This is a genomic window from Allobosea caraganae (genome assembly GCF_003351345.1).
Taxonomy (GTDB): Bacteria; Pseudomonadota; Alphaproteobacteria; order Rhizobiales; family Beijerinckiaceae; genus Allobosea; species Allobosea caraganae.
On the sequence record NZ_QQTO01000005.1, the window covers coordinates 1 to 56,673 of the forward strand.

Consider the following 56,673-nt stretch of genomic DNA (forward strand, 5'->3'; position numbering starts at 1 on the left):
TGTAGCCGGCGAGCGCGCCGAAGCGCAGGTTGTCGAAGACCGCGACGTCGCCGCCGACCATGAGCCCGCCGCTCGAGCGGGTCAGCTTGCCGGCGTTGCGGTCGCTCTCGCTGCGGCCCCAGGAGCCATAGCCCTGGCCCCAGAGCGCGAAGCGGTCGGACCTCAGCTTCGGCATCGGCCCGGTCGCGCTCGGGGCGAGGTCGGCCGTGAAGCCGTAGTTCATGGTCGCCATCGGCGCCGCGCCGACCGCGCCGAAGGCCGAGCGCAGCCGCCCCGTCGCCGCATCGCGCAGCGCCGAGCCCTCCTCGACCAGAACGCCCTTCGCCGAGGCGTGGATCTCGCCCGACAGCGCGTCGAAGGCGGCGCGGGCCGAGGGCGCGTCGAGCATCAGCAGGCTGTTGTAGAGCGCCAGCGTCCCGCCCATCTGCGGCAGCGTATCGAGCCCGTGGGCCGTGGCGAACTGGTTGCGCGTCCGGGCCACGGTCTCGAAGATCGCAGGCGGTGGAATTGGCGCCGGCGTGGGGCCGGCGCCAGGACCGGGATCGGTCGGGGTCTCAGGGGCGGGAGGCGTGACCGGCGGCGTGCCCGGATCGGGAGGGGGGACGGGATCGCTGCCTTTGACCTGGATGACGAGGTCGACCTGGTTTGGGCGGTGATCGAGCGCGAGGTCGAGGAAGGCCGATTGCGTCGCAGCACCGGTAAAGCTGCCGCCGACCCCGCCGGTCGCGGTGATGATGGTGTAGCGCTGGCCGTTGAGGTAGCTCGTCTGCGGGTCGAGCGCGCCGACAGCGACCCGGCTGCCGGCCACCGTGGCGCTGCCCGAGGCCACGATCCGGTCGGCGGCGCCGTTGCCGGCGATCTCGACGGCATAGGTCGAGCCCGGGGCGAGCACGAGGTTGCCGTTGATGGTGAGCGTGCCGATCGAATTGCCCGGCGAGATGGTGGCGCCGGACTGGACGGTCGTCGCGCCGACAACGCCGGTGCCGGCCAGAGTCGCGCCGTCCAGCACCGTGACCGCCGAGTTGGCGAGCGATCCGTTCACCGAGAGCTTTCCGGCCGCGACCACGGTCGAACCCGACAGGCCGCTGGTGCCGGTCAGGTCCAGGCTGCCGGCGCCGGCCTTGGCAAGGGAGCCGATGCCGTCGATGGCATTGGCGAAGCTGGCGTCGACCGCTTGGTCGATGACGAGCGCGGCATTGTTGAGGATCGCACCGCTGCCGAAGCTCGCGGCCTGGCCGCGTAGCGTGCCGGCCATGACCGTGGTGCCGCCCGCATAGCTGTTGACGCCGGTCAGGGTCGTCGTGCCCGAGCCCATCTGAAGCAGCGTGCCGCTGCCGGAGATGGTCCCGGCGAAGCTCACGGCATCCGAGCGGTTGAAGCCGAGCGTGGCATTGTTGACGACGTCGCCCTGGATCGAACCGGTCGTGCCGCCGGCGCCGATGAGCAGGCGGCCGGCGGAGACCGTGGTGCCGCCCGTGTAGCTGTTTGCCCCCGCGAGGATGAGCGTGCCGAGGTCGGACTTCACCAGCTCTGCGCTGCCAGTCAGGTTGGCGGCGATCGTCGCGGCATAGCTGGCGCCGTTGCCGGTGCCGTCTCCGACGCGGATCACGGATTGCGGCCCGGCCAAGATGATGTCGCCGCCCAGAACGGTATAGCCGTTGCTGGCGAACTGCATGCCAGCCGCCGTGACGGCGCCGAGGCTGTTGTCGACGGTGACGCTGCCGCCCGCGCTCTGGAAGATGGCGAAGCCCGGCTGCGGAGCCATGGCGGTGTTCAGCGCGCCATTGACGTCGGTCCAATTCGCGGCGGTCGCGCTCCAGGTGCCGGAGCCGCCGTCGATCACGCGGTTATCGGCGTTGCCGGCTGCGGCCCCATCCCAGAAATTGAACGGGCCCGTGGGCAGGGTCGCGGTGCTGACGAGGTTCACCTGTCCGGGAACCGCAGTCTGCACGGTATACTCCGCCACGATCGTCCCCGCCGGCACCGAGCCGATATCGAGGCCGTTATCGGTGAGGCCGCCGCCATAGCTCAGGATGCGATAGACGCCCGGCCCGAAGCCCGTGGCGGCAGAGATGTTAAGCGAGCCGTCGAGCACCAGGGCGCCAGTCACGTTGAACAGCGGCTGCGTGCCAGGGGCACCGAGCGTCGCGTCGATCCGCGCGCCCGGGGCAAGGTCGAGCGAGGCCATCGTCAAGGTCTGGCCCTGCATGCCGAGCAGCGTGCCCGCAACGCTGACCGTGCTCATAATGGTCCCGGTACCGCCCAGGGTGCCGTTCGTCTGGATCGTGGTCGTCGGGCTCGTCATCGTGCCGGATACGGAAAGAGCGCCGGACTGCACGGAGACGCTCGACGAGAAGGCGCCGGCGCCGTCGAGTTGCCAGGAGGCGCCCTGCATCGACAGGCTCTCGAAGGCGAGGAATTTTCCGATATCCTCGCTGCCGCTGCCGAGAAGCACGAGCGCGTCGGTTCCGCTGCCGCCCTGGACGTTTCCGGTCAGCGTGGAGCCGGTGTCGAGATTGAGGGTCCGGGCGAAGTTGCCCGCGAAGTTGATGGCGTTGACCGCTCCGGAGACGGTGCCGCTATTGGTCACCGTCCCGGCCCTCCCGAGATAGAGCCCGTCGCTGGCGATCGAGCGGATCGTGCCGGTATTGACGAAGGTTCCGCCGCCCGTCGCCTCGACTGCGCGCCTTGCGCCGGTCGCTCCCGTCGATTCGATCAGGCCGTCATTGGTGAAGGTCAGCGGCGCGCTCGCGCTGGCATAGACGCCGTTGAACGCACCGCTTATCCGGCCCGTGGCGGTATTGGTGACGGTGCTGGCACCGCCTTGCACGAGGACGCCGGCCGCGAAATTCGTCCCCGTGTTGATGATCGTGCCGGAGTTGATCACGGTGCGCGACGCGCCCTGGCCGACGGCGACGGCATTGCTGCTGTTATTGGCGGTGATGGTGCCACCGAAGAGGTTGGTGACGATGCCGCCGAAGCGCAGCGACACCAGGTCGCCGGCAGTCCCGGTCTGCGTGATCGTGCCGACATTCGTCACCGAGCCGGCTCCGGCAGTCGGAATGCCGATCATGATGGCGCTCAAGGCGGAGTTGATCGTGGCGCCGGCCTGGTTGTCGACGCTGCCACCGCCGGCCAGGGCGATGGCGTTGCTGACGGAGCCCGCGGTGATCGTGCCGAAATTGCTGACGGAGGAACCCGCAAACGACAGCGAGACCGTGTTGGCGAGCGAGGATGAGAGCGACCCGCGATTGGTCAGGGCCCAGGCGCTGGTGGTGGCGCGCATGGCGCCGGTCCCGGCGGCGTTGGTGACCGTGATCCCCGGCGATATCTCGACCGTAGAGCCGATCTGCGTATCCAGGTTCACACCGCCTGACACATTCGAGATGATATCGAGATCGGCGGCGGATGCGCTCGTCGCGGCGGCGATTGACGCCAGCGCCACCGTGCTCGCCAGTAGGAGATAAAGGGCGGGCTTTTTCCGCGCGAGATCGCTCGATCGGCTGATCTCTTCAAAGATATTCATCGATATTGGCCCCCGGCCACCGCCAACCCGATTCGATCGGCAGAAACATGGGACTATTTTAAGAAGTCGTGGTGGGTCGGCGCCCCCCCGGAAAAAGGAGGTTGCAAAAATAAACCCATGAATCGGGATCATATTCTACGAAATGCACCGCGAATAACGATTCGCGTGCTGGGGTATTGTTGGCGTCACATAGCTTTCATATAGAAATATGGAGCGATGGACATGCACGCGTTGCAGCCGCGCCAAGTCGTCTTGGCATCCCGCGCGCCACGCAGAGCTGTCATGATCTACAATCCTAAGAGCAAAAAATTCTACGTGAAGGCCAAAGAACTCCTCTTAATTTGCCCATCTCGATGCATTGGCAGGATATCCGGCGAATTTGTTCGCGTTTCTGAATTGCAACTCCCGAAAACGGGAGTTGCCGGAGAAATATGAACGCCATATTGGGCGCCGATAGTTGCCGTAGAGCAGCCTTCGCTGCAGTAGCGTAGAGTTTGGGGCTGCGTTCTCGCCGGTAGCCCGTCGTTGCCGTCAGTTCCGGTATTCATTCGATGGACCAGATCATGATCGAACGATATGCCGAAACACTGCTGGCCTGCTCGACGATGTCTGACGTCCAGCACGCCTTCGGCATCGCGATCGCCAATGACGGCTTTTTCACCTCGGCGGCGCGCGCCTTCACTCCAAGAAGCAAGCATCAGGTCGAAACATTCTTCCTGAACTGGCCAGAAGAGTGGAAGAAGCTGAGCATCGAGAGGCAATTCGTCAAAAAGAGCCCTGTCGTCAGCGAAGCGCGGCGGCGACATGCACCGTTCACTTGGGAGCAGCTCAAGGGGGAGCGGCTTTTCAGTGCCGAGGAGAACGAGGTTTGGGCCTTGGTCGTGGAATGGGGATGGACGGACGGTTTCGTCGTGCCGATCCATGGACCATGCGGCTATGCCGCCACTATCGCCATGGCGAGCAAGGAGAAGCAGCTCAAGCTCCCCCCGGCCACGAGGATGCGCCTCTATATGCTGGCGATCCTGACGCATGAACGCTGCCGCAGCCTGAGCAAGTTCCTGTCAGCCTCTCCCCTAGACGAAGCCTTGACCGCGCGCGAGCTCGAATGCCTCAAATGGGTCGCAGACGGCCAGACCGATGAGAGGATCGGCGTCATTCTCGGCATTTCGTCCGAGACCGTCCGATTTCACGTCGACAACGTCCGCGGCAAGCTCGGCGTGCGCAATCGCGCTCAGGCCGTCGCGCAGCTGTATCTGTCCGGCTTGCTGTGAATGGCCCGGCGGTTCAGGCCGGCGTCCATGGCCCAGCGGCTGAAAGCGATCCAAATTGGATATCGGCGACGGTCGAATGCCTGATCTGGTCACTCTCGATCGCACTTCGCACGATCAACCTCATTGCAGCTTCTGGTTCAGAGCATCGCGAAGCCCGTCGCCCAGGATATTGAAGCAGAGGACGACGACGAAGATGGCGAGGCCCGGAAACAGCGTCAGGTGATCGGCGACGCCGAGGTAGCTGCGCCCATCCGCCAGCATGGCGCCCCATTCGGAGCTTGGCGGTTGCGCCCCTAGCCCAATGAAAGACAGCGCCGCGCCGACGAGAATGGCCGAGCCGATGCGCAGGCTCATATAGACGATCACCGCCGGGAGGGCTCCGGGCAGGATATGATGGAGGATCAGCTTGAACCTGGACACGCCGATGCTGCGAGCCGCCTGAACGTACTGAGCCTGCTTCAGCACCAAAGTGCTGCCGCGGACGAGCCGGGCAAAAACCGGGACGCTGAACACGGCTACCGCCCAGATGACGTTTCCCACTCCCGGCCCGAGCAGGGCCACCACTGCGATGGCCAGCAGGAGACCGGGAAACGCGAACAGCACATCGCATAGCCGCATCAGAAGAGCATCGACCCAGCCGCCGCTCCAACCGCTGACGAGCCCCATGATCGTGCCGATGAGGCCACCGGCCAACGCCGAGATCAACCCTACGGCGAGGGAGACGCGGCCGCCCCAGATGATCCGGCTAAGGATGTCGCGGCCATAGGAATCGGTGCCGGCAAGATGGGCCGCGGACGGCGGCTGCAGAAGCGCGTCGTAGTCGGCGGCAGCAGGGTCGTAAGGCGCGATATAGGGCGCGAACACCGCGGCAAGGACGATGAGGACAATGAGCGCCGCCGCCAGGAGCGCAGTGTGCCTGCGACGAAAGCGCCGCCAGAATTCCCGGGCCGGCGAGCGGATGGCAGGCGCTGTCATGATCGCAACCGGATCGCGGGGTTCAGTACGCCGTAGAGGAGGTCGACCACGAGGTTTATGAGCACGAACTCGGCGGAAAGGAGCAGGATCAACGCCTGGATCACGGGATAGTCGCGGAACGCGATGCTGTCGACGAGCAGGCGGCCCAGGCCTGGCCAGGCGAACACCGTCTCGACCACGATTGCGCCGCCCAGCAGCGTCCCGAATTCCAGCCCCGTCAGGGTGACCACGGGGATCAACGCGTTGCGCGCCGCGTGGCGCCAGATCACGCGTCGTTCGGTCAGGCCCTTGCTGCGTGCCGTACGGACATAGTCTTCGCCGGCGACATCGACGAAGGCCGAGCGCGTGAAGCGGGCGAGCACGGCAGCCACCCCGACGCCAAGCGTGAATGATGGCATGAGGAGCGAACGCCATCCGTCGAAACCGCCTGTCGGCAGCCAGCCGAGATGCACTGAAAACAGATCGATGAGCAGCAGCCCAAGCCAAAAGCCGGGAAAGGACAGGCCCCCGATCGCCGCCAGCATGGCGGCCTGGTCCTGCCACCGCCCGCGTTTGACCCCGGCCCAAACGCCGAGCAAGCCCCCCGTCAGGGTCGCCCATCCCATCGCCGCCAGGGTGAGCCACAGGGTTGGCAGGAAGCGCGCCCCGATGACCTCGATCACCGGCTCATGCGTGCGGCTGGAGATGCCGAAATCGCCGCGAAGGGTCGCTCCGGCGTAGCGCAGGTACTGCTCTGAAATCGGTCGGTCGAGCCCGAGCGCTTCGCGCGCGGAGGCCACCTCCTGTTCCGTCGCATCCGCACCCGCCACCAGGCGCGCCGGATCGCCCGGCAACAGCCGGACGAAGCCGAACACGAACAGCGACACGGCGAACAGCACCGGCACGGCGCCGATGAGCCGCTTCAGGAAGAATGCGAGCATCGGCTCTCACTCCTCGCGTCGGCATTCAGCACAGCGTGCATCGCTTCGTCCTCAATAGAGACCTCCCACGCGGTGCCGGGCGACGTAGTGGCCCGGCCCGACCTGGATCAGCGGAGCCACGTCCGGCACGTCGTCCGGCGCCCGCAGCGGGCTTGGCACCTCCGTGTCGTCGATCGCGACCTCGTCCCGGCGCCGCGAGGGATCGGGCACCGGGACGGCGCTGAGCAGGCGGCGCGTATAGGCGTGTTGCGGCGAGGCGAGTACCGCCTGGCGCGGCCCGATCTCGACGAGCTGCCCGAGATACATCACTGCGACACGGTGGCTTATCCGTTCGACCACCGCCATGTCATGGGAGATGAACAGGCAGGCGAGGCCGAGCTTTCGCTGCAAGCCCATCAGCAGGTTGACGATCTGCGCGCGGATCGACACGTCGAGCGCCGCGACCGCCTCGTCGGCGATGATCAGTTGCGGCTCCGAGGCGAGGGCGCGCGCGATGCCGACGCGCTGGCACTGGCCGCCCGAGAGCTCGTGAGGATAGCGCGAGACGAACTCGCGCGGGAGGCCGACCAGGTCGAGCAGCTCTTCGACGCGGCGCATGACGGCCGCCCCTTTGAGGAGGCCATGGGTGCGTATCGGTTCCGCCACTGAGAAGCCGACCGTGAGGCGCGGATCCAGCGCGCTGAACGGATCCTGGAAGACATATTGGATGCCGCGTCGCGAAGCGCTGTCCGCGGCGGTATTCGGAGCCACCGTGAGGACGTCCTGGCCCCGGAACAGGATTCGCCCCGAGGAAGGCTCTTCGAGACGCACGATGCTGCGTCCGAGCGTGCTCTTGCCGCAGCCGCTTTCGCCGACCAGCGCGACCGTCTCGCCCGGATAGATGTCGAGGCTCACCTGCTCGACGGCGTGGACCCGGGCGCGGATTCCGCCCAGCATGCCCCGGATGTCGAACCGGGTGACGAGATCGCGGACCTCCAGCACCGGCGGCGCGGCGGTCACGGTATCCTGCGGTCCGGTCGGCGCGGGCGGTTCCGGGAACGGCACCGGCAGAGCCTCGTCGTTGAGGCTGCCGAGCACCGGCACGGCTGCAAGCAGGCTGCGCGTATAGGGATGGGAGGGCGCGGCGAAGAGGGCGCCGACCGTGCCCTCTTCGAGGCGTTCGCCGGCGCGCATCACCACGACGCGATCGGCGAGTTCGGCCACCACCCCCATGTCGTGCGTGATGAACAGCAGGCCGGTGCCGAGGTCGCGCTGGAGCTCGCGCAACAGGCGCAGCACCTGCGCCTGGACGGTGACGTCGAGCGCGGTCGTCGGCTCGTCGGCGATGAGAAGCCGCGGCCGGCTCGCCAGCGCAATCGCAATCATCGCCCGCTGCCGCATGCCGCCCGAGATCTCGAACGGATAGGCGCGCAATTGCCGGGGCGCGTCGGGGATGCGGACGCGTTCGAGCAGGCGTCGCGCCTCGGCCAGAGCCGCCGTCCGGTCGAGCCGGCGGTGCTGCACGATGGCTTCGGCGATCTGGTCGCCGATCCGCATGACCGGGTTGAGCGAGCTCATCGGCTGCTGGAACACCATGGCGATCTCGGGGCCGCGCAGCCCCCGCATCGCCTCCGCATCCTCCTGCGCGAGATCGCGGACCTTGCCGCCATTGTCGCGATAGAGGATCCGCCCGGAATCGATCCGGCCGGGCCCATAGTCGAGAAGCCGGGTGATCGCCAGCGAGGCGACGGACTTGCCGGAGCCGGATTCACCGACCAGCGCCACGGTCTCGCCCGGCCGGACCGCCAGCCGGAGGTCGCGAACCACGGTCGTCCGGCCTCTCCCGGCTGGAAAGCTGACCGAGAGATCCTGGACGTCGAGCAGTTCCGGGTCGGCCATTGCGAACGCGACCTACTTCAGGTCGGCTTCCTCATAGGTCAGGGCCGTATCGGGCTGCTGGGTGAGACCGGTCAGGCGCTTGTCGCGCCCGGCCACGAGCGTGTTGACCGAGAGGAAGATCCACGGCGCCTGCTGCCAGACCACCTTCTGGACCTCGTCATAGGCCACCTTGCGCTGGACGGGGTCGGCCGTGGACAGCCCCTTCTGGATCGCCGCGTCGACCTCATCGTTCTTGAAGTAGGAGAGGTTGTAGAGCGCCGGCGGGTAGCTGCGGCTCGACAGCAGCGGCCGCAGCGCCCAGTCGGCGTCGCCGGTCGAGGGCGCCCAGCTGCCGAAGAACATGCGCACCTCGGCCTCCTCCGGGGTCTTGGCGCCCCACAGCCGTGTGGTCGCAACGCCGGCCTCGAGCGGATTGACCGCGACCTTCACGCCGATGACGGCCAGCTGCTGCTGCAGGAACTGCGAGGCCCGGTTGTTCAGCGTGTTGCTGAAGTTCCAGATCTCGGTCTCGAACCCGTTCGGATAGCCCGCTTCCGCCAGCAACTGCTTGGCCTTGGCAGGATCATAAGGCCAGACGCCCTGCTTGCTGTAGAAGGCGATGCCCGGCGCCACCGGCGCATCCATGGGGATCCCGAAGCCGTTATAGACGACCTTGATGAAGGCCGTCTTGTCGATCGCGTAGTTCAGGGCCTGTCTGACGCGCGGATCGTCGAACGGCTTCTTGCGGGTGTTGAGAGCGACATACTGCACCACGATCGACGGTGTCTTGTCGATGGCGAGGCGTTCGTCGCGCTCGATGAGCTGCACCGTCTCAGGGGGCAGGGGAAACACGAACTGCGCCTCGCCCGAACGCAGCAGGGCCAGCCGGGCGCCGCTTTCGGGAATGCTGCGGATGGTGACGCCGTCGAGCCGCGGCAGGCCCTGACGCCAGTATTGCGGGTTGCGCGCGGCCTTGAGCGTGTCCGGCGTCCAGCTGGTGAAGACGAAGGGGCCGGTGCCGACCGGGTGGCGCGAGATCTCGGACCCGTATTGCGCGATGGCCTTGGGGCTCAGGATGGAGGCTCCGGTATGGGCGAGATAGTTGAGCAGCACACCCGATGGCGCCTTCAGGACGAGGCGGATGGTGAACTCGTCCACGACCTCGACCTTGTCGACGGCCTCCAGCAGGCTCTGGCGCTTGAGCCGGTTGGCCGGATCGCGCAGCCGATCGTAGTTCAGCTTGACAGCGGCGGCATCGAAGGACGTGCCGTCGTGGAATTTGACGCCGCGCCGCAGGTGGACCGTGTACTGGGTCGAGTCGCTGTTGACCTCGGTGCTCTCGGCCAGCACCGGAACGAGCTTCAGATCGCGGTCGAAGCCATAGAGCCCTTGGAAGAAAAGGCGGGTGGCCGAAAGCGAGACCGAGTCGTTGAGATCGGTCGGATCGAGGCCGAGAATGTTGTCGCCGACACCGACGGTGATCTGCCCGGCCGCCAGCGACGGGCTGGCAAGTCCCAAGGCGGCGGCAACGGCCAAGGACCGAAATGCATTGCTGATGCGACCGAATGATATCGGCATGAAAGCGACTCCAGATCGTTCTTAAAAAAGAACAGCTGCCGGGTTTTACGATTTCAGTGCAGCGAGAGTCCATCGCGGTACACGCAATGGCGCTTCCAAATTTCGACATGCCGGAGAAAAACGTTCTTTATTTCGACCGGGGCGGCCTGCCTCCGGCGCTGAAGAGCGGGACCGCAGCGCGATCGGCCAATGGCCGGGGCTTCAGACTTTTTTGCTCTAGCGGCATGCCCCGGCCGGTCTGGAGATGGGGCCGTTTCGGCTGACCCCGCCGGATTCGCGACATTTGGCGTGAGCCGCGCATCGGCGACGCGCTGGGCCTGCCTCCGGTTGATCGACGAGGCGGGACCCCTGCAAGGACGGCAGCCAAGGACCGCAAGAAGCGGCGAGAAAAAATTCGAATGCTTATAGTTGACTAATTTTATAAACTAATAGGATTAATGGGGCGGAGGTCGATCGATGCGCAACATGAAGAAGGGGCAGCAGCTTTCGCCCGGAGCCTGGTTCCGGGCGGCCATCGCGTCGCCGGCCGGCCGGCGGGAGCAGCCTTCGATTTTCATCATGTCACCGACATCGCCCAGGCGGCGGAGCGGGACCTTCGCCTCCTTGTCGACAGTTCGCGGTTCCCCGCGAAGGCGGAATTCCTCGCCAAGACGTCGTGACCACTTTCCCGAAGAACTTCTTCCTCAAAGACCGAAAGGCTGATGCCATGACCTATTTGCCCACCATCTCGCGCCGTGCGGTGCTCGGCCTCGTCGCCGGCGCTGCGCTCCTGCCCTCGCTTGCCTTTGCCCAGCAGTCGTTCGACCTCACCTCCGCGCAGAAGGACCAGCCGCGCGCCGAGGTCGTGCCCGAGGCGGTCAAGCTGCTCGGCAAGGACGTGAAGCTCGCCAAGCCCGGCACGTTCACCATCGCGACCACCGGCCAGCGTCTGCCCTTCGGCATCAACGCGGCCGACGACCACAAGACGATCGTGGGCTCGGAGCCCGACATCGCGCGGCTGATCGCCGACGGGCTCGGCCTCAAGCTGGAGGTGGTGCAAGTGGCCTGGGCCGACTGGCCGCTGGGCGTGGCCTCGGGCAAGTACGACGCGGCGATCTCCAACGTCACCGTCACCGAGCAGCGCAAGGAGAAGTTCGACTTCTCGACCTACCGCAAGGACCAGCTCGGCTTCTACGTCTCGGCCAAGAGCGCGATCAAGGAGATCTCCAAGCCCGAGGACGTCGCCGGCCTCAAGGTGATCGTCGGCGCCGGCACCAATCAGGAGCAGATCCTGCTGCGCTGGATCAAGGCCAACGAGGCCAGAGGCCTGAAGGCCACCGAGGTTCAGTATTTCGACGATGACGTCGTGCTCTATATCGCGCTGGAATCGGGCCGCGCCGATGCGTATTTCGGACCCAACGGCACGCTCGGCTTCAAGGCCGCGCAGACCGGGAGCACGCGTCTCGTCGGCTCCTTCTCCGGCGGCTGGCCGGAGCTCGCCGAGATCGCGGTGACGACGAGGAAGGGGTCCGGCATCGCCGAGGCCATCACCGCCGTGCTCAACGCGCAGATCAAAAGCGGCAACTACCAGAAATCACTGGCGCGCTGGGGCCTTGCGCCCGAGGCGATCGACGTCTCGCGCACCAATCCGCCGGGCCTGCCCAAGAGCTGAGAGACCGTCTGATACTTCTAGTGGCGCGGCCGTCTGACGCGACTGTCTGCGCTTCCGGTGCTCACGTACAAGAGTACGCTCCGCTCCGGTTCTCGACAGCCACGCCAGCCAGCTCACGCCAGCGAAGTCTCAGGCGGTCTCTGGGATCGCCGCGACATAAGCAAAATCTCGGCGGCTCCGGCGCACTTTCGCGCCGGAACCGGACTGGTGCGTGAGCCGCATCTATCGCAAGTCTACGGAGCTCGCAGCTATCATGATCCGGCAAACGGCTGATGTCGTCGTCCTCGGCCTCGGCGCCATGGGTTCGGCCACCTTGTTCCAGCTCGCCTCGCGCGGAGCCGACGTCCTCGGCGTCGATCAGTTCCACCCCCCGCATGAGCTGGGTTCGAGCCATGGCGAGACGCGCGTGACGCGCCTCGCCGTGGCCGAGGGAACGGCGCTTGCGCCGCTGGTGCGCCGCTCGCACGAGATTTGGAAGGAGCTGGAGGCCCGCACGGGCGAAAGCCTGTTCGGGCAGGTCGGCTTCCTGGCGATCTCCAGCGAGCCGCCGCGATCCGGCGCGGCCGACTATATCGAGCGCACGCTCGCCGTTGCCCAACGCGGCGGCGTCGCGCATGAGCTGATCGACCCGGCCGAGGCGCGCCGCCGCCATCCCTGGCTCAACGTCGCCGAGAGTGATCGCATCTATTTCGAGCCGGAGGGCGGTTATCTGCGCCCTGAGCGCTGCGTCGCGGCGCAGCTTCGGCTCGCCACCGAGGCAGGCGCGCGCCTCGCGCTCGACACGCGGGTGGGCGCCATCATCCCGCGCGGCGATCATGTGGAGATCGAGACCGACAAGGGAACCATCCTCGCGGGCCGGGTCGTGGTCAGCGCCGGAGCCTGGGCGGGTCAGCTGCTCGGCGCGGGCTTTTCCGCATTGCTGCGCCCCACGCGCGAGATTCTGCACTGGTATGACCTCGAGCCCTCCGCCCCGGCGGAATGGGCGCAGGCGCCGGTCTATATCTGGTCCTACGGCCCGGGCGCGGAGCAGGGCTTCTACGGCTTCCCCGCCAGCGACGGCGCGGTGAAGGTGGCTCATGGCGAGAAGACGCGCTTCGTCGATCCCGACAGCTTCGACCGATCGAGCGAGGAGGCCGAATCGCGCGATTTTTATGCTCGCGCCATCGATGGTCGGCTGAAAGGGCTGCGCGCCGATGCCTCGCGCCGCAAGACCTGCCTCTACACCGTGTCGCCGGATGGCGGCTTCGTCATCGACCACTGGCCGGAGAGCGAGCGCGTGCTCGTCGTATCGCCCTGCTCGGGCCACGGCTTCAAGCATTCGGCCGCGATCGGCGAGGCGGTCAGCCAGCGCCTCCTAGATGGCGCGAGCCGCATCGATCTGTCCGCCTTCGGGCTTGAGAGGTTCTCGGTGGCTTGATGGTAGAGACAAATAGTCCATCGATAAAGTATATTAATATTGACGGGGATGCATGAGGACGCCTATCCCAGAGGCTGGCCGTTGACGCATCCGGCCTGTGCGCGGGTATTCGGCTTCAGGAGACGACATGGGCATGGGATCATGGAGCGCGAAGAGGGCCGGCCGGACTGTCGGCTTCCTGGCGGGCGCGGCATTCTGCCTTTTGTCGATGTTCAGCGTGGGAAGCCGCGCAGCCGACACGCCGGCTCCGGTGCGGGGAGGGACGCTCAACGTAGGCCTGGCGACCGACACGGCGATCATCGACCCTTCGATCACAGGCAGCTCGATCACCGCGCTGATCGCCCGCAACGTGGTGGATTCGCTGGTGGGCCAGGCCGAGGACAACCGCTTCACGCCCTGGCTGGCCGAGCGCTGGGAGGTCAATGGCGACAACAGCGTCTACACCTTCCATCTCCGCCAGGGAGTGACGTTCAGCGACGGGACGGCGCTGGACGCGGCCGCCGTGAAATACAATTTCGACCGTATCCTCGATCCGAAGACCACCTCGAGCTACGCGAAATCATTGCTTGGTCCCATCGAGGCGATCACGGCGCCGGACGCGCGCACCCTCGTGATCAAGTACCGGCAACCTTTCGCACCATTGCTTCAGGGGCTGGGCCTGCCTTATCTCGGCATCCAGTCGCCGACCTATCTGCAGAATGCGGCCAGTACGACCAACACCGTGGTCGGCTCCGGCCCCTTCGTGCTGGACAGCTTCACCAAAGGCAGCGGCAGCCGGTTGAGCCGCCGGGCCGACTACAATTGGGGCCCAGGCTATGCCGCCCATACCGGCCCCGCGCATCTGGACGCCATCGTGTTCAGGTATCTGCCTGAATCCTCCGTCCGCCTGGGGGCGCTGAGCAGCGGGCAGTTGCAGGCGATCGATGAGGTCCCGCCGGCGAACTTCAGGGCGGTCCAGGCCAATGACCGGCTGCGGGTCGTCACGCGGGAGAATCCCGGCGTCAACCGGGCCTTCTTCCTCAACACGACCAAGGGGCCTTTCCAGGACGTCAAAGTCCGTCAGGCCTTCCAAAGCGCAGCAGACATCGCCTCGGGTGTGAAGGCGGCCTATTTCGGCAGCCTCAAGCCGGCCGACAACATCCTGGGACCCTCGACCCTCTATTACGATGCCGGCATCGCCGCCAAATGGGGCCTGGACCTTGCCAAGGCGAACCGGCTGCTCGACGAGGCGGGATGGGCGAAAAAGGATGCCGACGGCATCCGCGCAAAGGACGGCCAACGTCTGAGCGTGCAATTCGTCTACGACAGCGCCGCGCTGGGCGGCACGGACACCACGCTGGTCCAGGCGATCCAGTTTTCCGTGCGGAAGGCGGGCATCGAGCTGAAGCTCGATCCGGTGGACGCGGGCGGCTACACCGCTCGCACGGCGGCCAACGACTATGATCTCGCGTCCCTCTATTATGTCCGGGCCGAGCCCGACATCCTGCGGACGGTGTTCCACTCCGCCTACGTCCCGCCGAACGGCGCCAATGTGGCGCGGATCAAGAGCCTCGACGACAAGCTGAGCAAGGCGATCGGAGCTTCGGACGCGGAGCGCAAGCGCCTCTATGCCGAAATCCAGACCGAGATCGTCGAGCAGGTCTATGCGGTGCCGCTTTACGTCGCGGCGTATCAGCTCGGCGCTTCGAAGACGCTTCACGGCATCAGTTGGGCCACGAACGCGAAGCCCAATTTCTACGATGCCTGGCTCAGTCCGTAAGCTGGCCCGCCTGGGCTTCCGACGCCTCGGCGTCGTGCTGGCCGTGCTCTGGGGCGCGGCCACGATCGCCTTCATCGCCGTCAAGCTGATCCCCGGCGATCCGGTTTCGGTGCTTACAGGCGGCGAGAACGTCGTGGATGAAGCCGAACGGGCCGTTCTCATCCAGCAATACGGCCTGGATCAGCCATTGATCGTGCAATACGCGCATTACCTTGGCAATGCGCTCATCGGCAATTTCGGGCAGAGCTACCAGTACCGCCAGCCGGTCGCCGAGGTGATCTTCGAAGCGGCGGTCCCGACCCTGCAGCTTGCCGGCTGCGCGATCGTCCTGGCGCTGTGTCTTGCCGTGAGCAGCGCGCTGGCCACCGCCGGTCGCCGCAAGGGGTTGCGGGTCGCACTCTCCGGCCTCGAACTCGTGCTGCTGAGCACGCCGGTCTACTGGATCGGCATCGTCCTGCTGACGTTGTTCAGCTTCCAGCTGCAATGGTTCCCCGTGACCGGCGGGGAGGGGGCTGCCGCGCTCGTCCTGCCCAGCGTGGCCTTGAGCCTGCCGCTGGCGGCGTTGCTCGGCCAGGTGCTGCGGGACGGGCTGGAGGAGGCGCTGTCGCAACCCTTCGCCCTCACGGTGCGGGCACGGGGCGTCGGAGAGACTGCGCTGCGGATCCGGCACGGCCTGCGCCATGCCGCGCTGGCGGCATCGACCTTGACCGGGACGCTTCTGGCCGGCGTGCTCAGCGGCTCGATCCTGACTGAGACGGTGTTCGGCCGCTCCGGCATCGGCCAGATCACGCTGCAGGCCATCAAGACGCGCGACATGCCGCTCGTGCTCGGGCTGGTGATGCTCTCGGCGCTGGTGTTCGTCATCGTCAATCTGCTGGTCGACGCCCTCTACGTGGTGATCGATCCCCGCTTGCGGCGAACCGCGCCATGAGCGGCGAGGAATTGCTGCAGGGGACGGCGCCGCACTCTGTTCGCGGCGGTCACCGCCACCCGTGGCGCGCGCCGGGCCTGCTGCTCCCCTTGGCTTTCGTGGTGCTTCTCGGCTTCGCGGTATGCGCCCCGCACTGGTTCACCGCGCTGGAGCCCGACGCTGTGGATACCGGCACGATCCTGCTGCCGCCGGGTCCAAGCCACTGGTTCGGCACGGACCAGCTCGGGCGGGACCTGTTCTCCCGCGTCGTTTACGGCACGTCGCAATCCTTGAGCATCGGCATCGGCGCGACGCTGGTGGCCTGCATCGGCGGCATCCTGCTGGGCACCGCGGCTGCGCTGGCGCCGGCGGCGATCAGCCGGCCGCTGGTGCGGGTCATCGACATCCTGCTGGCCTTTCCCGAATTGCTGCTGGCCTTGCTGGTCATCGCCGTGCTCGGGCGCGGCCCGATGAACACCCTGCTCGCAGTCGGGCTGTCGAGCATTGCGGGCTATGCCAGGCTCGTGCGTTCGCAGGTCCTGCAGGTGAAGCTTTCGGGCTATGTCGAGCATGCGGTGACGCTCGGCGAGCATCCCTGGAGCGTCATCACCCGGCACATCGTGCCCAACACCACCCGCCCGCTGCTGATCCTGGCGACGATCGGGGTGGGCGGCTCGGTGCTTTCGGCTTCGTCATTGAGTTTCCTGGGGCTCGGGGTGGTGCCGCCTGCGGCGGAATGGGGCGCGCTCCTCGCGGATGGCCGCAACTTCCTCGATATCGCGCCCTGGGTCAGCCTGCTGCCCGCCACGGTCGTGGCGGTCTCGGTGATCGCGATCACCTTGCTGGGGCGCCGCCTGCAAACCCTGCTGGCCAGGGGAGACGTGCCGTGAACGCTCCCGTGTTCCCCAGTCGCGAGGCGGCGTTGCCGGCTACGTCCGGCTTGTCGCCGCTGCTCCGCGTCGAGGGATTGCATGTCGCCTTCCCCACTGCGCAGGGCATGGTCGAGGCGGTTCGGGACATGTCCTTTCAGATAGCTGCCGGTGAGATCCTCGCGCTCGTCGGGGAGTCCGGCTCGGGGAAGTCGGTGACGGCCCGCGCCCTCGTCGGCCTGGCCGGGCCGTCGGCACGAGTACGGGCGCTGGACCTGTCGCTCTCCGGCCGCGACGAGCGGCGTCTCGATCTGCGCCGCCTTTCTCCGCAAGCCTGGGGGCAGGTCCGCGGCCGGGAAATCGGTTTGGTGCTGCAGGACGCGCTGGTGTCGCTGGACCCTCTCCGCACCGTGGGGCGAGAGGTTGCGGAACCCATCCTCGCTCACGACCTGCTGCCCAGAGCGCAGGTGGCCGAAGCGGTCGAGGCCCTTCTGCTGTGCGCCGGCATCCCCGACCCGCAGCTCCGGGCCGCCCAATATCCGCATGAACTCTCCGGCGGATTGCGGCGCAGCCCCGGTTTCTGATCGCGGACGAGCCCACGACGGCACTGGACGTCACCGTGCAGCAGCAGGTGCTGTCGGTGTTCCGGGATCTGGCGCGCGCCGGTCATGGCGTCCTCCTGATCACCCATGACCTTGCCGTCGCAGACCAGGTCGCCGACCGCGTCGCTGTCATGCAGGAGGGCCGTTTGGTCGAGGCCGGCCCGACCCGCGAGATCCTGTCCAGGCCGCATCACCCCTATACCCGTCGCCTGCTGGCGGCGGTGCCGAGTGCTGCGACCCGCGGGCGGTGGCTGAGCGCGACCGGCGAAGCTCCCTCGCGTTCGGTGAAAGGTGGGCATAGCGCACCCCTCCTGGAACTGCGCGATGTCTGCGTCGCCTTCAGGCGCCCCGATGGCGGTGTGTTCGACGCGGTCAAGCAGGCCTCGCTTCACATCCATCGGGGCGAGACGCTCGGCATCGTCGGTGAATCCGGCTCGGGCAAGACCACGCTCGGGAAAGTCGCGCTGGCGCTGCGGCGGCCGGACAGTGGCGACGTCCGCCTGGACGGGGAACCGTGGAGCGCGCTCGCGGAATCCGCCCGGCGCCCCATCCGCCAACGCATCCAGACGATCGCGCAGGACCCTCTCAGCTCCTTCGATCCCCGGTTCAGCGTCGAACGCATCATCGAGCAGCCATTGCGCCTGCGCCCCGGCCTCGACCGGGCCGCGCGTCGACGCAGGATCCTGGAACTGGTCGGGCTGGTCGGCCTGCATCCTGATCTCCTGGCCCGACGGCCCGGGGCGTTGTCGGGCGGCCAGCGCCAGCGCGTGTCGATCGCCCAGGCCCTGGCCGCCGAGCCGGATCTGCTCGTCTGCGACGAGCCGGTCTCGGCCCTGGACGTCACCACCCAGGCGCAGGTGCTCGACTTGCTGGTCGCATTGCAGGGACGGCTGCACCTGGCGATGCTGTTCATCTCTCACGATCTCGGCGTCATCCAGCACATGAGCCACCGCATCGCAGTGATGAAGGAGGGGAGGATCGTCGAGACGGGCCCGGTGGAACAGGTGTTCGACGCCCCCCGCGACCCCTATACCCGCCGCTTGCTGGCTGCGGTCCTCCGATTGCCGGACAGCGTCGACGGGGCGGTAAGCCAGGGCAGTCCGCCGGTAGCGCCATGCTAGCGATGGCGATGGCGTTCGGCGATCCACCGGCTCGGCGCGCGCCATGACGTTCGGTTCGCTGGCCATCGACCATATCGGCGTCGTGATCCCGAGCGACGATCTTGGGGAGCGCCGAGGCACAGAGCTTGAGGACGGAGTGGCTCTCTTCGTTCGCGCCGAGGAGCTTGGCTATGACAGCGCCTGGGTGCGGCGTCCGAAGACCGGCCTTCCCTCGGCCAGCCCGTTCCTTGCTGCTGCAACGCAGCGCACGCGTCGCATCGGGCTTGGCGTCGCCGTGATGCAGATGGGTTCCGAGAACCCGCTGCGGCTGGCGGAGGATCTCGCCGCCGTGGACGCGCTGGGGAACGGCCGGTTGCATGTTGGTTTGAGCGCCGGTGGCGCGGGCATGGACCTTGGCTATGGCTGGATGACCCAACTCGCGGCCGATCTGGACGGATACCGGACCGGCGAAGGGGAGGCGGCGATCGCCTCGGCAGGGGGGCGGCAATGGCGGCTGCGGCCCCATGCACAGGGCCTGCGCGACCGGCTCTGGTATGACGCCGCGTCGGTTCGGTCCGCGGCCTGGGCCGCCGCTTCGGGGTTCAACCTGCTGACAGGCAATGCTGTCGCCGAGAATGCCGGTGCTTTCCAGGCAGCCCAACTGGCGCATATCGAGGCCTATTGGAACGGCTATGCCGGCGGGGCCTCGCCCCGCGTCTCGGCTGGGCGCGTCATCCTGCCGATCGACGGCGCCGACGCGCGGACCAGGCATAGATACGAAGAATTCGCCGCATCCCGCCTGGAGCGGACGTTCTCGCCAGATGGCGAGCGCCGCGCCCGGTTCGCTCCCGCCATCGTCGGCACGGCAGAGCAGATTCTCGAGGCGCTGAGCCGCGATCCCGTGCTGCGGCATGTTTCCGAACTCAGGCTGGAATTGCCCTATGATTTCGCGCGCGAAGACCATGAGCAGATTCTCTCGGACTTCATCCGCCTCGTTGCGCCCGAGATCGGCCACCGCCGCCATTAGCCCATACAGCAGAGAGCAACCATGTCCGCCTACGACTTCACCACGGCGCCCGACCGTCTCGACACCGGCAGCATGAAATGGAGCCGCTATCCGGCGGACGTCCTGCCGATGTGGGTCGCCGACATGGACTTCGCCGTCGCGCCCGAGATCGTCTCGGCGCTGAGGCGCAGGCTCGACCATCCCGTCTTCGGCTATGCCGTCGCCCAGGCGGCGCTGCGCGAGCAGATCGTCATCGACCTGGAAACCCGCTTCGGCTGGCGGATCGAGCCGGGCGACATCGTCTTTCTGCCCGGCGTCGAACCCGGCTTCAACATGGCCCTGAAGGCGAGGCTGAGCCCCGGCGAAAAGGTCTTGATCCAGACCCCGATCTACCGGCCCATTCTGGATGCGCCGGGCCATTGGGGGCTCGGGGCGCTTGCGGTTCCGCTCGTCCGCGGCGAGCAAGGCTACGCCCCCGATCGCGACGCGCTGGCCGATGGGCTGGCGCAGGCGCGCGCCTTTCTCCTGTGCAATCCGCACAACCCGACCGGATACGTCTACACACGCGACGACCTCGGCTTCATCGCCGCAGCATGCGAGGCGGCCGATACGCTGATCATTTCCGACGAGATCCATTGCGACCTCGTGTTCGACGGCAGCCCGCACGTTCCCATCGCCAGCCTCGCGCCCGAGATCGCGCGGCGCACCATCACGCTGATGTCGGCCAGCAAGACCTACAATATTCCGGGCCTGAAGACGGCCTTCGCCGTCATCACCGACCCGGCCCTGCGCAATGCCTTCAATGGCGCGCGGAGCGGCCTCGTCGACAGCGTGAACCTGATGGGGCTGGAGGCCACATTGGCGGCCTATCGCGATGCCGGCCCATGGCGTTCGGCCGTGCTGGACTACCTGCAATCAAATCGCGACCATCTGGGTCGCGAACTTCAGCGGCTGATTCCGGGCATTCGCTATCATCCGCCGGAGGCGTCGTTCCTTGCCTGGCTCGATTGCGGCGCTCTCGGCCTGCCGCACCCTCAAAGCTTCTTCCTGAAGAACGCGAAGCTCGGGCTTTATGCGGGCGAGGCCTTTGGCGCGGAATACGGGTCTTTCGTGCGCCTCAACTTCGGCTGCACGCAGGCGGTGCTGACGAACGCCGTCGAGCGCATGGCGAATGCGCTCGCTGGGTATGGGCAAGACTAGCCCATCAGCATCCGCCGTAGCGGGGGCCGCAAAGAGGGGGCACGCCTCAGGCGGGGCGCGCGAGCCTGTCGCTTGCCGCCGTAAGCGGCGGCAATTCGAGGTTGGAGCGAAAATCGTCGCCGACATAATCCGTGTCGATCAGGGAGCGGCGGCGCAGTTCCGGCAGCAGGCCGTTCAGCAGCAGGTCCTCCTGATCGGGGTTGCCCAGCCCGTGCAGGGTGACGACGTCGAGGACGCCGGCGCGGACGCGCTCCTCGATGGCGTCGGCAAGCTGTTCCGGCGTGCCGGCCGCGGACCAGTGGCCGGTTTCCTGCGCCTCGATGATGAGCTCCCGCAAGCTCAGCCCCTGCCGGGCGTAGCGCCGGAAGATCTCCACGCGCCCGCGCCGGCGGTTGATGCTCGTCACCTCCGGCAGCAGCGCGTCCGGCAGCGGCTCGTCGAGCGGCAGGCCGGAGAGGTCGACATGGCCGCCCAGCATGTCGGCAAGCTTCAGCCGGCCTTGCTCATAGTCGATCCGCTCATGCTTCTCCTTCAGGCGGCTGATGACGTCGGCCTCCGAGGAGCCGATGACCGCGTGGAAGGAGTTCATGGTGAAGGGCAGCCCGGCGGCGCGGCCGAAGCTCGCGGCGCGGCGGCGAAGCTCGGTCGCGAAGGCGATGGCGTCCTCGAGCTTCGGCTGCGAGGTGTAGACCACCTCGGCGAAGCGCGCGCCGATGGCGACGCCGGCCTCGGATTGCCCGGCCTGGAATTGCACGGGCCGTCCCTGCGGCAAGGGCGGGACGTTGAGCGGGCCCTGCACGCTGAAATGCCGGCCGCGATAATCGATGCGGTGGAATTTCGCGGGGTCGACGGAGATCGCTCCCGAGGCCTTGCGCTCGACGGCGTCCTGTTCGTTCGCGTCGAAGAGAGCGTTGACGACCTCGATGAACTCCGCGGCGCGCGCGTAGCGCTCTTCGGGGCTGAGCAGTTTTTCGCCAAAGTTCTCCTCGCCCACGGAGGATGTCACCGCGTTCCAGGCGGCGCGTCCGCCGCTGGCATGGTCCAGCGTGCCGATCTGACGGGCGAGGTTGTAGGGGTGGTGGAAAGTGGTCGAGACGGTCGCGACGAGGCCGATCCGCGCCGTCGCCTGGCTGAGCGCGGCAAGCGCGATGAGCGGCTCCTGGGTGCCCGTCGTCCCGGCAAGCCCGGCCTGGTCGATCTGCAGGAGGTCGGCGGTGAAGAGGCCGGTGATCTTCTCGGCTTCCGCCCTGCGCGCGAGCTCCACGGCCCGTTTCGCGCCAAGCGCCGGATCGGCGTCGTTGGAGGCGGCGACGACATTGCTTGCGCCGACCAATGTCTTGAGACGGCGGGAACGGGTGGCTGCCATGGTGGAACTCCTGGTTGATCGAATGACGGGTTTTCAGGTTCGCGGGGCGCGTGCCTTCAGGCGAGCACGGGCACCGCGTCCAGCAGCGCGCGCGTGTAGCTGTGATGGGGGGACGCAAAGACCTGCTCGACCTGGCCCGTCTCGACCACCCGGCCGTCCTTCATCACCAGGACGCGGTCGGTCAGGTGGTTCACGACGCCGAGATCATGCGAGATGAACAGTAGCGAGGTGCCGGATGCGGCCTGCAGCTCCGCCAGCAGATCGAGGACCTGCGCCTGCACGGAGACATCCAGCGCGCTGACCGGCTCATCCGCCACCAGCAACCTGGGACGCGGCGCGAAGGCGCGGGCGATGGCGACGCGCTGGCGCTGGCCGCCGGACAGGTCGCGCGGATAGCGCTTGAGGAAGGAGGGCCCGAGGCGCACCGCATCCAGGACCTCGCCGACGCGCTGGCGGCGCGCCTCCCCGAACATGCCGACCGTGTCGAGGCTTTCGCCGACGATCTGCTCGACCGTGTAGCGCGGATCGAAGGAGCTCAGCGCATCCTGCGCGATCAGCTGCATGCTCGCCCGCCGCGAGCGGCGCTGCGCCTCGCCGACATGACTCCATGCCTCGCCATCGATCTGGACGGTGCCGCTATCGGGCTCGACGAGGCCGAGCACGATCTTCGCCACGGTCGTCTTGCCGGAGCCGGATTCCCCGACGATGCCGAGTGCTTCCCCTGCTGCGAGGTGAAACGACACGTCGTTGACCGCGAAGGTGCCGCTGGCACCGCCATAGCGCTTCACGAGGTGGCTGGCCGAGAGCACGAGGCTGGTCTCGTCGATGCGCTTCGGCGGCAAGGGGATCCGCAGCCGCTCGGCAGGGCGGGCCTCGACGCTCCCGTTCGCCTCCGGCTCGCTGCCTGCGGAGAGGCGGAACCCGCGGGAGCGCACCGACGGCACCGCATCCAGCAATTGCCGCGTATACGGGTGCTCCGGCGCGGTCAGGATGGTGCGGGTCGGCCCTTCCTCGACGATCCTGCCTTGCCTCATCACCAGCACGCGGTCGGCCAGGCGCGAGACGACCGCGAGATCGTGGCTGATCAGCAGGAGCGTTTGGCCCGCCTTGCTGCGCTCGGCCAGCAGATCGAGAATCTGCTTCTGGACGGTGGCATCCAGGGCCGTGGTGGGCTCATCGGCGATCAGCAGGGAGGGGCTCCGGGCGATCGCGGTGGCGATCAGCGCCCGCTGCCGCAGGCCGCCGGAGAGCTGATGGGGATATTGCGCAAGGCGCCTGTCGGGATCGGGGATGCCGACCGATTGCAGCAGCGCGCGGTTGTCCCGGGCCGCATTCTGGCGCCTGAAGAATCCGGACCCGCCGGCGGCGTCGGTGAGTTGCTGGGAGATCCGCCTCAGCGGATCGAGCGAGACGAGCGCGTCCTGCAGGACAAAGCCGATCTTGTCGCCGCGCAGGCGCCGCCAGTCCCGCTCCCGGAAGCCCAGCACGCTTTGGCCGTCGATCTCGAATCGGCCGGCGCCGACGCTGGCCTCCGCGCCGGAGAGGCCGATGAGGGACCGGGCCGTCACCGATTTGCCGGAGCCCGACTCGCCGACCAATGCGACGGTCTCGCCCATATGGATGGTCAGGTCGATGCCGCGCACGACAGGCGTCACAGACCCGTCCTGCGGGAAGCCGATGGTGAGATCGCGGATCTGGACGAGCGGCTTCATCGGGCGCGCCTTCCTTCGAACGAGGCCTGCCAGCGCCGTCCCAGGATGCTGATCGAGATCACCGTCAGGGTGATCGCGACGCCCGGCCACACGCCGATCCACCAGGCGACGCGCAGATAGTTACGGGCCTCCGCCAGCATCGCGCCCCATTCCGGCGCGGGCGGCTGCGGCCCCATGCCGAGAAAGCTCAGCCCGGCCGCGCTGATGATCGCCGAGCCGAGGCCGATCGTCGCCAAAATCGGCACCTGGGCGAGCGCGTGCGGTAGGATGTGGCGCAGCACCAGGACCGTGGGAGTGAGTCCGAATGTCCGGGCCTGCTCGACATAGCCGCTCCTGGCGATGACGAAGGTCTGGGCCCGCACGACGCGCGCGAAGCGCGGCACGAAGGCGACGCCGAGCGCGAAGATCAGGTTGAGCGTGCCGGGGCCCGTGAAGGAGATCAGCACCAGCGCCAGGAGCAGGTCCGGGAACGAGGACACCACGTCCAGAAAGCGGCTGATCGCCTCGTCGACGAGGCCCCGCGAAAGGCCGGCCAGCAGGCCCAGGGCTGAACCGACGATGGAGCCGATGGCGACGGCGCTGACGCCGATCAGGATCGAGTAGCGCGCGCCATGGGCGACGCGGGAGAAGACATCGCGGCCGAGATGGTCCGTGCCGAACCAATGCTCGGCGCTCGGCGGCAGCTGCGCCTGCAAGGGATCGGCGGCGAGCGGATCGGCCGAGCTCAGCAGCCCGGGCCAGAGCGTCGCGACGGCGACGAAGAGCAGGAAGAGCGAGGCCAGCCAGAGGCCGGGCCTGGCCAGCAGCCCGTGCAGGGCCCGCCGGAACCGAACGCCCCGACGCGCCAGGGTTGTCGGAACGGCGCTCATCGGCCGGTCTCCCGGCTTTCGTCGCGCAAACGCGGATCGAGCAGGAGGTAGAGCACGTCCACCAGCGTGCTCAACGCCACATAGACGAAGGCGGAGAGGATCGCGACGGCGAGCACCACCGGCAGGTCATGTCCCAGCACGGCCTCGACCGTGACGCGTCCGAGGCCCGGCCGCCCGAACACGGATTCGGTGATGACGGCGCCCGACAGCAGGTTGCCGACGAGCCAGCCGGTCAGCGTGACCGCCGGCAGGGCGGCATGGCGCAGGCAATGCCGCAGCCTCAGAACGAGGTCGCTCGTGCCCCAGCTGCGCACGGTGAGGGCGAAGGGCTCCTCGAGCGCGCGCTCCAAGCCCTCGCGCAGCACCTGCCCGACGACCGCGCCGAGGGAAAGCCCGAGCGCGAGGGCGGGCAGGACCAGCGCCGAAAAGCTCCTGTCGCCGGAGACCGGGAAGAGCTTCAGCGTGAAGGAGAAGACGAAGAGCAGCAGGATGCCGAGCCAGAAGGACGGCGTCGAGACCAGCGTCAGCTCCAGCGCGCCCGCGATGGCGCGGGGCACGCGCCGGCCGGCCGTCGACACGGCGCTGGCGACCGCAAACACGAGCGCGACGACCAGTGCCGCAGCGGTGAGCTTCAGCGTCGGCAGCATCTGCGACAGCACGAGGCCGGTCACATCGGTCTGGAGGATGTAGGAGCGCCCGAAATCGCCGTGCAGGATGCGGGAGAGGTAGCTCAGATATTGCAGCGGCAGCGGCGCATCGAGGCCCCATTCGGCGCGAATGGTGGCCTCGACCTCCGGCGTTCGCAGCTGTTCGCCGATCAGGAGGCTGACGATGTCGCCCGGAGCCAGCTGCAGGCTGACGAAGCTCAGGGTCACCGCCGCCCAGAGCACGAGGAGGCCGGAGCCGATCCTGGCCGCGATCTGCAAGGCCAGGCCGCCGCGCTTCAACCCCAGGCGCTCGGGCAGCCAGGCGGCGGGCGATCGCCTGATGGCGGTCGTGTTCTGAGGGTCCATCGTCGCTCGTTTCCTGCAATCATTCGCCGGCCACGACCGAACCCGCGGCGGCGCGGCTCAGGATCAAGGTTTCAGCCAGATGTCGTAGGCGCTCTCGGGCAGGCGCTTGAACGGGCGGAAGCCGACGCCCTTGATCCGCGTGGAGGCAGCGATCTGGTCGTCGGGCACATAGAGCGGCAAGCCGTAAGCCTGCTCCAGCAAGGCGAAGCGCTGCAGCTTCGCGTAGATCTCGAAGCGCTTCTTCGCATCGAGCGTCGAGGCCGCCTCATCGAGCCAGGCGGAGACTTCCGGCGCCTCGGTGCGGCTGTAGTTGATCGAGCCGCCCTTGCTGCGCGGCAAGTAGTGGAAATAGATCGTCAGCCCGTTTTCCTGCGTGGTGGTCGAGTTCGGGATGATGCCGTACTGGCCGTCATTCTGCCGATTGGCGTAGGTTCCGGCATCGACATATTGCAGGGCGAGCTCGATGCCGGCGTTCTGGCGCGCCTGCGCTTGCACCGCCTGCAGCAGGATGTCGCGCTGGTCGCGCACCGTGGCCTGGGATTGCACGACCTCGATGGTCAGGCGCTTGCCGTCCTTGGTGCGGAAGCCGCCGGCGTCGCGCGCGGTCCAGCCGGCCTCGTCGAGCAGGGCGTTGGCCAGCTTCGGATCGAAGCCGTAGCTGCGCTCGATGCTTTTGTCGTAGAAATCCGTGTCGGCCGGAGTGAGGATGCCCCAGGCGCGCTGCCGCTCGCCGCGATAGACGGATTGGATGATGCGCTCGACATCGATCGCCGCCAGGATGGCCTTGCGCACCTTCACATCGGCCGTCGGGCCGCGGGTGACGTTGAAATAGAGCGTGTAGGGCGTGCCGGTGTTGAGCGCGTTCTGATAGGCGAAGTCCGGGCTGTCCTTGAAGAGCCCGGCGTCGTTTCCGGAAATGCCCTCGATGACGTCGACTTGTCCCGAGGTGAGCGCGCCGGTGCGCACGGCGGATTCCGGCAGGAAGCGATAGGTCAGGCGATCGAGATGGGCCGGTCCCTGATGCCCGGCATTGGCCGGAGCCCAGTTATAGGCTGGATTCCTGACGAAGCGGATCTCCTGGCCTTTGACATAGCGTTCGAGAATGAAGGGGCCGGTGCCGGACAGCTCCGGCCCGCCCGCCTTGAGCTGCGGCGAGGCGAAGGATTTCGGCGAGAGGATCTCGAGGCCGGAGATCCCGTCCAGGAAGGGGGCGTAGACCCGGTCGAGCTTCAGGACGAGCGTATGGGGATCGGCTGCGACGGCCTCCGAGATATACGAGACATGGCCTGCGCTGATGCTGCCCGAATAGGTCGGCTCCTTCAGCTTGGTGAAGTTCAGCGCCACGGCAGCCGCATCGAGCTTGGCGCCGTCGCTGAAGGTCACGTCGTCGCGCAGCCTGAAGGTGTAGGTCCGGCCGTCCTCGGAGACCGCGTAGCCCTTTGCCAGCCAGGGCGCGTAGCCGCCATCCGGCGTGCGCGCCAGCAGGGATTCATAGGCGTTGCGCAGGATGAGCTTGGCCTTCGCCTGGCCGTTCAGGTGCGGATTGAGCGTGTTCGGCTCGGTCTCGACGCCCCAGGTCAGGGAACCGCCCTTGACGGGCGCGTCCGCCGCCTCGGCTGTGCCGGGCCGCGCTCCGGCAATGATGGGCAGCGTCACGGCGCCCAGCCCGCCCAGGAAGGTTCGTCTCGTTACCACGTTGCAGTCCCCGATCGGCTTTGAACTGGAATTCTCTCAGGCCGCGAGAGAGACATGCGCTGCGGCCAGAAGCTCTATGGTCTTCAGCCGCTGGCTGCCCTCCGTCTCCGGGCAGTCGACGATGAATTCGTCGATGCCGAACGTCCGGTGCAGCCGGTCCAGCTCGGCGTGAACGCGCGCGGGCGTTCCGCGGATGACGAGCGCGGTGCGCTCCTCGATCCGGTAGCGGCTCGCGCCGACCTGCCGGACATATTCCAGCGCCTGCTCCCGGCTGCCGACATTCACGCTCTGGGCATTCTCGACCTCCACCCGGAAGCGGCGGCTATCGCCGGCCAGGCGGTTGGCCTCGGCTTCGGTCTCGGCCGTGACGATGCTCACCGCCAGCAGGGCCGAGCGGCCGCCCGCGTCGCGGTAGGTCGAGATCGCCTCCGCAATGGCCGTGGCGTCGCCGTGGATATGGCCGGGATAGACGAAGTTCCAGCCCAGCCGCGCCGCGAGCCGCGCGCTGTCCGGGCTTGCTCCCAGCAGGAAGCGCTCGGCCGCCGTCACTGGTGCGGGATAGGCGGCGAGATGCCCGCCGGCATCGTCCCAGTCCTGCCCGCCCTCGCGGCTTGCCTCATGGCGCAGGAAGCCGTCCAGCTCGGTCAATTGCGTCTCGAATGAGGGCTTTCTGGCCGGATCGTAGGCGCCCTGGAGAGCGTTGGTCGAAAGCGGCATGCCGCCCGGGGCCTTGCCGATGCCGAGGTCGACGCGGCCGGGCGCGAGGGCGGCGAGCAGGTTGAAGTTCTCGGCCACCTTGTAGGCGCTGTAGTGCTGGAGCATCACTCCGCCGGAGCCGATCCTGATGCGGTTGGTGCGTGCGAGCAGGAAGCTGATCAGCACCTCCGGCGAGGAGCTCGCCAGCTTCGGCGCATTGTGATGCTCCGCCACCCAAAAACGGGAGAAGCCGAGTTCCTCCGCCCTTCTGGCCAGGGCGAGCGTGCGTTGCAGCGCCTCCGTGGCGCTGTCGCCGTCGTGGAGGGGGCTCTTGTCGAGAAAACTCAGGGCGTAAGGCATCCAGTCTCCTCGACCGGCGAGATGTGGCTTTTAATCCATATATTTTATAGTCTATATGATCAAGCGACGATCTCCCGAGGTCGTGGCGAAGTTCATGGAGGCATGTCAGTGACCGATCTCATTATCCGGTCGTCCCTTCTGGATGCGGCGGCGCAGCCGCTCCTGGAGGGACTCGTCAGCGAATATGATGGGCGCTATGGCGCTGCGAGCCGGCCCGGCGGGGCGCGCTCGGAAATCCTGCGCTATCCGAGCGAGGCGTTTTCGCCGCCGCTGGGGGATTTCCTCCTGCTCCAGCGCGATGGCGAGACCATCGCCGGCGGCGCCTTCATGAGCCACGACGCCGAGACGGCCGAGCTCAAGCGCATCTGGACCCGGCCGGACCTGCGCCGCCAAGGCCTGGCCAAGCGCATCGTGCTGGAACTCGAGGAGAGCGCGGCAGAGCTCGGCTACACGCGCGCCTATCTGACCACCGGCTTTCGTCAGCCGGAGGCCTCCGCGCTCTATCTTCTGCTCGGATACCGTCCGCTTTTCGACACCGCGGTGGATCTCACGCTCTACCGCTCTCTGCCATTCGAGAAGCATATCGGTGCAAAGGCGGGGCAGCCGGGCACGTCGACGGTCTACCCGCCCACCGGCTCCTTCGAAGAGGCCACTGCCCGCGTGGCCGCGCTCAAGGCGCAGCAGGAGGCGAAGATCCTCGCCCGCCTCGCCAGCTTCGGCATTACGGCGGCGGCCTAGCCCTGGACGATCAGCCGAGGGGAATCGTTGCGCCGCAACCGCGGCTCCGCGCGCGATCCCCGCGGAAACATGTGCGGCGGCGTACGGCCAGCCGCCGCTATCCCTGAATTCAAAGCTGACAGGTAGAACATGACCCAAACGGCTTGCTGCTCGGCGTCGCGCTCGATGCCGCCGCGCATGCGGATAGCGACAGATCCAGCTGGGGCGGCTTCTGGAGCGGGCTGATCGGCCGCCTCGACGGCGCGGTTGATTTCGTGACGCTGGAGGATGGCTTTGCCCGAGCCGGCGCGGATGGGCCCGATGCCGTGCTTCTCGCCAACTGGCTCGCGCCGCGAAGCCGAGACATCGGCATCATCGCAGGCGCGCCGGTGAATCTCCTCGAGCCCTTTCACGTCTCGACGGCGATCGCCACGCTGGACTACGTCAGCGAGGGTCGGGCGGGCCTGCTGGCGCAGCGGCTGCGCGAGGCGCGGGCGGCCGAGGGCAGGCGGGCACTCGGTGCTCTCAACGGCTTTCCGGCTGATGATCGGCAAGCGCAAGACCGGGATGCGCAGGCCGCGATCGAGGTCATCAGCCGCTTATGGGATAGCTGGGAGGATGACGCGGTGATCCGCGACCCGAAAAGCCAGCGTTTCCTCGACGGTTCGAAGCTGCACTACATCGATTTCGAGGGAGCGGATTTCCGGGTGCTCGGTCCATCGATCACGCCGCGACCGCCCCAGGGCCAGCCTCCGGTCGCCATCGCCTGGGCGGAAGGGGATGATCCGTCCTTGATCCGCGAGGCGGATATCGTCTTCCTGCCTGCCGGCCAAGGCGAAATCGGAGATGTGATCCGCGACTCGCGCCGTGGCGCTGAGGGAGCCGGGCCGATCTTCATCGCGGACCTCGACCTCGGCCCGGAAGGTCCGTCGATCGCTGGACTGGTGGTGGCAGCCAAGCAGGCAACGGAACTCGGCGCCGGCGGCATCCGCATCGTTCTGTCCGATCCTTCAGTGCAACTCGGCCAGCTTCTCAGCGAGGTCCTGCCAGGCTTGCGTGATGCCGGCTTTGTCCGCCGGCCTTCGGGCGGGACATTGCGCCAGCGCTTCAACTTGCCGGTCGCGGCCAATCGCTACACGGCTGCGGCCTGAGCCAGGGAAGATCGATCCATGTCCAAGAAGCAGATCATCCTCGGCGCGCAGTTCCCGGGCGTCAACAATTTCACCGTCTGGCGCGATCCCGCTGCGGGCAGCCAGATCGATTTCGCCTCCTTCCGCCACTTCTCGGAAACGGTGGAGCGCGGCAAGTTCGACTTCATCTTCCTGGCTGAAGGGCTGCGGGTCCGCGAGCAGAAGGGCCGCTTCCACGAACTCGACGTGGCCGGGCGTCCCAACACCCTGGCGATCCTGACGGCGCTGTCGTCCATCACCAGCCATGTCGGCTTGATCGGCACGCTGACGACGACCTTCAACGAACCGTATCCTCTGGCCCGGCAACTGGCGACGCTGGACATTCTGTCCGGCGGCCGGGCGGGCTGGAACGTCGTCACCTCGCCGGGAGCCTTCACCGGCGCGAATTTCCGGCGCGGCGATCACCTGCCGTTTGGGGAACGCTACGAGCGGGCGCGGGAGTTCATCGAGGCGGCCCGGACAATCTGGGCAGGCGGCGATTTCTCCAGTCACTCCAGGCATTTCGACATTGCCGGGCGCTCCGGCCTCGCGCCATTGCCTCAGGGGGCCCCGATCATCGCCCAGGCGGGCGACTCGGAAGAGGGCAGGGAGTTGGCGGCTGGTCATGCCGACCTGATCTATTCCCGTCATGGGACGCTGGAGGCCGGCCAGGCCTTCTATGCCGACGTCAAGAACCGGCTGGCGAAATACGGCCGCAGCAGGGACGCGCTCAAGATACTGCCGGGCGCGGCCTTCATCCTGGGGGATACGCAGGAGGAGGCGCAGGAAAAGCTGAAAGCCATCCGCCTTCAGCAGGTCAGCCCGAAGAACGCCATCGTATTCCTGGAGCAGGTCTGGAACCGCGACCTCTCCGATCACGATCCGGACGGTCCCTTGCCGGTGGCGGAGCCCGACATATCCGCGCAGCTGGCCCAGGGCCGCGCGAACCGCTTCGATAATCGCCTGGAAACGGCGCGGGCCTGGCGGGAGCTGGCCGAGCGCGAGGGGCTCAGCATTCGCGAGCTGATCATCCGGGTCACCGCCCGACAGCAATTCGTCGGCACGCCGGAAAGCATCGCCAGCGAAATCGACCGCCATGTGCAGGAGGACGCGGCCGACGGCTTCGTCTTCGCGCCGCATCTCACCCCGGGCGGCTTCGACGAGTTCGTCGAGAAGGTCATCCCGATCCTTCAGGAGCGCAAGGTGTTCCGCCGTGACTATAGCGGCGACACCCTGCGCGGGAATCTCGGGCTGCCTCCCGCCTTGCTGCCCGATCGGGAGCGGCACGACGAACTGGTAGGGCGTATCGCGTCGTAGCGCCCTGCGACCGGCTCTGCGTCGGGACTCTCGATCACCGTCTTCGGGCAGGCATTGGATGCCTGCTCGCCGAGCTGGAGAAACGGGGTCCCGTCTAGAGCCGGCTCAAGTACGGATTCGTTCTTTCTGAGAAGTAGCCTCAAGGCTCCCGTCGGCCGCCGCAATTCTCAGAGGCGCAATCCCATCGTCTTGAGGGCCGGCAGGACCGTTTCGCCGAAATAGGCGAGATCCGGCGCGAAGTCGAAGAAGGCGATCTGGACGCCGTCGCAACCGGCGGCCTTGAGGTCTGCCAGGCGGTTGGCCACGGTCTCCGGGCTGCCGATGATCTGCACGTTGCCGCCGACGGCGCGCCGGGCGCGATCATGAGCCCCCCATGTCTTCGTATCGGCGCTGCCGTAGCGGCGCATGATGGCGTCGAGGGCCGCCTCGTCGGCGGCGCCGGCGATGTCATCATAGTACTGCTGCGCTTCGGCGTCGGTCGCCTTGCAGACGATCATCGGGTTGATCAGCACCTTGAGATCGCGGCCGAGCGCGCGTCCGCGACGCTTGATGCCGGCGATGTAGTCGGGCAGCGCCACGAGTGCCTTGTCGATGTCGGCGCCGGCCGGGCTCGTGATGAAGACGATGTCCGAATGGCGGGCGGCGAAGGAGAGGCCGGCCTCGGAGCCCGCCGCGTTGACGAGGATCGGCCGCGCAAAGCGCGACTTCGGCGAGACGAAGGCATTGTCCAGCTTCCAGTGGCGCCCCTCGCTTGTGAGGTTGTCCTGCGCCGCCCAGAGCTCCTCCATGAAGCACGTGAACTCGTCGGCCATCTCGTAACGGCTGTCATGCGGGATCTGCGGCTTGCCGAACATCTGCGCCTCGCCCGGCTCGAAGCCCGTGACGATGTTGACGCCCCAGCGTCCGCCGCTGATGTGATCGAGCGTCGCGCCGAACTTGGCGAGGTGGAGCGGATGCCAGGGGCCGTAGAGGACATGGATCGTCGAGATCAGGATGATCCGCTCGGTGGCGCGGCTCATCGCCGCGACGGTGATGAAGGGGTCGAGGCTGTCCTCGCGGTATTCCAGCGCGCTGCCGTAATAGCCCTTCGGCATCCACTGGGAGAGGCCGAAGACGAGGTCGAAGCCCAGCGCCTCCGCCGTTCGCGTCAGGTCGAGATTGTAGTCGAACTCCCAGGAGGTGGTTCGCGGCAGGGCCGAGGGCGACCAGCCACCTTTCTGGATCGGCAGGAACAGGCCGAGCATGAGCGGCTGGCGCAGCGCCTGGGCCAGCGGGCTTTCGGCGAAGCCGGCCGGGGAGGCCGCGGGCTTGAAGGGGGCGTTCATCGGCGTCGATCCTTGCCGAGGGTTCAGGTGTAGGGGCCGACCGGCGGATGCCGGCCGTTCAGGACGAAATCGCCGACCTCCTTGAGCTTGTAGGCGAGAGGATCGTGCAGCGAGTGCGTGCGCGCGTCGCGCCAGAAGCGGTCGAAGGCCCAGCGGTTTCCGGTCGCGCGGGCGCCCATGATGTCGAAGATCGCGGCCGTGACCTCGAGGCTCACCTTGATCGCCTGCGTCTTCGCCGCCGCGACCTCGATTGCCGTGTCGCCGCGCTGCCGGGCCGTGAAGCGCGGCCCGGCCGCGATCAGCTCCTGGACGCTCTCGGCGGCGCGCTCGGCCAGCGCCAGTGCCGCCCGGTAGGCGCTCCAGGCCTGCCCGAACTGGACGAGGATCAGCGGCTCCTCCGTCTGGGAGCGGGCAGCGCCATCCCAAGGTCTGCCGTGCTGCTGGACATAGTCGCGCGCGGCATCGACCGCGCCACGCGCGAAGCCCAGGTAGAAGGCGGTGAAGGCCGATTGGTTGACCGGCACATGGATGCTGGCCGCGTGGTCGGTCTCGTCGTTGGGGCGAACGGCCGAGATCTCGTCGGCTGCGATCCGCACATCGCTCAGGGTGAAGCTGCCGCTCTCGGTCCGCTGCAGGCCGAGGCTGTCCCAGTCGTTGCCATAGGCGATCCCGGTGCGATCCGTGGGCAGCAGCACGCGGACGATGTCGCCGGTGTCGGTGCGCCGGCCGCTGACCGAGAGGCGGTCGGCGAAGAGGGCGCCGGTGCAGAAGCTCTTGCGCCCGTTCAGGAGAAAGCCGCCCTCGACCGGCGCGATCGAGATCTCGCCGTCGCGTGGATTGGCGATGCCCGAGAGCCAAAGCCGCTTGGCCGCGACCTCGCGCTCTGCTGCGCTCCGCCGTTCCGGGGAGAGGCGCCGCAGGTGCACGCTGTTGAAGCTGTGATAGGCGAAGAGCACGCCGAGCGATCCGTCGGCCGCGGCCAGATCGTGGATGATGCGGGTCGCAAGCGGCCAGTCGGCGCCGCCGCCGCCATTCTCCTTGGGGATCATGAGCACGGAGAGGCCGGACGCCCTGATCTGGTCGAGTTGCGGCAGCGGCGAGGCCTTGCTGCGCTCCCGCTCTGCCGCATGGCTCGCGAAGTCGGCCGCCAGCAGGCGCGTGATGGCGAGCCAGTCATCCGGGGTCCGCGCCTGCAGGGGAATGGCGAAGGCGTCAGGCGCCGGTTCCGTCTTGCGCAGTGGCCGTGTCATGCCGCGTCCGAGGTCTGGAGTTCGAGCTGGGGAGCTATGCCGGGCGGCACGCCGATGGAGGCGGCGGATGGCAGCGCCCAGGCGGGTTCGCGTGGAAGCAGCACCTCGACTGCGTCGCCTTCCACGAAGCGGGGAAGCGAGCCCGCCTCCACGGCTTCGAGCACAAGGCCGTCGATCTCGACGCTGTAGGAGGTCTGCGCGCCCTGGTACCGGCGGCTCAGGATGCGCCCCGGCAGCGCCGCGCGATCGAGCCGCTCCGTGCCGGCCGGCCTCAGCCTCAGGTTCTCCGGACGGATGACGATGGTGACCGCCGTGCCGGAGCGCGCAGGGCGCGCGAGCTCGACGGGCAGGCGCTTTCCGGCGATCAGGGCGACGCCCTTGCGCTCCTCCGCCGTCAGCAGGGTCGCGGGCAGCAGGTTGCCGGCGCCGGTGAACTCGGCGACGAAGCCATCGACCGGCCGGTTGTAGAGTTCGGTCGGCGTCGCGAATTGGAGCAGCCTGCCGTCGCGCATCACGGCGATGCGGTCGGCGAGCGCGATCGCCTCGGACTGGTCATGCGTCACGAACAGCGCCGTAAGCCCGGTACGCTTGATGATGCGGCGCAGTTCGTCGCGCAGGCGAAGCCGCAGCGCCACGTCGAGATTGGAGAGGGGCTCGTCGAGCAGCAGCAGGCGCGGCTCGTAGACGAGGCTGCGGGCGAGCGCGACGCGCTGCGCCTGGCCGCCGCTCAGCGTGGCGACCGAGCGGTCGGCGAAGTTGCGCAGGCCGACGAGATCGAGGACCGCATCGACGCGCTCCGCGCGCTCCCGCCGCGAGACGCCGCGCCGGCGCAGCGGGTAGGCGACGTTCTCGCGCACGTCGAGATGCGGCCAGATCGCATAGGACTGGAAGACCATGCCGAGCTCGCGCCGCTGCGGCGGCACGAAGACGCCGCCGGAGGCGGAAACCACCTCGTTGCCGCCGATCGCGATGCGTCCGGCGTCCGGCTGCTCCAATCCGGCGACGCAGCGCAGCGTGCTGGTCTTGCCGCAGCCGGAGGGGCCGAGCAGGACGGCGATCTCGCCATCCTCCACCGTGAGGGACAGGTCGTCGATGGCGGGCCGCCCGGGCGCGAACGCCTTGGAGAGCCCTTCGATCCGAAGCGCGGCACCCATGACGAGCTATTTCGCTCCGAACAGCTTTGCCCACTCGTCGAGGCCCTTGGGCCGAAGAGCGTCGGATTCGGCGTCGTCCGGCTGCCAGAGCTTGATCGCCCCGGGCGCGACGCCGGCCGGCAGCGGCGCGCCCTTGCGGACCGAGAAGCCGCCTTGCGTCTCGACCCACAGCGCCTGCCCCTCGGCGGATAGCGCCCAGTTCAGGAACAGGCGCGCAGCGTTCGGGTGAGGCGCCGTCCTGGAAATTCCCGCGGCGGCGACCAGCACCGGCACGCCCTCGCTCGGCAGCACGGCGGCGACCGGCGCCCCCTTGCGGCCGTTGGGGATGAGCCCGTTCGTCAGCACGGGTGCGATCTGGATCTCGCCGCGCACGAGGGCGCTCGAAAGCTGCGGACTGCTCGCATAGATCTTCGGCTTGTTGGCGGCGAGCTTCGCCCAGAAGTCCTCACCGACCTCCTTGCGCTGGAACAGGGCCAGCACCCAACCCGAAGCGCCGGCCGTGACCTGGACATGGCCCGAGACGTCCTTGTAGGGACCCTCGGCAAGCGCCTTCCAGCTGTTCGGCGGATTGTTCAGCAGGGCGGAGTTGTAGCCGATGGCCCAGCCATAGACCGAACGCGGCCAGAACTTGCCGGCAACCACATCGCTCGGCGCATAGTCGGCGGCGTTCGGCGGGGCGTAATCCGCAAACAGGTCGGCGAGACCGGTCGCCGAGACACGTCCGTCGAGATCGACGACATCGGCCTCGAGCCGCCCGGTCGCTCCCTCCGCCTGCACGCGGGTGAACATCTGCCCGCCGGTGGCGCGGATCACGTCGACCACGATATCGGGGTACTTGGCGTTGAAGGCCTTGATGAGCTCCTGCTCGTTCTCGACCCAGTTCGTGGTGTAGAGCGTCAGCTTGCCCTCCTTGCGCGCGGCCTCGATGAGGGCCGGCGTGGCATAGGGTTCGGCTGCCGCGGCGGCCGACACATGAACCAGCGGCAACGTCAGGGCGCCGGCGAGCCCGAGCAGGGCGTCGCGGCGGCTGGGGGTCGTCATGTGGAAACTCCTTCGGGCAAGGGACGTGTCCGCGCCGTGGGGCGGCGGGTGAGAGCGCCGGCGATGCCGAGCACGGCCGCGAGCAGGGCGATCTGGACGATGCAGAGGGCCGCGGTGGCGCTGATGTTGCCGGCCTCGAAATAGGTGAGCAGGTAGATCGACAGCGGCTGCGTGCGGTTCGTGAACAGGAACAGCGTCGAGCCCAGTTCGCGCAGCGCGAGGATGAAGAGCAGCATGGCGGCGGCCGCGATGCCGGGCCGCGCTAGCGGCACGACGATCGCCGCGACCGTGCCGAGCACGCTGCGGCCGCAGACCCAGGATGCCTCCTCCAGGTCGCGGTGAATCTGGAGCAGGGAGGTGGATAGCGCCTGCATGGCGTCCGGCAGGAAGCGGGCGACCAGGGCCACGGCCATGATGGTGATCGTGCCGTAGAGGTTGATGGGCAGGCCCATCATCGCCCAGAGATAGGCGACGCCGATGACCAGGCTGGGCACCGCCACGGGCAGGCTGACCAGGATTTCCGTGATGGCGCGCCCGGGCAGCCGCGAGCGGTGGACCGCATAGGCGAAGACGAAGGCGAGCACGCCGCCCACGACCGCGCTGATCGCGCCGAGCTCGATCGCGTTGACGATGCTGCGCAGGGTGGCCGGAGCGGCCCAGAGCGCGTGGAAATGGTCGAGCGTGTACTGGCTGAGATCGAACAGGCTCGCGATGTCCTTGAAGAACAGGAAGCGCCGCAGGCTGGCGATGGCGAGCATCAGCGTCGGCAGCACGGTCGCGACGAGCAGGTAGAGCATCGCGGTAGCGAAGACGGGCCAGCGCAGGGCCCCCAGCGCGATGCGGCGCGCCGGGCGCGCCTTGGCCGTGATGGTCACGTAGCTGCGGCCGCGCATGACTTGGCGCTTCGCCAGGATGACGAGGCCGGTCGCTGCCATCAGGATGAGCGCGAGCGCGGCGGCGACATTGTATTGGGGCGGGGTCCCGGAGACGAGGCGGTAGAGCGTGGTCGAGAGGACCGGGATCCTGCCCGGCGTGCCGAGCGCGCCGGGGATGCCGTAGGTTCCCAGCATCACCACGAAGGCAAGCAGCGCGCCGGCCATGATCGACGGGGCGAGAAGCGGCAGGGTAATGGTCGTGAAGGCGGTGCGCGCGTTTGCGCCCGCCATCAGGGCGGCCTCCTCCATCGCGGAATCGAGCCCCGCGAAGGCCGGTCGGACGAAGAGATAGACGTAGGGCGCGTTGTAGATGCCAAAGACGAAGATCATGCCCGGCAGGCTGTAGAAGTCGACCCGCCACTCTGCGCCAGCCGCCTTGAGCGCGAGGTTGATCATCCCGGTGGTCGGCGATCCCAGGAACGACCAGGCGATGCCGGCGACAAGCGGTGGAACGAAGATCGGCAGCAGGCTCGCGATTTCGATGCCGCGCCGCCACGGTGCGTCGGTGCGCGTCACCACCCAGGCGAAGGCGACGCCGATGACTGTCGCGAGCACGCTCGCCGCTCCGGCGATGACGAGCGTGTTTGCGGTCGCCCGGCCGATCTCGAAATCCGTCAGCAGGATGCGGAAGCTGTCGAGGCCGAGCGAGCCCGGGCCGTTCGAGGGTGTGTCGCCCGGCGTGAATGCGCCGACGACGAGCATGCCGATCGGGTAGATGACCAGGAGGCCGAGCAGCCCCTGCAAGGCGAGCGAGGTCAGCCGCGGACCCCAAACGAGGCCCGCTGCGCCTGTCGCCCTCGCAGGGACCGCCGCCGCGCTCATGCTGCCGGCCGGCCCGCTTCGCTCGCTGCGTCGGCTTCGGCGGCGAGCTTGTCGATGATCCGCAAGCCGAGACTATAGGCCTGCATCCCCGCGACGATCAGGCCGCTTTCGGCGGCGCCGGCAAGGTCGCTGAAGCTTGCTCCCGCCCGCAGGGCCGCGATCGCGTGGCGCGTCGCCTCGGGCTCGCGCAGCAGCGCCAGAAGCTGACCGAACTGGACGATCTGCTGGACCTTCAGGCCGAGAGGGTTCTCCGCGATGCACTGGCGGCGCAGGAGCTCGATCGCCTTGCCGGTGTTCTCGCGTCCGAGGCGCGCTTCCGTCGCCCAGCGCCGTTCGATGTGCTCCGGCACGTGCCCCAGGAGCAGGCGGTAGATGTCGGTCAGATCGCTCGGCGTAGCGATTGGTGCGGAGGCGTCGTCGGGCACGGGGATGTCCTTCACAACTTGGGCAGGCGGTCGAAGTCGATATTGTCTATTTCATTTATAGATTACAATTGCTTTTTTCGAAACTTTCCGCGATTTTCGCTTCGAAGCCGCTTCGGCGGGATCGGGGAAAATCGACGAAAATGATTTTGTACCAGGAGCTTGCAGAGATATCCGGCGTTGCTCACGGCCGTCGCGGTGAGACCACTCTGGCGCTCGACGTTCTCAGGAGGCTTCGCCACGACATCCTGATCTGCGCGCTTCGGCCGCGTCAGCGCCTGCGCTTCCAGGAGCTCAAGGACCGCTATCGCGTGAATGTCGGCCCGCTGCGCGAGGCGCTGGTCCAGCTCGCTTCCGAGGGGCTCGTGGAGATCGAGCCGCGGCGGGGATGCCGCGTCGCCGCGATCTCGCTCGCCGATCTGATCGACACGACGAACACGCGCGTCCTCATCGAGAAGGAGGCGCTGCGGCAATCGATCGGCGAGGGCGGCATCGAATGGGAGGCGCAACTCGTGGCGGCCTTCCATCGCCTCGCGGCGACGGAGCTCAACGCCACGGATAGCGGGCTGCCGCCTGAGTGGGCCGTCGCGCATCGCGATTTTCACGACGCGCTGACCGCCGCCTGCGGTTCGCCGCTGCTGCGCGAGATACGCGCCAGGCTCTTCGACCGGGCCAACCGCTACCGGATGCTGTCCACGCTCTCGCCCACCCATCTGCGCGAGAAGTCGAGCGAGCACCGCAATCTCACGGAGAGCGCGCTGAGCCGGAACACCGGCCAGGCGCTGGCGCTGATCGAGCGCCATCTGCGCGACACCGGCAGGCTTGCCGTCGAAGCTCTGCGCGATCTCGATCCGGCGGCCGCGCCCGCCGCGTCGACCCAGGCGATCCCTTCCCTCAACCAACATGGAGGCCAATCATGAGACGCGTTTTCGGTGCCGCGATTGCGGCCCTGCTCACCCTTGGGGCGCTCGGCCCGGCGAGCGCGCAACAGCAGAGCGACGTGACCCTGCGCGTCGCCAGCGCGGGCGGGCCCTTCACGGAAGCGGTTCGCAGGAACGTCGCGGACCGCTTCACCCGCAAGACCGGGATCAAGGTCCAGTTCATCGACGGCAACAATCCCGACCACCTCGCCAAGATCATCGCATCGAAGGGGCGCACGCCCCCCTATGACGTCGCGATCACCGACAAGGCGACGCAGGACAGCGCGATCGCCAACGGCCTCCTTCTCAAGCTCGACCCGGAGCTCGTTCCCCATCTCTCGGAACTCGTCGACGGGGTTCGGCACAAGGAGGGCTACGGACCGCAGTTCCTGCTGGTCGACCGCGGCATCGTCTACAACGCCGAGAAGTTCAAGGAGGCGGGCATTCCCGAGCCGACCTCCTGGCTCGACCTGTGGAATCCGAAGCTCGCCGGCAAGATCTCGATCCCCGACATCGCGCAGGCCAACGGCCCCGGCTTCCTCATCCAGATCAATCGCGTGGTCGGCGGCAACGAGACGGACCTCGAGAAGGGCATCCGCAAGATCGCCGAGCTCAAGGTGCATTCCTACTACAGCTCGACCGTGCAGGTGGAGGCGCTGCTGCCGACCGGCGAGCTCTGGGCGGCCAACATGCCCAATGGCCGCGCCTGGGCGCTGATCGACAAGGGCCTGCCGCTGAAGTTCGTCGTGCCGAAGGAAGGCAGCGTCGGCAATCCCACGACCATCGACGTCGTCGGCGGCACGAAGTACCCGCGCGAGGCGCAGCTCTTCGTCGATGCGGCCCTGTCGCCCCTGGCGCAGCTCGGCCTGTCCTACGACGTGCCCTATGGCCCGACCAACAAGCTGCTCGAGCCCATTCTCGCGGCCGACCCGGATCACAGCCGCAAGTTCCCCTGGACCCAGGACCAGCTTGCCAAGATTCATGCCCCGGACTGGGCGAGCTATGTCGCGCGCCAGAACGAGACGCTCGATCTCTGGAACCGGCTGATCCGGCGCTAGCGGGAGAGGCGACATGTCGATGACGATCCGCGTCGAGCCCTCGGGGAGCCCGGCCGCTACCGGAGAGCGCCGTGCCGGCAGGGCATCCGGCGCGAGCTCCGGCAATCCGTCCGGCCTCGCCACGGCGTTGGCGCTCGCGCCGGCGCTGATCGTCCTCGCCTATGTCTTTGCCCTGCCGATCGTCATCATGGGCAGCTACAGCCTGCGGCCCTTTTCCGGCCTCGCCCAGGCGGGGCCGGGCTGGACGCTCGCCAATTACGGCAAGTTCTTCGGCGACCTGTTCTACTGGGGCATCGTCGCCGACACCTTGCTGCTGGGCGCAATCGTCGTCGCTATATCGGCCGTGATCGCCTATCCGCCGGCGTATTTTCTGGCGCGCACAACCTCGCGCTGGCGCAGCCTCCTCGTCTTCATCGTGATCTCGCCCCTGCTGATCAGCGTGATCATCCGCAATCTCGGCTGGATCCCGCTTCTGGGGCGCAACGGCCTCGTCAACACAGTCATCCTGGGCCTCGGTCTCTCCAGCGAGCCGCTGGCGCTGCTCAACAACTTCACCGGGGTCGTGATCGGCCTCGTCCATGCGCTGGTGCCGTTCATGATCCTGTCCCTGATGATCGCGATCAGGCGGATCGGCGTCGATCTGGAGGAAGCTGCGACCGGTCTCGGCGCCGGGCCTTTCGAGAGGTTCCGCCTGATCGTCCTGCCGCTCAGCAAGTCCGGCCTGCTCGCCGGATGCCTGATCGTCTTCACGCTGTCGATCAGCGCCTTCACCACCGTGGCGATGATGGGCGGCAAGCGCGTCCTGCTGATGGCGACCTATGCCGAGCAGCAGGTCCGCTCGGGCCTGAACTATCCCGTCGGCGCGACCATCGCGATGGTTTTGCTCGCGCTGACGGCACTGTTCAGCCTGTCCGCTTTGCGGCTGCTGCGCGAGAGGCGGTGACGATGATCGGACGCCTCGCGCTTCGGCTGGCCGTCGCCGCCGTGCTCCTGTTCCTGCTCGCGCCGCTCGTCGTCGTGGTCGTCGCCTCCTTCAGCGACGGGCCCGTCATGGCGTTCCCGCCGGCGAGCTACACGACGCGGTGGTATGCCGCGATCTCGGACGAGTTCTGGCAGGCGGCCTGGCGCAGCTCCGTGCTCGCCACGGTAAGCATGGTGGTCGCCGTCGTCGTCGGCACGCCCGCAGGCATCACGCTTGCGCGCGGCGAGTTCCGCGGCAAGGCGGCGATCAGCGCGTTCTGCCTTTCGCCCCTGATGGTCCCGGCGCTCGTGCTCGCCGTCGCGAGCTATCAGCTCTCGGTCGTGATGTTCGACCTGACCGGCACGACCTATGCCGGCTCCTTCGGCGGCCTCGTCCTCGGCCATATCGCGCTGACCATTCCCTTCGTCATCCGGGCGGTGATCGTTGGTCACACCCATCTCGATGCCTCGCTGGAGGAAGCCGCCCGCGGCCTCGGCGCCGGGCCGTTCCAGACCCTTCGCCTGGTCACGCTGCCGCAGCTCGGGCCGAGCATCCTCTCGGGCGGCGTCTTCGCCTTCGCCGCCTCCTTCGAGGACCTTCCGATCTCGCTGTTCCTCGGCGGTGGCGATGCGCCGACCCTGCCCGTGCAGATCTATTCGACCGTCGAGTTCAATCTCGGGGCGGATCTGATGGCGATCAGCTCCGTCATCATCGCGGCCTCGTTCGCCGTGCTCTTCATCCTGGAGCGCGTCGTGGGCGTCGAGAAGGTCATCAACGCAGGCAAGGGCGCGCACTGACGCCGCCCGACGAACGAGAACAAACCCATGTCCCGCGTGGAACTGAACGGCATCTCGAAATCGTACGGAACGACCGCGGCGGTGCGCGGCGTCGATCTCGCCGTGTCCGACGGCGAGTTCGTCACGCTGCTCGGCGCCAGCGGCTGCGGCAAGACGACCTGCCTTCGCATGGTCGCGGGCTTCATCGCGCCGAGCGCCGGCTCGATCCTGATCGGCGGCCGCGACGTGACGCGGCTGGCGCCCAACCGCCGCGATACCGGCATGGTGTTCCAGCATTACGCGCTCTTCCCGCACATGACGGTGGCGGAGAACGTCGCATTCGGCCTCAAGGTCAGGCGGGTCGGCGCGGCCGAGGCGCACCGGCGGGTCGCCGGGGCGCTCGAACTCGTCCGCCTCGGCGACTATGGCGGGCGTTTCCCGGCTCAGCTCTCCGGCGGCCAGCGCCAGCGGGTCGCGCTCGCTCGCGCCATCGTCATCGAGCCCACCGCACTGCTGCTCGACGAGCCGCTGAGCGCACTGGATTCCCGGTTGCGGGAGGAGCTCCAACTGGAGATCAAGCGGATCCAGCAGGGGCTCGGCATCACCACGATCTTCGTGACGCACGACCAGAGCGAGGCACTCACCTTGTCGGACCGCGTCGCGGTGATGCGGGACGGCCTGATCGAACAGATCGACAGCCCGGCGGCGCTCTACCGCAGGCCCGCAACGTCCTATGTCGCCCGCTTCGTCGGCCGCATGAATTTCCTCGATGCGGTCGTGACGGCCCGCTCAAGCCAGGAGCAATACGAGCTGCGCCTGGAAGGGCCCGATCCTCAGGTCTTCCACGCCCTGGGGCGTCAGTCCGCGGCTTTCGTTCCAGGCGAGCGCGTGGCGGTCGCCATGCGGCCGGAGCTCGTGCAACTCGGCAGCGAGGCTCCCAACAGGCTTCGGATGTCGGTGGAGAAGGCCGCCTTCCTGGGCAGCCGCTGGCTCATCCACGGCCGGGCGGGGGGCGGCACCGCGATCTTCGTGGAATTGCCGGATGGAGGCCCGATCCCGTCCGTCGGCTCGGCGCTCGACATCGGCTGGCGGGCGGAAGACGTGCTGCTGTTCCGGCACGACGACGACACGCGATCCGCATCTGCGGGAGCGATCCTCCAGGGAGAACCGGCATGACGATCCATGAGCCTTTCCGGGAGGCGGCGGAGCCCGGCGGCGCGCATCCGCTCCTGCTGCGCGCCGAAGAGTTCGCGACGCAATTCCGGAAGACGGCGGCGGAACGCGACCTCGAGCGGCGGTTGCCGAAGGAGGAGATCGCGGCGCTCGCCGCCGGCGGCGTGCTGACCGGGCGCATCCCGCGGTGTCATGGCGGGCCCGAGCTCGACATGACCGAGACCGTCCGGATCTTCCTCGCCCTGGCGGCTGCCGATCCGAACATCGCCCAGGCGATCCTGCCGCATTACTGCGTCATCGAGGAGTTGAGGCTCTATGGCAGCGAGGAGCAGCAGCGCCGCTATTTCGAACTGATGCTGCGCGGGCACGTCTTCGCCAACGCCCATGCCGAGCGCGGTGGCAAGCTGATCGGCGATCTCTCGACCGAGCTGCGGGCGGACGGAGAAGGCTTCAGGGTCAGCGGCACCAAGTACTACAGCACCGGCAGCCTGTTCGCCGATCATCTCTTCGTCTCCGCCGTCGGCCATGACGGCGAAAAGGTGATGCTGATCCTGCCCACCGACCGTCCCGGCATCGAGCTGGTCGACGACTGGGAGGGAATGGGCCAGCGCACGACCGCGAGCGGCACCGTGATCCTGAAGGACGTCGCGGTGGGGCGCGAGGAGGTGATCGCGGATCGCGGCTGGCGGAAGACGCGCACGCATTTCGGCCCCTTCGCCCAGATTCTGCACGCGGCGATCGACGCCGGCATCGCGCGCGGCGTGCTGCCCGATGCCGTCGCCTACGCCCGCGACGGCGCTCGCCCCCTGCCGGAGGCCGGCGTGGTCCATGCGGTGGACGATCCCTATGTCGCGCACACGGTCGGCGAGATCGCCGTCCTCGCCCATTCCGCCGAGGCCATGGTCGAGCGCGCGGCGGTAATTACGGAACGGGCGGCGCGGGCCTTTTTTGCCGGATCGGCCGACGAAGCCGTGCTCGGTGCGGCCTCGCTCGCCGTGGCCGAGGCCAAGGCCGTAGCGACCGAGAATTCCCTGCGCGCGAGCGAGTTCCTGTTCCGGATCGGCGGCGCCTCGGCCACCACGCGCAAGCGCAATTTCGACCGTCACTGGCGCAATGCCCGCACGCACACCGTCCACGACCCCGTCGCCTACAAATACCGGGCGATCGGCATCTACCACCTCAAGGGCACGCTGCCGCCGCCGAGCGGCAAGTTCTGACCGGGGCAAGTTCTGAACCCGTGCTGCGAGTAGCCCGCCATGGCCCGTGAAATCCGCCTCAACGCCTTCCAGATGAATACGCCCGGCCATTCCTGGCCCGGGCTCTGGCGCCATCCGCGCGACCGTTCCGACGGCTTCGCCCGCCTGGACTTCTGGACCGACCTCGCCCGGCTGGCCGAGCGCGGCCTGCTCGACGGCATCTTCATCGCCGACACCTTCGGCCTCCACGACGTCTATCTCGGTGGGGCCGATGCCGCGCTCGCGGCGGGCGCGCAGGTTCCGATCCACGATCCGGCCCTGGTCATTTCCGCGATGGCGGCCGTGACGCGCCATCTCGGCTTCGGGTTGACGACAAGCGTGGCCTACGAGCATCCCTACATCCTGGCGCGACGCTTCTCGACGCTCGACCATCTGACGAACGGGCGCATTGGCTGGAACATCGTCACGGGCTTCCTCGACAGCGCGGCACGGGCGATGGGCGAGGCGGGCGCGCTCGACCATGACGAGCGCTACGCACGCGCCGAGGACTATCTGGCGCTCGTCTACAAGCTCTGGGAGGAGAGCTGGGAGGATGGCGCGGTTCTGCGCGACAAGGCGCGCGGCATCTATGCCGATCCGGCCAAGGTCCACGCCATCCGCCACGACGGCCCGTATTTTCGCAGCGAGGCGGTGCATCTCTGCGAGCCCTCGCCGCAGCGGACGCCGGTTCTCTATCAAGCGGGAACCTCGCCTGCCGGCAAGCGCTTCGCGGCACGCCATGCCGAATGCGTCTTCATCAACGGCCATACGAGATCGTCGGTCGCGCGGACGGTGAGCGATCTGCGCCGGCAGGCCACGGAAGCCGGCCGCGATCCCTCCGACCTCAAGGTCTTTCTGGGCGCAACGGTGATCGCGGCAGCGAGCGAGGCGGAGGCGCGCGACCTGGTCGAGGAGTACCGGCCCTATGTCGATCCCGCCGGGATCCTCGCCCTGATGTCGGGACGGCTCGGCGTCGATCTCGGCGCGGTCGGTCTCGACGAGCCGCTGACCGGCATCGAAAGCAACGGCGTGCGCTCGATCGTCGAGGCGTTGACCCGCACCGACCCGAACCGAACCTGGACGCCGCGCGACCTGACGCGCTTCGCCGGGGCCGCGGGGCGTGGTCCCTTCATCGTCGGGTCTGCCGTGCAGGTCGCAGACGAACTGCAGGATTGGGCTGATGAGACCGACATCGATGGCTTCAACCTGACCCGAATCGTCTTTCCGGAAACGTTGGAGGCCGTCGTCGACCTGGTCGTACCGGAGCTGCAAAGCCGCGGCGCGTTCAAGACCTCCTACAGAGACGGCCCGTTCCGTGAGAAACTGTTCGGCCATGCACGTGGGCGACTACCGGCGAGCCATCCGGCCAAGCGAGGCTTCTGAGTGCCGGGACGCCGGCAGCGTCAGAATGCCGAGATGAATCCAATCGCGACCGGCGCCGATCGCCCCGCGCGGCCCGGAAACGCGGCGAAGCCGCTCAGTCGGGCACCGGCAGGGCTCGCTGGTTATAGAGCAGCTTGCGGATGCGTGCCTGCTCCTCCGGCGGCAGCTTGCCGGTGTCGGTGGAGAGGTCCGCCCCGACGGCGAGGCCGCGCTGCACGGCCGGCCTCGCGCTGATCTCGTCGAACCAGCGCTTCACATGCTTGAACTCGTCGATCTCCTGGCCTTGCGCCTTCCAGCCCAGGGTCCAGGGATAGGAGATGATGTCGGCGATCGAATAGCTGCCGCCGGCAAGATAGCGCTGATCGCGCAGGCGTGCGTTGAGGACGCCGTAGAGGCGGTTGGCCTCGTCGCCGAAGCGGCGGAGGGCATAGGACTGGTCGCCCTCGCGGTCGCCGAGCCGGCGGAAATGCCCGGCCTCGCCGAGCTTCGGCCCCTGGTTCGCCATTTGCCAGATCACCCATTGGGCGACCTCGTATTTCCGCCGCTGATCCTGCGGCCAGAGCTGGCCGGTCTTCTCGGCGAGATAGAACAGGATCGCGCCGGATTCGAACACGCTGAGCGGTGCGCCGCCGTCGCTCGGCGCGTGATCGACGATGACGGGCATGCGGTGATTGGGATTGATCCGGAGAAATTCCGGCTTGAACTGGTCGCCGCGCTGGATGTTCACGGGAACGAGGCGATAGGGCGTCCCAGTCTCCTCGAGGAAAATCGCGACCTTCTTGCCGTTCGGGGTCGGCCAGTAATGGAGATCGATCATGGGCGTCTGCCGGTTGGGCGAGGATCGGCCGTGCCGGGCCTGCCGCGTTGTGCTTCGCGGCATGTTAGCTGAACGCGTTTACGTCGTAGGCAGAAAGCGTTGCCATGTTTTTGCGGGAGGCGGCGATTTTGCACCACGCCGTGGCGCTATTCCAGCCGAAACCATCCAAGATGCTGCGCTCGCTGGATTCGTGATTGTTTCCCTGCCGGAGAGCCCGGTCTTGGCTTCTGGACCTGGCCGAGCCGGTAGGGACAACCCGGGCAGGTCAACCCAAATGCCGTTCGAGCGCGACCAGGGTCGTGGCTTCGGCGATGCCGGGCGTGGCGGCGACGGCGGCGCGTGTGGCCTCCACCTCCGTGATCGTGTCGGCCTCGACGCGCAGGATCAGGTCGAGCGCGCCGGCGACCGAATGGATCAGCACGATCTCCGGACGTTGCCGCAAGCGCGGCACAACCTGCGCGCAGGTCTTTCCAGCTTGCAGCCGAACCAGCAGATGCGCGCTCTGGCGCTGCTGCGGCTGGCGGTCCTCGATCGTGGTGAAGCCGGCGACGATTCCGGTCCGGCGCAGTTTGGCGAGCCGCTCCTGCGTCGCGCTGCGGGAGAGGCCGAGATCGCGCGCCAGGGCGACGAGCGGCCGTCGCGCGTCCTGTCTGAGCAGGTTCAGGAGCAGTCGGTCCTTGTCGTCCATCGCGCGTCCGGCCTCCGGCCGTCATTTCGCCGGTTCGGCCGGCATCATGACGAGTGATACCGGCGCAAGGACGGGGGACAAGGGGGGCGAAGGGAAACCCCGCCATGTCGCTCGACCTCACTGATGCCGTCCTCCTCCTCGTCGATCTCCAGCAGGCCTTCGACGGGCCACCCTGGCCGCGCCGCTGGAACAGCGATCTCGATGGCAATGGCCAGGCGCTGTTGGCGGCTTGGCGCCAGGCGGCCCTCCCGTTGATCCATGTCCGGCACGATTCGGCCGCGCCGAATTCCAGCTTGCGGCCTGGGCGCCCGGGCAACCGGTTCCGGCAGGGCTTCGAGCCGCGCGATGGCGAGGCGGCCGTCGCGAAGAGCGTCAATTCGGCCTTCATCGCGACCGATCTCGACCTGCGGCTGCGCCGGCTGGGCGCGAAGCGGGTCGTGGCCTTCGGCATCTCGACCGACATGTGCGTTTCGACGACGATCCGCACAGGCGCCAATCTCGGCTGGCCGATGGTGCTGGTCGCCGATGCCTGCGACTGCTTCGATTTGCCGGACGGGTCGGGCGGCACCATTCCGGCCGAGACGGTCCAGGCGGTCCACGTCGCGACGCTCGGCTTCGAATTCTGCACGGTCGTCTCGACGCGGCAGGTGCTGGCGGCGCTAGGTTCTGAACCCACAATGGTTGCGATGGAGAGTCTTGGCTGATTCGACCTCTCCGCGAGGGGGATGGCGCGATACGATTTGAGTGAGACGGAGTGGCGGCTGGTCGAGCCGCTTTTGCCGAACAAGCCGCGCAGCGTCGCCCGTGGTGACGACCGGCGGGTGATCAACGGCATTTTTTATGTGCTTGGGACCGGTTCGCCGTGGCGCGGCCTGCCGGGCCGCTAGAGCCTCAAAGAGTTAGAGTATGATGTCGTCCGAAAACCGGTGCCCACTATTCGCTAACGCGGGCTTTCGGTTCGGCATCATGCTCTATGGCCCGCACGCGACGGTCTATAACCGCTTCAACCGCTGGGCCAAGGCCGGCTGTCTGGCTCAAGGTTTTCGAAGCCCTGGCGGCCGGCTCGCCGGGCCCGGCGCACCTGATCGACAGCTCCATCATCCGGGCTCATCAGCATGCCGCCGGTGGAAAAAAGGGGCCCGGATCACGCCATCGGCCGTTCTCGTGGAGGAGTTGAGCACCAAGATCAACGCCCCGGCCGATCAGGATGGGCCTGCCGCTGCGGATCATCCTGTCTACCGGCCAGCCCTCCGACAAGGCCGGAAACTTCCTCGCCGCCGTACCCCGGCGTTAGCCAGACTCTGGCTAAGAGCTTACGAGACCAGAATCCAGGGTCCGCATTCTATGCCTTCGCAAACCACTGTGACTTTCGACCACTTAGATCAAAGCCTTGGTGGAGCTGAGGGGATTCGAACCCCTGACCTCTGCAGTGCGATTGCAGCGCTCTCCCAACTGAGCTACAGCCCCGAGGCGCTGGCCTTCTAGGCCGTGCGTCGCGTGAATGTCAATCGCTTCCGTCAAACCTTTCGCCTCCATGCCGGAGGCGCCGGGAAAGGGCGGCCGAATGACGGCGCGTCACCGGTCTTCTGACGACAAGAGGGATGTTGATGCGCGCCGTTCTCGATGTGGTGATGCTGGCCCTGAATCTGTATTGGTGGATCCTGATCATCTCGGCCGTTCTGAGCTGGCTGATCGCCTTCAACGTCATCAACACGCGCAACCAGTTCGTCGCCACGGTCTGGGACATGCTCTACAAGATGACCGAGCCGGTGCTGCGGCCGATCCGCGAGAGGCTGCCCAATTTCGGCGGCCTCGACATCTCGCCGATCATCGTGCTGCTGCTGATCGTCTTCATCCAGAGCGTCATCGTTCGCTATCTCTACCCCAACGTCTTCTGAGCGCGTGCCTGCGTGGACGGCCACGCCTGACGGCCTTCTGCTTGCCGTCAGGCTGACGCCGCGTGGCGGGCGCGATGCCATCGACGGCGTCGAGCTCCTGGCCGATCGACGCGAGGTGCTGAAGGTCCGGGTCCGGGCGGCGCCGACAGAGGGCGAGGCGAACGCGGCGCTGCTGGCGCTGCTCGCCAAGCTGCTCGGCGTGCCGCGCTCGCGCACCGAGCTTGCCGCGGGTGCGACCGCGCGGCTGAAGGTCGTGGCGGTTTCCGGCGAGGCCGAGGCGCTGCTGGCGCGCCTGAAAGCGCAGCTCCCGGGAACGTGATTGTTGCGCTGCGGCGAGAAGAGGCTTGACGAAGCCGCCCGCTTCGGTGTCCCTCTCGCCGTCATGGACACGCCGACACCCCAATTCCCCGAACGGCTGACCGAAGGCTATCGCGCCTTCCTCGACGAGCGCTTCTCGCGCGAGAAGAGCCGCTACGAGGAGCTCGCCGAGAGCGGCCAGACGCCGAAGATCATGCTGATCGGCTGCTGCGACTCGCGCGTCTCGCCCGAGGTGATCTTCGATGCCAGCCCCGGCGAGATGTTCGTCGTGCGCAACGTCGCCAACCTGATCCCGCAATTCTCGCCGGACGACCAGCTGCACGGCACCTCGGCTGCGCTGGAATATGGCGTGCAGGCGCTCAGGGTCGAGCATATCGTCGTGCTCGGCCATGGCCGCTGCGGCGGCATCCGCGCCTTCGCCGACGATGCGCAGGGGCCGCTCTCGCCGGGCGACTTCATCGGCAAATGGATCACGCTGATCGAGCCGGCGGCGCGGCGCACCGGCGGGCGCGGCCGCAACGAGAGCTTCGAGGGCTATGTCGAGCGGCTGGCGCTGGCCTCGATCCAGCAGTCGCTCCACAACCTGCGCACCTTCCCCTGCATCAAGATTCTTGAGGATAAAGGCCGGCTGCAGCTGCACGGCGCCTATTTTGCGGTTGCTACGGGCGTGCTGATGCTGCTCGATCCGGAGACGGGACAATTCATTCCGGCAGTCGGCGAGATGCCGAAAAAAGTCCAGATGATTCGCGCGAGCGAAGCCGAATAGAGCCTGTGACGGCCCCGATTCCGGTCGGGGAATTTGGCGCGATAAAATAGCTGGCGCCCCCATGACGGCGCGGCCAGCTTGCGCTAGATTGCGCTCTCCCGGTCACTGAATTCTGAAGCTCCATGTTCGATCGTCGCAAGCCTCCCGCCTCTACGCCCTTCGTCACCCACGAGAATATCGAAGCCAAGATCAAGTGGTTCGATCCCGAGAAGGGATTCGGGTTCGCTTCCCCGGCTGACGGTTCGGGCGACGTCTTCGTTCACGTTTCGTCGATCGGACCGCTCGATCCGCAGGATCTGCAGCCCGGTGCGACCATCATCGCCGATCTCGGCGAGGGACGCCGCGGCCTGCAGGTCGTGGCTGTCCACGAGATCGACGCCTCGACGGCGGCGCCGGCCGCGCCGCGTGGCGACCGCGCTCCGCGCCCGTTCTCTCCGCGCCCGCCGCGTGACGATTTCGGCGGCGGCGGCGGATATGGCGGGGGTGGCGGCGGCTACGGTGGCGGCGGTGGTGGTGGCTACAGCGACCGTGGCGATCGCGGCGGCTTCGCCAGCCGCGACAGCGGGCCGATGGAAGGTCCGTTCGACGGCGCCGTGAAGTTCTTCAATTCGGATCGCGGCTTCGGCTTCATCGCTCCCGACAAGGGCGGGCCGGACGTGTTCCTGCACGTCTCCTCGCTGAGCCGCAGCGGCCTGCAGCCGCCGATGGACGGGCAGCGCGTGCGCTTCTCGATCCGCGCCGGCAAGAAGGGCCCGGAGGCTGCGAACGTCAGCTTCATCTGACGTTTCGCCGACGGTTCTCCGATTTCGAAACGCCCCGATGCCCTGCATCGGGGCGTTTCGCTTTGAACAGCGCAATGACGGGCGGTCTGTCAAACCCGGTCGAGCGCGCGGTGCGGTTGCGCCGGTAGCGTCACGGTGATCGCATCGCCCGGCCGGATATCGCCACCTGCCAGCACGATGCCCATGATGCCGGCCTTGCGGACCAGGCGGCCCTCGGCGTCGCGGCCGAGCACGGCCTTGAGCAGGCCGGGACGGAAGGCCTCGATCTGGGCGCAGGGATTGCGCAGCCCGGTGATCTCGACCTCCGCGCTCTCGCCGAGCTTCAATCGCGCTCCGACGGGCAGGCCGAGCAGGTCGATGCCGCGCGTGGTGATGTTCTCGCCCATGCGGCCGGGCGCGACGTTGAAGCCGGCGGCGTTGAGCTCGTTGAGCAGCTCTTCATGGATGAAATGGACCTGGCGCAGGTTGGGCTGCGTCGGATCGACGGCGACGCGCGAGCGATGCTTCACGGTCACGCCGCAATGGGCATCGCCCTCGATGCCAAGCCCGGCGAGGAGGCGGATGCTCGGTTCGAGCGGCTTGCTGAAGGCATGGCCGGTGTCGCGACTGACCGCTACGATACGCGCTGTCATGGACTGCTGTTTCCGCTCGCCAAGACTCAGTCATCGGAAAGGGCGGCGCGACCCCTCATCCGCCCCTGCCGGGGCACCTTCTCCCGCAGGGGGGAGAAGGGTAGAGGGCGTCGAGGCTCGTCACCTTGGGTCGAAGGAAGCCCCTCCGGCCGCCGTCGTGGATCAGTGACCCTCGTCGAGATGGCCGACATGCTTCTGGGTGTAGAGCTCGAGGCCGATGCGCTGGATCACGTCGAGCTGGGTCTCGAGAAAGTCGATATGGCCTTCCTCGTCCTTCATCAGGGCGCGGAACAGCTCCTCGGACGGGTAGTCATGGACCTCGCGGCAATAGGTGGCGGCTTCCTGGTAGAGCGCGCGGGCCTCGACCTCGGCCTTGAGGTCGCATTCGATCACTTCCTTGACGGTCTCGCCGATGCGCAGGGCGTCGAGCGTCTGCAGGTTGGGGAAGCCTTCGAGGAAGAGGATGCGGTCGACGAAGCGGTCGGCATGGACCATCTCCTCGATCGATTCCTTCTTCCAGGTCTTGGCCAGCTCCTTCAGGCCCCAGTTGTCCAGCATGCGGTAGTGCAGCCAGTACTGGTTGATGGCCGTGAGCTCGGAGCGCAGCCCCTTGTTGAGATAGTCGATGACCTTCTTGTCACCCTTCATGGCGGCTCTCCCAAATCCACATTAGAATGATCCTAATGTAGAAGGGGCCGCGGCGAATTGAAAGGGAAGAGTTGCGGTCCCGGCGCTTTTCCGGGGACTAGAGCCGCTTCCAGTCCGATTGGATCGGAAGCTGCTCCAGGTTTTTGATTTGACGCATTTTCTTCACGCGAACCGGTGTCCACCTCGCTTGAAAATGCTCCTGGATCAGGCGGCGTTGCGCTCTTCGGCGATAACGAGGCCGTCCATCATATGGCCGACGGAGACGTGCACGGCGCAGTCGATCTCGCGGCTGGCGCAGGAATGGCACTGGCTGGCGCAGGCGGCGCGCGCCTCGGCCAGGATGGCGCGGACCTGCCGGGCGCAACGTCCGCAATCCGGGCTGCAGCCGAGGCAATCATAGGCCTCGCCAGCCGTCACCGGCCCGGAGCCATCGGGAGCGATGGTCCCCTTGATCTGCCGGCAGGACAGGACGTTGCAGGAGCAGACGATCACGCGTGATGATCCGCAGCGATCTTGGTGACGACCTCCTCGCCATCGGCGCGGCGCAGGCGGACGATGACCTCGACCGAGGAGATCAGCATGCCTTCCGGCGCCTGGGGCAGGCCGGCGACCTGGATCTCGGAGCCGGGGATGTCGACGACGCTCTCGTCATCCTCATTGTAGAAATGGTGATGCTCGGAGATGTTGGTGTCGAAGAAGGTCTTGGGGCCGGAGACCGAGACCTGGCGCAGCAGGCCGGCTTCGGAGAACTGGCGCAAGGTGTTGTAGACGGTGGCCAGCGAAAGCGGCTCGCGGGCGCGCAGCGCCTCCTCGTAGAGCATCTCGGCGCTGACATGGCGGTCGCCCTTGGCGAAGAGCAGCCAGCCAAGCGCCATGCGCTGGCGGGTCGGGCGCAGGCCGGCCACCCGCAGCCGGTTCTTCACGGCGCTGATCGGGCAGGAGGCAGGGCTTTTCTGCGGCCACGGAATCTGATCCGCCGCCGCCCGCACGGGCCCAAGGTCCTTCACCGGTGAAACGCTCATCGCAATGCCTTCCAAACGCCGCTTATTCATCGGCCCGTAGTTTAGAAAACATCTAAACTACTGATATTGCTACTATATTTGGCCGAGTCCGGGTCCAGAGTCAATTGCGAGCCGGCTGCGACATCTCGCATCAGGCGGCTGGGAGATGCGCGAAAACCCGCCGGAAAGGCGATTTCCAGCGGCATTTTTGCCGATCCGGAGAGAATGCTATGCGGAGAAGGCAGGGCAGCCCGCCGTCAATGGCCGCCGCCTCCGCCCGCCGGCGCCACCTTCGGCGGCTTGCTCATGAACAGCGACAGGGCGATCAGGCTGGCGAAGATCACGGTGAGCGCCAGGAAGACGTCGCTGAAGGCAAGCACCAGCGCCTCGCGCTTGGCCATAGAGTTGATCTGGGCGAGCGCCATCGCCTGCGCGTCGGCGCCGTAGTTGGAGAAGAGCTCGGTCATCGCGGCGATGCGCTCCTCCGCGACCTGGCGGCCGGCGGCGACGGCCTCGTGCAGGCGGCCGATATGAAGATCGGTGCGGGTGTTCAGCATGGTGTTGATCACAGCGAGACCCACCGCGCCGCCGAGATTGCGGGTCAGGTTGTAGAGGCCCGACGCATTCTTGAGCTGCATCGGCGGCAAGGTGCCGAGCGCGAGGTTGTTGATCGGCACCATGCACAGCATCAGCGAGCAGCCACGCAGGATCTGCGGGATCAGCAACTCGTGGAAATCCCAGTCCTTGGTGATGAAGGAGGCGATGTAGGTGCCGAGCGCGAAGCCGCCGAAGCCGATCATCATCATCACGCGCGGGTCGAGCCTGGTCGAGAGCCGGCCGGCGACGGGCGCGGTGAAGAACATGCACAGGCCCGTCACGAACATGGTCTCGCCGATCATCAGCGCGTCATAGCCGCGGATGCGCCCGAGATAGACCGGGTAGAGATAGGTCAGGCCGTAGAGGCCGATGCCCAGGCAGAAGCTGAACAGCGAGCCGAAGGCGAAGTTGCGGTTCCTGAAGGCGGTGAGGTCGACCAGCGGGTCGTCGCGGGTCAGGGCGCGCCAGAAGAACAACACCGCGCCCGCCAGCATCAGGCCGGTGAAGAAGACGATCTCCTCGGCCTGGAACCAGTCGAGCCGCGTGCCCTCTTCCAGTACGTATTCCATGCTGCCGAGGAAGGCGGCCATACCGGCAAGGCCGAGCCAATCGAAGCGCTTGAGCAGGCCGCGCTGCGGCTGGTCGAAGTCGATCAGCATCCAGGCCGCGATGGTGACGCCGATGCCGGGCACGACGTTGACCAGGAAGAGCCAGTGCCAGGAGAAGGCGTTGCTGAGATAGCCGCCGACAGTCGGGCCGATGGTCGGGGCGAGCGTGGCGACGAGGCCGATCAGCGGCGAGACGATCGGCCGCTTCGAGGCCGGGAAGATCGTGAAGGCGGCGGCGAAGACGCCGGGGATCATGCCGCCGCCGATGAAGCCCTGCACGGCGCGCCACAGGATCATCTCGTTGATCGAGGACGAGGTGGCGCAGAGCACGCTGGCGACGGTGAACCCGGCGGCGGCCATGGTGAAGAAGACGCGGGTCGACAGCGCCCGGCTGAGATAGCCGGAAAGCGGGATCATGATCACTTCGGCGATCAGGTAGGCGGTCTGGACCCAGGCGACCTCGTCGCTGCTGGCGGAGAGGCCGGCCTGGATCTCGGCGAGCGAGGCGGAGACGATCTGGATGTCCAGGATCGCCATGAACATGCCGAAGACCATGGCGATGAAGGCGAAGACGCGCCGGATCGGCATCGCATCCGAGGCCGGCGGCGCGCCGGCAGCGCTCATGGTGGCTTCGGCCATGACGGCCTCCTTGGGGACTATCTGAACTCTCAGCCCTCATCCTGAGGAGCGGGCCTTGGCCCGCGTCCCGAAGGATGCTTCAGGGGGCGCTAAATCACCCTATGAGACGGCGCTTGCGCGCCTCCTCAGGATGAGGGCCGAGGTCTTTGAAGCGTTCCTAGTGCTGCGTCGCCGGGCGCGGGTCGATCGAGACCACGACCGACATGCCGGGACGCAGCACGCCGCGGGCGATGGCCTCCGGCGTCAGCGCGATGCGGATCGGCAGGCGCTGGACGATCTTGGTGAAGTTGCCGGTGGCGTTGTCGGGCGGCAGCAGCGAGAAGACCGAGCCGGTGCCGCCGGCAATGCCGCTGACGGTGCCGTCAAGGCTGTGGCCGTCGAAGGCGTCGACCTTGATCTTCGCCCTGTCGCCGATCTTGAGCTCGCCGACCTGCGTCTCCTTGAAGTTCGCATCGACATAGACTTGGTCGAGCGGAACGACCGACATCAGGCGCTTGCCGGGGCTGACGAGGTCGCCGAGCTGGACGCCGGTATTGGCGACGAGCCCGTCGATCGGCGCGTAGATCTTGGTGAAGGAAAGGTCGCGGGCGGCCTTCTCCTCGGCGACCTTGAGCTCGTCGGCCTGGCGGGCCGCCTCGTTGCGCTGGGCCTCCAGCACCTTGACGTTGGCCTCGGCGGCGGTGACGCCGGCCGCGCTGTTGGCGATGGCGGCGCGGGCCTTGTCGCGGGTGGCGGTGGCGGCGTCCAAATTCGCCTGCGAGCCGTAGGAACTGGCGGCGAGCTTGCTGGCGCGGTCGAAATCGGCATTGGCGCGCACGATATCGGCCTGGGCCGAGTTGGCCTGGGCCTGAGCCTGCAGCAGGCTGGCCTTGCCGGCCTCGATCTGGCTGTCGATGCGCAACAGGGTCGCGACGGCGGTGGCGCTCTTGGCCTTGGCGCTGTCGAGCGCGATGCGCTGGTCGCCATCGTCGAGCGCGACCAGGAGCTGGCCGGCCTTGACCTGCTGGTTGCGGGCGACCGCGACATTGGTGACGTTGGCTGAAAGCTTGGCCGAGACCGTCGCCATCTCGACGCCGACATAGGCGTCGTCGGTGGTGACGATGAAGCGGCCGTTGCGCCACCAGTCGAGGCCGTAATAGGCGCCGGCCGTCAGCGCGGCGCCGGCGAGCAGGGTCAGGCCGAGCTTGCGCACGATCTTGCGGGCAGGCTTCTGGCCGGCGGGAGCTTCGGTGCTGGCGAGCGGCGCCTCGGCGGCCTGGCGGGCCTGGG

At 67.4% G+C, this 56,673-nt stretch carries 50 protein-coding genes, 1 tRNA gene and 1 pseudogene (1 of these 52 only partly in view); 26 read left to right on the forward strand and 26 right to left on the reverse strand.

From position 1 onward, the window contains the following. The coding region (locus DWF00_RS02090) for an autotransporter outer membrane beta-barrel domain-containing protein (RefSeq protein ID WP_147283737.1) at positions 1-3,445 on the reverse strand (3,445 nt) is incomplete at its 3' end. 632 nt (positions 3,446-4,077) lie between these two features. Here DWF00_RS02090 and DWF00_RS02095 point away from each other — a divergent pair. Next, the gene (locus DWF00_RS02095) at positions 4,078-4,797 is read left to right on the forward strand and encodes a helix-turn-helix transcriptional regulator (protein ID WP_114830729.1); all 720 of its coding nucleotides are present in this window, start codon (positions 4,078-4,080) and stop codon (positions 4,795-4,797) included. Between the two features lie 120 nt (positions 4,798-4,917). Here the strand turns inward: DWF00_RS02095 and DWF00_RS02100 are convergent, their stop codons facing one another. The 4 genes from DWF00_RS02100 to DWF00_RS02115 are packed head-to-tail and all read right to left on the reverse strand — an operon-like array spanning position 4,918 to position 10,127. Further along, positions 4,918-5,772 carry an ABC transporter permease gene (locus tag DWF00_RS02100; RefSeq protein ID WP_114830730.1) on the reverse strand — a complete coding sequence of 285 codons (855 nt, stop codon included), beginning with the start codon at positions 5,770-5,772 and terminating at the stop codon, positions 4,918-4,920. Further along, the gene (locus DWF00_RS02105; protein WP_114830731.1) at positions 5,769-6,692 is read right to left on the reverse strand and encodes an ABC transporter permease subunit; all 924 of its coding nucleotides are present in this window, start codon (positions 6,690-6,692) and stop codon (positions 5,769-5,771) included. The genes DWF00_RS02100 and DWF00_RS02105 overlap by 4 nt, the downstream gene beginning before the upstream one ends. Before the next feature lie 51 nt (positions 6,693-6,743). Continuing rightward, positions 6,744-8,570 (reverse strand): ABC transporter ATP-binding protein, encoded by a 1,827-nt coding sequence (locus DWF00_RS02110; RefSeq protein WP_114830732.1) that lies wholly within the window; start codon positions 8,568-8,570, stop codon positions 6,744-6,746. 12 nt (positions 8,571-8,582) lie between these two features. Next, a complete protein-coding gene (locus tag DWF00_RS02115) occupies positions 8,583-10,127 on the reverse strand; it encodes a glutathione ABC transporter substrate-binding protein (protein WP_114830733.1) in 1,545 nt (514 codons plus the stop codon). A gap of 706 nt (positions 10,128-10,833) precedes the next feature. Between DWF00_RS02115 and DWF00_RS02125 the strand changes: the two genes are divergently transcribed. From DWF00_RS02125 to DWF00_RS02160, 9 genes are all read left to right on the forward strand, one after another. Further along, the gene (locus DWF00_RS02125; RefSeq protein WP_114830952.1) at positions 10,834-11,778 is read left to right on the forward strand and encodes an ABC transporter substrate-binding protein; all 945 of its coding nucleotides are present in this window, start codon (positions 10,834-10,836) and stop codon (positions 11,776-11,778) included. A 253-nt stretch (positions 11,779-12,031) separates the two neighbouring features. Then, positions 12,032-13,195, forward strand: coding sequence for an N-methyl-L-tryptophan oxidase (solA, locus tag DWF00_RS02130; protein ID WP_114830735.1), 1,164 nt, complete (start codon positions 12,032-12,034; stop codon positions 13,193-13,195). 208 nt (positions 13,196-13,403) lie between these two features. After that, positions 13,404-14,954: an ABC transporter substrate-binding protein gene (locus tag DWF00_RS02135; RefSeq protein ID WP_114830953.1), complete on the forward strand. Its 1,551-nt coding sequence runs from the start codon at positions 13,404-13,406 to the stop codon at positions 14,952-14,954. Beyond that, the gene (locus tag DWF00_RS02140; RefSeq protein WP_114830736.1) at positions 14,935-15,885 is read left to right on the forward strand and encodes an ABC transporter permease; all 951 of its coding nucleotides are present in this window, start codon (positions 14,935-14,937) and stop codon (positions 15,883-15,885) included. The genes DWF00_RS02135 and DWF00_RS02140 overlap by 20 nt, the downstream gene beginning before the upstream one ends. Then, positions 15,882-16,754: an ABC transporter permease gene (locus DWF00_RS02145; RefSeq protein WP_114830737.1), complete on the forward strand. Its 873-nt coding sequence runs from the start codon at positions 15,882-15,884 to the stop codon at positions 16,752-16,754. Before DWF00_RS02140 ends, DWF00_RS02145 begins: the two co-directional genes overlap by 4 nt. Next, the gene (locus DWF00_RS29760) at positions 16,751-17,317 is read left to right on the forward strand and encodes an ATP-binding cassette domain-containing protein (RefSeq protein ID WP_245973713.1); all 567 of its coding nucleotides are present in this window, start codon (positions 16,751-16,753) and stop codon (positions 17,315-17,317) included. Before DWF00_RS02145 ends, DWF00_RS29760 begins: the two co-directional genes overlap by 4 nt. Positions 17,318-17,352: 35 nt before the next feature. Next, the gene (locus DWF00_RS02150) at positions 17,353-18,456 is read left to right on the forward strand and encodes an ATP-binding cassette domain-containing protein (protein ID WP_245973714.1); all 1,104 of its coding nucleotides are present in this window, start codon (positions 17,353-17,355) and stop codon (positions 18,454-18,456) included. Positions 18,457-18,499: 43 nt separating this feature from the next. Next, on the forward strand, positions 18,500-19,462 hold the full coding sequence (locus DWF00_RS02155; RefSeq protein ID WP_114830738.1) for an LLM class flavin-dependent oxidoreductase: 963 nt from the start codon (positions 18,500-18,502) through the stop codon (positions 19,460-19,462). 21 nt (positions 19,463-19,483) lie between these two features. Then, positions 19,484-20,641: a MalY/PatB family protein gene (locus tag DWF00_RS02160; RefSeq protein WP_114830739.1), complete on the forward strand. Its 1,158-nt coding sequence runs from the start codon at positions 19,484-19,486 to the stop codon at positions 20,639-20,641. Between the two features lie 46 nt (positions 20,642-20,687). On the opposite strand, the gene DWF00_RS02165 is transcribed toward DWF00_RS02160, so the two are convergent. The 6 genes from DWF00_RS02165 to DWF00_RS02190 form a co-directional block, all read right to left on the reverse strand. Then, positions 20,688-22,007: an NtaA/DmoA family FMN-dependent monooxygenase gene (locus DWF00_RS02165; protein WP_114830740.1), complete on the reverse strand. Its 1,320-nt coding sequence runs from the start codon at positions 22,005-22,007 to the stop codon at positions 20,688-20,690. Between the two features lie 56 nt (positions 22,008-22,063). Continuing rightward, the gene (locus DWF00_RS02170; RefSeq protein WP_114830741.1) at positions 22,064-23,719 is read right to left on the reverse strand and encodes a dipeptide ABC transporter ATP-binding protein; all 1,656 of its coding nucleotides are present in this window, start codon (positions 23,717-23,719) and stop codon (positions 22,064-22,066) included. Then, the gene (locus tag DWF00_RS02175) at positions 23,716-24,588 is read right to left on the reverse strand and encodes an ABC transporter permease (protein WP_114830742.1); all 873 of its coding nucleotides are present in this window, start codon (positions 24,586-24,588) and stop codon (positions 23,716-23,718) included. The genes DWF00_RS02170 and DWF00_RS02175 overlap by 4 nt, the downstream gene beginning before the upstream one ends. Then, positions 24,585-25,601 (reverse strand): ABC transporter permease, encoded by a 1,017-nt coding sequence (locus DWF00_RS02180; protein WP_114830743.1) that lies wholly within the window; start codon positions 25,599-25,601, stop codon positions 24,585-24,587. Before DWF00_RS02180 ends, DWF00_RS02175 begins: the two co-directional genes overlap by 4 nt. Before the next feature lie 63 nt (positions 25,602-25,664). Next, positions 25,665-27,296: an ABC transporter substrate-binding protein gene (locus DWF00_RS02185; protein WP_114830744.1), complete on the reverse strand. Its 1,632-nt coding sequence runs from the start codon at positions 27,294-27,296 to the stop codon at positions 25,665-25,667. 36 nt (positions 27,297-27,332) lie between these two features. After that, positions 27,333-28,352: an LLM class flavin-dependent oxidoreductase gene (locus tag DWF00_RS02190; protein ID WP_114830745.1), complete on the reverse strand. Its 1,020-nt coding sequence runs from the start codon at positions 28,350-28,352 to the stop codon at positions 27,333-27,335. 102 nt (positions 28,353-28,454) lie between these two features. Here DWF00_RS02190 and DWF00_RS02195 point away from each other — a divergent pair, with 102 nt between their 5' ends. The 3 genes from DWF00_RS02195 to DWF00_RS02205 all read left to right on the forward strand — a co-directional run bounded on the left by DWF00_RS02195 (position 28,455) and on the right by DWF00_RS02205 (position 31,555). After that, the gene (locus tag DWF00_RS02195) at positions 28,455-29,090 is read left to right on the forward strand and encodes a GNAT family N-acetyltransferase (RefSeq protein WP_425453043.1); all 636 of its coding nucleotides are present in this window, start codon (positions 28,455-28,457) and stop codon (positions 29,088-29,090) included. 143 nt (positions 29,091-29,233) lie between these two features. Continuing rightward, complete coding sequence (locus DWF00_RS02200) at positions 29,234-30,220, forward strand: LLM class flavin-dependent oxidoreductase (protein ID WP_114830746.1); 987 nt, start codon at positions 29,234-29,236, stop codon at positions 30,218-30,220. An 18-nt stretch (positions 30,221-30,238) separates the two neighbouring features. Next, complete coding sequence (locus DWF00_RS02205) at positions 30,239-31,555, forward strand: LLM class flavin-dependent oxidoreductase (protein WP_114830747.1); 1,317 nt, start codon at positions 30,239-30,241, stop codon at positions 31,553-31,555. A gap of 167 nt (positions 31,556-31,722) precedes the next feature. On the opposite strand, the gene DWF00_RS02210 is transcribed toward DWF00_RS02205, so the two are convergent. The 6 genes from DWF00_RS02210 to DWF00_RS02235 are packed head-to-tail and all read right to left on the reverse strand — an operon-like array spanning position 31,723 to position 38,507. Further along, complete coding sequence (locus DWF00_RS02210) at positions 31,723-32,880, reverse strand: LLM class flavin-dependent oxidoreductase (protein ID WP_114830748.1); 1,158 nt, start codon at positions 32,878-32,880, stop codon at positions 31,723-31,725. Between the two features lie 23 nt (positions 32,881-32,903). Continuing rightward, positions 32,904-34,130 (reverse strand): acyl-CoA dehydrogenase family protein, encoded by a 1,227-nt coding sequence (locus tag DWF00_RS02215; RefSeq protein ID WP_114830749.1) that lies wholly within the window; start codon positions 34,128-34,130, stop codon positions 32,904-32,906. Beyond that, positions 34,127-35,284, reverse strand: coding sequence for an ABC transporter ATP-binding protein (locus tag DWF00_RS02220; RefSeq protein ID WP_114830750.1), 1,158 nt, complete (start codon positions 35,282-35,284; stop codon positions 34,127-34,129). Before DWF00_RS02220 ends, DWF00_RS02215 begins: the two co-directional genes overlap by 4 nt. Positions 35,285-35,290: 6 nt before the next feature. Beyond that, on the reverse strand, positions 35,291-36,325 hold the full coding sequence (locus DWF00_RS02225) for an ABC transporter substrate-binding protein (protein ID WP_114830751.1): 1,035 nt from the start codon (positions 36,323-36,325) through the stop codon (positions 35,291-35,293). Next, entirely contained in the window at positions 36,322-38,082 is a 1,761-nt protein-coding gene (locus tag DWF00_RS02230; protein ID WP_114830752.1) for an ABC transporter permease, read from the reverse strand. Before DWF00_RS02230 ends, DWF00_RS02225 begins: the two co-directional genes overlap by 4 nt. Continuing rightward, positions 38,079-38,507, reverse strand: coding sequence for a carboxymuconolactone decarboxylase family protein (locus DWF00_RS02235; RefSeq protein WP_147283738.1), 429 nt, complete (start codon positions 38,505-38,507; stop codon positions 38,079-38,081). Before DWF00_RS02235 ends, DWF00_RS02230 begins: the two co-directional genes overlap by 4 nt. Between DWF00_RS02235 and DWF00_RS02240 the strand changes: the two genes are divergently transcribed. The 7 genes from DWF00_RS02240 to DWF00_RS02270 are packed head-to-tail and all read left to right on the forward strand — an operon-like array spanning position 38,486 to position 46,010. After that, the gene (locus DWF00_RS02240) at positions 38,486-39,424 is read left to right on the forward strand and encodes an FCD domain-containing protein (RefSeq protein WP_147283739.1); all 939 of its coding nucleotides are present in this window, start codon (positions 38,486-38,488) and stop codon (positions 39,422-39,424) included. The two genes, DWF00_RS02235 and DWF00_RS02240, sit on opposite strands and share 22 nt — an antisense overlap. After that, entirely contained in the window at positions 39,421-40,482 is a 1,062-nt protein-coding gene (locus tag DWF00_RS02245; RefSeq protein WP_114830755.1) for an ABC transporter substrate-binding protein, read from the forward strand. Before DWF00_RS02240 ends, DWF00_RS02245 begins: the two co-directional genes overlap by 4 nt. Before the next feature lie 13 nt (positions 40,483-40,495). Next, on the forward strand, positions 40,496-41,425 hold the full coding sequence (locus tag DWF00_RS02250) for an ABC transporter permease (RefSeq protein WP_114830756.1): 930 nt from the start codon (positions 40,496-40,498) through the stop codon (positions 41,423-41,425). A 2-nt stretch (positions 41,426-41,427) separates the two neighbouring features. After that, entirely contained in the window at positions 41,428-42,240 is an 813-nt protein-coding gene (locus DWF00_RS02255; RefSeq protein WP_114830757.1) for an ABC transporter permease, read from the forward strand. Positions 42,241-42,267: 27 nt separating this feature from the next. Beyond that, positions 42,268-43,395 (forward strand): ABC transporter ATP-binding protein, encoded by a 1,128-nt coding sequence (locus DWF00_RS02260; protein WP_114830758.1) that lies wholly within the window; start codon positions 42,268-42,270, stop codon positions 43,393-43,395. Next, positions 43,392-44,609, forward strand: coding sequence for an acyl-CoA dehydrogenase family protein (locus DWF00_RS02265; protein ID WP_114830759.1), 1,218 nt, complete (start codon positions 43,392-43,394; stop codon positions 44,607-44,609). The genes DWF00_RS02260 and DWF00_RS02265 overlap by 4 nt, the downstream gene beginning before the upstream one ends. A 39-nt stretch (positions 44,610-44,648) precedes the next feature. Beyond that, on the forward strand, positions 44,649-46,010 hold the full coding sequence (locus tag DWF00_RS02270) for an LLM class flavin-dependent oxidoreductase (RefSeq protein WP_114830760.1): 1,362 nt from the start codon (positions 44,649-44,651) through the stop codon (positions 46,008-46,010). 94 nt (positions 46,011-46,104) lie between these two features. Here the strand turns inward: DWF00_RS02270 and DWF00_RS02275 are convergent, their stop codons facing one another. Beyond that, a complete protein-coding gene (locus DWF00_RS02275; RefSeq protein WP_114830761.1) occupies positions 46,105-46,827 on the reverse strand; it encodes a glutathione binding-like protein in 723 nt (240 codons plus the stop codon). Positions 46,828-47,092: 265 nt separating this feature from the next. Further along, the gene (locus DWF00_RS02280; RefSeq protein ID WP_114830762.1) at positions 47,093-47,515 is read right to left on the reverse strand and encodes an Lrp/AsnC family transcriptional regulator; all 423 of its coding nucleotides are present in this window, start codon (positions 47,513-47,515) and stop codon (positions 47,093-47,095) included. 104 nt (positions 47,516-47,619) lie between these two features. On the opposite strand from DWF00_RS02280, the gene DWF00_RS02285 reads away from it, so the two are divergent. Both DWF00_RS02285 and DWF00_RS30075 read left to right on the forward strand, forming a co-directional pair. After that, a complete protein-coding gene (locus tag DWF00_RS02285; protein WP_114830763.1) occupies positions 47,620-48,219 on the forward strand; it encodes a cysteine hydrolase family protein in 600 nt (199 codons plus the stop codon). A gap of 21 nt (positions 48,220-48,240) precedes the next feature. Beyond that, positions 48,241-48,399: pseudogene (locus DWF00_RS30075) on the forward strand (transposase); the annotation flags it as partial. A gap of 507 nt (positions 48,400-48,906) precedes the next feature. On the opposite strand, the gene DWF00_RS02295 reads toward DWF00_RS30075, so the two are convergent. After that, positions 48,907-48,982, reverse strand: a tRNA-Ala gene (locus DWF00_RS02295). 140 nt (positions 48,983-49,122) lie between these two features. Between DWF00_RS02295 and DWF00_RS02300 the strand changes: the two genes are divergently transcribed. The 4 genes from DWF00_RS02300 (at position 49,123) to DWF00_RS29965 (ending at position 51,279) form a co-directional block, all read left to right on the forward strand. Then, positions 49,123-49,413, forward strand: a complete 291-nt coding sequence (locus DWF00_RS02300; RefSeq protein ID WP_114830955.1) for a YggT family protein — start codon at positions 49,123-49,125, stop codon at positions 49,411-49,413. 4 nt (positions 49,414-49,417) lie between these two features. Continuing rightward, complete coding sequence (locus DWF00_RS02305) at positions 49,418-49,732, forward strand: DUF167 family protein (RefSeq protein ID WP_114830765.1); 315 nt, start codon at positions 49,418-49,420, stop codon at positions 49,730-49,732. A gap of 63 nt (positions 49,733-49,795) precedes the next feature. After that, positions 49,796-50,497, forward strand: coding sequence for a carbonic anhydrase (locus DWF00_RS02310; RefSeq protein ID WP_114830956.1), 702 nt, complete (start codon positions 49,796-49,798; stop codon positions 50,495-50,497). Positions 50,498-50,619: 122 nt separating this feature from the next. Beyond that, entirely contained in the window at positions 50,620-51,279 is a 660-nt protein-coding gene (locus DWF00_RS29965; protein ID WP_114830766.1) for a cold-shock protein, read from the forward strand. Between the two features lie 89 nt (positions 51,280-51,368). Here the strand turns inward: DWF00_RS29965 and DWF00_RS02320 are convergent, their stop codons facing one another. The 6 genes from DWF00_RS02320 to DWF00_RS02345 form a co-directional block, all read right to left on the reverse strand. Then, a complete protein-coding gene (locus DWF00_RS02320; protein WP_181832757.1) occupies positions 51,369-51,911 on the reverse strand; it encodes an MOSC domain-containing protein in 543 nt (180 codons plus the stop codon). A gap of 162 nt (positions 51,912-52,073) precedes the next feature. Further along, the gene (gene bfr / locus DWF00_RS02325) at positions 52,074-52,559 is read right to left on the reverse strand and encodes a bacterioferritin (protein WP_114830767.1); all 486 of its coding nucleotides are present in this window, start codon (positions 52,557-52,559) and stop codon (positions 52,074-52,076) included. Positions 52,560-52,763: 204 nt separating this feature from the next. Further along, positions 52,764-53,051, reverse strand: a complete 288-nt coding sequence (locus tag DWF00_RS02330) for a (2Fe-2S)-binding protein (RefSeq protein WP_181832758.1) — start codon at positions 53,049-53,051, stop codon at positions 52,764-52,766. After that, positions 53,048-53,581 (reverse strand): iron response transcriptional regulator IrrA, encoded by a 534-nt coding sequence (gene irrA / locus DWF00_RS02335; protein WP_245973716.1) that lies wholly within the window; start codon positions 53,579-53,581, stop codon positions 53,048-53,050. Before irrA ends, DWF00_RS02330 begins: the two co-directional genes overlap by 4 nt. Before the next feature lie 236 nt (positions 53,582-53,817). Continuing rightward, a complete protein-coding gene (locus DWF00_RS02340; protein ID WP_114830769.1) occupies positions 53,818-55,404 on the reverse strand; it encodes a DHA2 family efflux MFS transporter permease subunit in 1,587 nt (528 codons plus the stop codon). Between the two features lie 157 nt (positions 55,405-55,561). After that, positions 55,562-56,673, reverse strand: partial view of an HlyD family secretion protein gene (locus DWF00_RS02345; protein WP_114830770.1) — the 3' portion only. 88 nt of this gene lie beyond the right edge of the window; only the last 1,112 of its 1,200 coding nucleotides appear in the window; the start codon falls outside the window, past its right edge — the gene reads right to left on this strand; the stop codon is at positions 55,562-55,564.

Coding starts and splice junctions, on each gene's coding strand:
- DWF00_RS02125 (WP_114830952.1), top strand. CDS start 10,834: ATGACCTATTTGCCCACCATCTCGCGCCGTGCGGTGCTCGGCCTCGTC.
- DWF00_RS02340 (WP_114830769.1), bottom strand. CDS start 55,404: ATGGCCGAAGCCACCATGAGCGCTGCCGGCGCGCCGCCGGCCTCGGAT.
- irrA (WP_245973716.1), bottom strand. CDS start 53,581: ATGAGCGTTTCACCGGTGAAGGACCTTGGGCCCGTGCGGGCGGCGGCG.
- DWF00_RS02175 (WP_114830742.1), bottom strand. CDS start 24,588: ATGAGCGCCGTTCCGACAACCCTGGCGCGTCGGGGCGTTCGGTTCCGG.
- DWF00_RS02115 (WP_114830733.1), bottom strand. CDS start 10,127: ATGCCGATATCATTCGGTCGCATCAGCAATGCATTTCGGTCCTTGGCC.
- DWF00_RS02105 (WP_114830731.1), bottom strand. CDS start 6,692: ATGCTCGCATTCTTCCTGAAGCGGCTCATCGGCGCCGTGCCGGTGCTG.
- DWF00_RS02275 (WP_114830761.1), bottom strand. CDS start 46,827: ATGATCGATCTCCATTACTGGCCGACCCCGAACGGCAAGAAGGTCGCG.
- DWF00_RS02135 (WP_114830953.1), top strand. CDS start 13,404: ATGTTCAGCGTGGGAAGCCGCGCAGCCGACACGCCGGCTCCGGTGCGG.
- DWF00_RS02225 (WP_114830751.1), bottom strand. CDS start 36,325: ATGACGACCCCCAGCCGCCGCGACGCCCTGCTCGGGCTCGCCGGCGCC.
- DWF00_RS02270 (WP_114830760.1), top strand. CDS start 44,649: ATGGCCCGTGAAATCCGCCTCAACGCCTTCCAGATGAATACGCCCGGC.
- DWF00_RS02220 (WP_114830750.1), bottom strand. CDS start 35,284: ATGGGTGCCGCGCTTCGGATCGAAGGGCTCTCCAAGGCGTTCGCGCCC.
- DWF00_RS02320 (WP_181832757.1), bottom strand. CDS start 51,911: ATGACAGCGCGTATCGTAGCGGTCAGTCGCGACACCGGCCATGCCTTC.
- DWF00_RS29965 (WP_114830766.1), top strand. CDS start 50,620: ATGTTCGATCGTCGCAAGCCTCCCGCCTCTACGCCCTTCGTCACCCAC.
- DWF00_RS02250 (WP_114830756.1), top strand. CDS start 40,496: ATGTCGATGACGATCCGCGTCGAGCCCTCGGGGAGCCCGGCCGCTACC.
- DWF00_RS02310 (WP_114830956.1), top strand. CDS start 49,796: ATGGACACGCCGACACCCCAATTCCCCGAACGGCTGACCGAAGGCTAT.
- solA (WP_114830735.1), top strand. CDS start 12,032: ATGATCCGGCAAACGGCTGATGTCGTCGTCCTCGGCCTCGGCGCCATG.
- DWF00_RS02095 (WP_114830729.1), top strand. CDS start 4,078: ATGGACCAGATCATGATCGAACGATATGCCGAAACACTGCTGGCCTGC.
- DWF00_RS02195 (WP_425453043.1), top strand. CDS start 28,455: ATGTCAGTGACCGATCTCATTATCCGGTCGTCCCTTCTGGATGCGGCG.
- DWF00_RS02155 (WP_114830738.1), top strand. CDS start 18,500: ATGACGTTCGGTTCGCTGGCCATCGACCATATCGGCGTCGTGATCCCG.
- DWF00_RS02260 (WP_114830758.1), top strand. CDS start 42,268: ATGTCCCGCGTGGAACTGAACGGCATCTCGAAATCGTACGGAACGACC.
- DWF00_RS02160 (WP_114830739.1), top strand. CDS start 19,484: ATGTCCGCCTACGACTTCACCACGGCGCCCGACCGTCTCGACACCGGC.
- DWF00_RS02285 (WP_114830763.1), top strand. CDS start 47,620: ATGTCGCTCGACCTCACTGATGCCGTCCTCCTCCTCGTCGATCTCCAG.
- DWF00_RS02170 (WP_114830741.1), bottom strand. CDS start 23,719: ATGAAGCCGCTCGTCCAGATCCGCGATCTCACCATCGGCTTCCCGCAG.
- DWF00_RS02210 (WP_114830748.1), bottom strand. CDS start 32,880: ATGAACGCCCCCTTCAAGCCCGCGGCCTCCCCGGCCGGCTTCGCCGAA.
- DWF00_RS02255 (WP_114830757.1), top strand. CDS start 41,428: ATGATCGGACGCCTCGCGCTTCGGCTGGCCGTCGCCGCCGTGCTCCTG.
- DWF00_RS02165 (WP_114830740.1), bottom strand. CDS start 22,007: ATGGCAGCCACCCGTTCCCGCCGTCTCAAGACATTGGTCGGCGCAAGC.
- DWF00_RS02145 (WP_114830737.1), top strand. CDS start 15,882: ATGAGCGGCGAGGAATTGCTGCAGGGGACGGCGCCGCACTCTGTTCGC.
- DWF00_RS02205 (WP_114830747.1), top strand. CDS start 30,239: ATGTCCAAGAAGCAGATCATCCTCGGCGCGCAGTTCCCGGGCGTCAAC.
- DWF00_RS02100 (WP_114830730.1), bottom strand. CDS start 5,772: ATGACAGCGCCTGCCATCCGCTCGCCGGCCCGGGAATTCTGGCGGCGC.
- DWF00_RS02215 (WP_114830749.1), bottom strand. CDS start 34,130: ATGACACGGCCACTGCGCAAGACGGAACCGGCGCCTGACGCCTTCGCC.
- DWF00_RS02245 (WP_114830755.1), top strand. CDS start 39,421: ATGAGACGCGTTTTCGGTGCCGCGATTGCGGCCCTGCTCACCCTTGGG.
- DWF00_RS02230 (WP_114830752.1), bottom strand. CDS start 38,082: ATGAGCGCGGCGGCGGTCCCTGCGAGGGCGACAGGCGCAGCGGGCCTC.
- bfr (WP_114830767.1), bottom strand. CDS start 52,559: ATGAAGGGTGACAAGAAGGTCATCGACTATCTCAACAAGGGGCTGCGC.
- DWF00_RS02180 (WP_114830743.1), bottom strand. CDS start 25,601: ATGGACCCTCAGAACACGACCGCCATCAGGCGATCGCCCGCCGCCTGG.
- DWF00_RS02265 (WP_114830759.1), top strand. CDS start 43,392: ATGACGATCCATGAGCCTTTCCGGGAGGCGGCGGAGCCCGGCGGCGCG.
- DWF00_RS02110 (WP_114830732.1), bottom strand. CDS start 8,570: ATGGCCGACCCGGAACTGCTCGACGTCCAGGATCTCTCGGTCAGCTTT.
- DWF00_RS02190 (WP_114830745.1), bottom strand. CDS start 28,352: ATGCCTTACGCCCTGAGTTTTCTCGACAAGAGCCCCCTCCACGACGGC.
- DWF00_RS02280 (WP_114830762.1), bottom strand. CDS start 47,515: ATGGACGACAAGGACCGACTGCTCCTGAACCTGCTCAGACAGGACGCG.
- DWF00_RS02140 (WP_114830736.1), top strand. CDS start 14,935: ATGCCTGGCTCAGTCCGTAAGCTGGCCCGCCTGGGCTTCCGACGCCTC.
- DWF00_RS02300 (WP_114830955.1), top strand. CDS start 49,123: ATGCGCGCCGTTCTCGATGTGGTGATGCTGGCCCTGAATCTGTATTGG.